Here is a 55,896-nt window from a genome sequence, read left to right on the forward strand (position 1 = left end):
ACGGTGCCGGGAACGGGCACGCGCCCGCCGCGCACGACGTGACCGGGCAGTGGTCCATCCCCGTCGCCGACGGTGACCTGCCGGAGGAGTCCGGCGAGTACTCGGCGTCGTCGCTCGCCGCGCAGTGGGGAGGCGCGCCGCCGCCCGCGACGCTGCCCGGCGGCGCGCCCGCGCCCTGGGCCACGTCGTGGCCGACGCAGGCCCCGGAGGCGCCCCACGCCCCGCAGTCCCCGCACGCCCCGGAGGCGCCTCAGGCGTCCCCGTACCCGGCCGCGCAGGCGTTCGTGGAGCAGAGCCCGCTCGGGCCGCCCGCCCCGGCCCCGGAGGCCGCCCCCGTGCGGCCCGCCCGCGCCGCCGAGGAGACCCCCTTCGAGCGGACCGCGAAGCTGTTCGTCGTCAAGCAGCGCCCGGACGGCTCCCTGGCGCCCCCGGAGCACTCGGGCGACGCACCAGAGGCACCGGACGTCACAGACGCACCAGACGTACCAGGCGCATCGGGTGTACCGGGTGTACCTGGCACTCCGGACGCGTCGGACCTGCCGGATGAAACGGTCAACCCGCTCGATCCGGCCGCCCTGGACGGCGACTTCACCCCGGAGGCCGCGGCATCCGGGCACCTTGCACCGGCCGCCGATCCTCGGTACGGGACGGACCCCGCGTACGACGAGAACGCGCGGTACGACGAGGACGCGTCCCTCGGGCAGAACGCCTCCCTCGGCGGGAACGTGCCCCTGGGCGAGAACGCCTCCCTCGGCGAGAACGCCTCCCTCGGCGAGAACGCCTCCCTCGGCGAGAACGCCTCCCTCGGCGAGAACGCCTCCCTCGGCGAGAACGCCTCCCTCGGCGAGAACGCCTCCCTCGGCGAGAACGCCTCCCTCGGCGAGAACGCCTCCCCCGGCGGGAACGTCCCCCTGAGCGGGAACGCGTCCCTCGGCGGAGACACCCCGTTCGGCGACCACGCGCAGTACGACGTGCACCCCCCGCAGTCGGCGGGCCTCGCGCCCGCCCCCGCCTTCCCGCACCCGGGTGACTCGGCGTACGCGGCGGACCCGGCGCGCGGCGGCGACCCCGCGTACGAGGCGGAACCGGCCCCCGTGCCGCACCAGGCCCGCCCGGCGGAGCCCGCCCCCGCCCCCGACCCCGTCGTCCACCCGGCGGCCGGCGCACCGGCGCCGGTCCCTCCGCACGAGGCCGACCCCGCCCACGTACCGGCCCCCGCCCAGGCGGCCGAGCCGACCCCCGCGGCCGAGGCGGTGCCCGCCCTCGTACCGGAGCCGGAGCCCGTCCCCGAAGCGGACCCCGCTCCGGAGCCGGACGCCGAGCACGCGGCGGCGGATCAGGCGGCCGAGGCGGACGGCGCCCCGGAGGCGGCCGAAGAGGCCGAGGGGGCCGAGGGAGCCGAGGGGGCCGAGGCGGAGCACGCCCCGGCCGCGGCCCCCGTCGAGGCCGCTGAGGCCGACGCGGACGCGCCGGCCGTCGAGAGCCCGGACGAGGCCCAGGACAAGGCGCCGGAGCCGGGCGTCCCCGCGCACGACGAACACCCCCTCGTCTCCTACGTCCTGCGGGTCAACGGCGCCGACCGGCCCGTCACCGACGCGTGGATCGGCGAGTCCCTGCTGTACGTGCTGCGGGAGCGGCTCGGCCTCGCGGGGGCCAAGGACGGCTGCTCGCAGGGCGAGTGCGGGGCCTGCAACGTGCAGGTGGACGGGCGGCTGGTGGCCTCCTGCCTGGTGCCCGCGGCCACCGCGGCGGGCAGCGAGGTGCGCACCGTCGAGGGCCTCGCCGCCGACGGACGCCCCTCCGACGTGCAGCGCGCGCTCGCCAACTGCGGGGCCGTACAGTGCGGCTTCTGCGTGCCGGGCATGGCGATGACCCTGCACGACCTGCTCGAAGGCAACCCGGCGCCCAGCGACCTGGAGACCCGCCGCGCGCTCTGCGGCAACCTGTGCCGCTGCTCCGGATACCGGGGCGTGCTCGACGCGGTCCGTGACGTGGTCGCCGAGCGCGAGGCGAAGGGCGTCGCGGACGAGCAGCAGGACGAGGCGGACACCGGCGGACCTCGCGTACCGCACCAGTCGGGCCCGTACGGCCAGGAAGGAACCCAGGCGTGAGCAACGAGACCACCGCCGCGCCGGGTGCCGAGCAACTGCCGCACGGCATCGGCTCGTCGCTGCCGTCGGCCGAGATCAGGGCCAAGACGGAGGGCACGTTCCCCTACGCCTCCGACCTGTGGGCCGAAGGGCTGCTGTGGGCGGCCGTCCTGCGCTCCCCGCACGCGCACGCGCGCATCGTCTCCATCGACGTCACGCACGCCGAGGACATGCCGGGCGTCCGCGCCGTCATCACCCACGAGGACGTGCCGGGCAAGCCGTCGCACGGCCGCAGGACCGCCGACCGCCCGCTGTTCGCGTCCGACGTGGTGCGCCACCACGGCGAGGCCATCGCCGCCGTCGCCGCCGACCACCCGGACACGGCCCGGATGGCCGCCGCCGCGATCATCGTCGAGTACGAGGTGCTCGACCCGGTCACCGACCCGGAGCAGGCCTTCGAGGCCGCGCCGCTGCACCCCGACGGCAATCTGATCCGGCACATCCCGCTGCGCCACGGCGACCCGGAGGCGGCCGGTGAGGTCGTCGTCGAGGGCCTGTACCGCATCGGGCGCCAGGACCCGGCGCCCATCGGCGCGGAGGCCGGGCTCGCGGTGCCGCGCCCGGACGGCGGCGTCGAGCTGTACATCGCCTCGACCGACCCGCACGGCGACCGCGACATGGCCGCAGCCTGCTACGGCCTCACCCCCGAGCAGGTCAAGGTCGTCGTCACCGGAGTGCCCGGGGCCAGCGCCGACCGCGAGGACGCCAGCTTCCAGCTGCCGCTCGGCCTGCTCGCCCTGCGCACCAGCCGCCCCGTCAAGCTCACCGCGACCCGCGAGGAGTCCTTCCTCGGCCACGCCCACCGCCACCCGACCCTGCTGCGCTACCGCCACCACGCGGACGCCGAGGGCCAGTTGGTGAAGGTGGAGGCGCAGATCCTGCTCGACGCGGGCGCGTACGCGGACACCTCCGCCGACGCCCTCGCCGCGGCCGTCTCCTTCGCCTGCGGCCCCTACGTCGTGCCCAACGCCTTCATCGAGGGCTGGGCGGTCCGCACGAACAACCCGCCCTCCGGTCACGTGCGCGGCGAGGGCGCCCTCCAGGTCTGCGCCGCCTACGAGGCGCAGATGGACAAGCTCGCCAAGAAGCTCGGCGCCGACCCGGCCGAGCTGCGGCTGCGCAACGCCCTCGCCACCGGCGACATCCTGCCCACCGGACAGGCGGTGACGTGCCCGGCGCCGGTCGCCGAACTCCTCGGCGCCGTCCGGGACTTCCCGCTCCCCGAGCTGCCCAAGGACACCCCGCAGGAGGACTGGCTGCTGCCCGGCGGCCCCGAGGGCGCGGGCGAGCCCGCCGCCGTCCGGCGGGGCGTCGGCTACGGCCTCGGCATGGTCCAGCTCCTCGGCGCCGAGGGCACCGACGAGGTGTCCACGGCCACCGTGAAGGTCCACGACGGTGTCGCCACGGTCATCTGCGCGGCCGTCGAGACCGGCCAGGGCTTCACCACCCTCGCCCGGCAGATCGTCCAGGAGACCCTGGGCATCGACGACGTGCGCGTCGCCCCCGTCGACACCGACCAGCCGCCCGCGGGCCCCAGCTGCCACGGCCGCCACACGTGGGTGTCCGGCGGCGCGGTGGAACGCGCAGCGAAGATGGTCCGCACCCAACTGCTCCAGCCCCTGGCGCACAAGTTCGGCATGTCGACCGAGCTGCTCCAGATCGCCGACGGCAAGATCACCTCGTACGACGGCGTCCTCTCCACCACCGTCGAGGAAGCCATGGACGGCAAGGAGCTGTGGGCCACCGCGCAGTGCCGCCCGCACCCCACCGAGCCGCTCGACGCCGACGGCCAGGGCGACGCCTTCGTGGGCATGGCCTTCTGCGCGATCCGCGCGGTCGTCGACGTGGACATCGAGATCGGTTCGGTACGGGTCGTGGAACTCGCCGTCGCCCAGGACGTCGGCCGCATCCTCAACCCCGCCCAACTCCGCGTCCGCATCGAGGCGGGCGTCACCCAGGGCGTCGGCGCGGCCCTCACCGAGAACCTCCGCACCCCCCGCGGCCTCGTCCGCCACCCCGACCTCACCGGCTACGCCCTCCCCACCGCCCTCGACGCCCCCGACATCCGCATCGTCAAACTCGTCGAAGAACGCGACGTCGTCGCCCCCTTCGGCGCGAAGGCCGCGAGCGCGGTGCCCGTGGTGACGTCCCCGGCGGCGGTCGCCGCGGCCGTGCGCGCGGCGACGGGCCGCCCGGTGAACCGGCTCCCGATCAGGCCACAGGCGGCGGTGGGCGCGGAGCTGGCGTGATCGGCCTCGACTCGCCCACCACCGCGGGCGAGTCAGCCCTGCCCGGCGTCGTGAGGGCTTGCGGCCCGCCTGGCGCCGCGAGGGATTCCCGCCTGCCGGCGCTGTGAGGGATTCCCGCCTGCCGGCGCTGTGAGGGATTTCCGCCTGCCTGGCGCCGTCGGGGGTGCTGCCTGTCCGGCGCTGTGAGGGATTTCCGCTGTCCGGTGATTTCCGCTGTCCGGTGCCGTGGAGCATGTCCGCCTTCCCTGTGCCGTGGGGCATTTCAGCCCGTCCGGCGGTTGAGGACGAGGCCGAAGGCCGATCGGCGGTGGCTCGTCCCACCCGCACGGCGCACCCGCCCCATCCAGCCCGTCCGGCGTTTGAGGACGAGGCGCGGAGCGCCGACGAGCGGGGTCCAGGGGGCGCGGCCCCCGGTTTCGGAGAAGGGGCGGGACTGGGGCGCCCCGCGAAGGACCCGGGCCCCGGAAACCAAGAGGAACCCCAACCCCCGCTCCGGTAACTTCGCGCAGATGAACGCCTCCACCACCCCCGAAGGGGTCATCGTCATCACCGGCATCATGGCCGCAGGGAAGTCCACCGTCGCCCAGGCCCTCGCCGAGCGACTGCCCCGCGCCGCACACGTGCGGGGCGACGTCTTCCGACGCATGGTCGTCTCCGGACGGCAGGAGTACGAGCCGGGCGCGGGTGCCGAGGCCGAGGCCCAACTCCGGCTCCGCTACGGCCTGTCGGCGTCCACGGCCGACGCGTACGCCGCCGCGGGCTTCACCGCGATCGTCCAGGACGTGATCCTCGGCGAGGAGCTGAAGCGCTACGTGGAGACGATCCGCACCCGCCCCCTGCACGTGGTCGTACTCGCCCCGAGCCCCACTGCTGTAGCCGAACGGGAGGCGGGCCGGGGCAAGACGGGCTACGGCGAGTGGACGGTCGAGGCCCTGGACGAGGGGATGCGCGCCACCACGCCGCGCATCGGACTGTGGCTGGACAGCTCGGAGTTGACGGTGGATCAGACGGTGGACGCGATCCTCGCGCGCCTGCGCGAGGCGGCCGTGGCCTGAGAGTGGAATGTCTCCGACCGGTGCCGGTCGGGTCGCGATGACGCTTCAGGCATGCGATCCCCCCATAAATCCCTTTTAGGCAGGGGCAGTTGCAGGGCACCATCGAGGAGTCCCGAACAACTCGGTCACTACGGGGGAGATGTGTCATGGGGGATGACAACGACACGGGCTGGGGCTGATCCCGGCACCACAGGAGGGGCGGTCCCGTCAGGGGGCCGCCCCTCTTCACGCGCCCACGCGCCCACGCGCCCACGCCCTCATCCGCCCACGCCCCACGCGCTGCGCCTGAGGACGCCGTCGACCGCGGCCCGAGGCCCGCGCACCGCACGCGCGGGGTCCGCGGTCCGCGCACCGCGCGCGCGGCCACACCCCGCGTCAGCCCGAAGTGCCGGGCGCCTTCCCCTCGATGGCGACCACCGACCCCGGACGGAGCTTCCCGTAGAGCCACTTGGCGTCCGCCGTGCGCAGTCCGAGCCAGCCGTGGGTCACATCGCGCTCGCCGACGGACTTCTCGTCGAAGGTGAGGGCGACGACGTAGTTGGTGCGGCCGTCGGCGTCGCGCAGTTCGAGGACCCAGTGGAAGTACATGTCGTAGGTCTCGCCGAGGCCGACGGTCCGGCCGGAGAGCTTCGTCGAGCGGTGCTTGGCGACGACCGTCATCCGGCCCGGCTTCGTCGGGTACTTCGCCCGGCCCGAGGACAGGGGCAGCTTCCGGCCCGCCACGGACAGCTCGCGGCGCGCGAGGTCGGCGGTGGCGACGGGCGCGGTCGGGGCGGAGGTGGTGGGGGCGGCGGGCGGCGCGGGGCGGGAGCCGGAGTCGTCGCCGAGGCCCACGACCAGTCCGGCCACGAGCGCGGCGGCGGCGACGGCACCACCGCCGACGAGGGCCGCGTGCCTGCGGCGGCGCCGGACCCCGGCGCGGCGGCGCACGTCGGCGCCGGTGCCGGGGGCGGGGGAGCGGGCGTCGAGGGCCAGGGCGTGCAGGGCGGCGGAGAGGTCGGGGGCCGGGCCGGGGGCCGAGGGTTCATCGGACACGATCCCGATCCGCCTCCTTCCCGTTGCTCGTTCCGTCGAGTACGTCGTCGCTCCCGTACGCGCCGGACAAGTGCTTGGCCAGCGCCGCGCGTCCGCGCGAGAGCCGCGCCTTGACCGTGCCGGTCGGGGCACCGGTCTCGGAGGCTACCTGCTCCACACTGAGGTCACACAGGTGGTGCAGGACGATCGCGAGCCGCTGTGCCTCGGGCAGCTTCCGCAGCGCGGCGACGAGCGTCACGTGTTCGGGCCCGGGCCCCGCCGTGTGCTCGGGCGGCGGCTCCTTGCGCACCAGCTCCAGCCAGCGCCGGGCCCGCCGCCAGTGGCTCACCGCGAGCCGCATGGCCACCGTGCGGACCCAGGCCTCCGGCGCGTGCACGGCCGCGAAGTCGCGCCGCCGGTCCCACGCCCGTACGAACGCCTCCTGGACGACGTCCTGGGCCTGTCCGTGGTCGCCGGTGAAGGCGTAGACCTGGCCGACGACGCGCGGGAACGCGGACGCGTAGAACGCGTCGAACTCGTCCTCCGTCATGCCCCCGCCGTTCCTGTCCACGACCGTGACCGTTCGCCGCCCGCGCCGCGCCCCGTCACAACCAGCCCCGATTTTCTTCCCGCACGCCTCATGCAACCCGGCGGTCCCCGCCGTGCGTATGGGTGGCGTACATGGAAACACACCGGCCCAGGCCGGAACACCACACAGGGGGACCCGATGGCCAGGCGCACCAGAATCCGTCACGTCGTACGCGGGGTGGCGGCCGCCGTGCTGTGCGCGGGCGTCCTCGCGGGCTGCTCGCTGGGAGGTCAGGACGGCCCTTCGGCGCCGTCGGGGGCGAAGGAGGACCGGAAGGCGGCCGAGGTGCCCGCGCCCCGCGCGAAGCCGGTGGTGGAGCCCGCGGCGCTGCGCGGGGGCGGGGTGCGGGTGAATGTGGCCGACGGGCAGCGGGTGGGCGTCGGCATGCCGGTGTCGGTGACCTTCGACCGGCCCGTGCCGAAGGCGGAGCGGGCGGCGGTGGAGCGGCGCCTGAGGGTGCGCACGAGCACGCCGACGACGGGCTCCTGGAGCTGGGTCAAGGACCGCAACCTGCACGAGGGCCAGCGGGTCGACTACCGCCCGAGGACGTACTGGAAGCCCGGCACGAAGGTCACCGTCCGGGTGGGATCGGGCATCGACCGCACCTTCACCGTCGCCCGCTCCCTGGTCGCCACGGTCGACGTGCGCAGCCACACGATGACGGTCGTCAAGGACGGCGTGACGCGCCGCGTGCCGATCACCGCGGGCGCGCCCGGCATGGACACCTGGAACGGCACGATGGTGGTCTCCGACAAGCAGCGCCGCGTCTTCATGGACTCCCGCACGGTCGGCTACGCGGACGCGTACGCCGGCTACTACAGCTACGCGGTCCACCTCACGACGTCCGGCACCTACCTCCACGAGAACCCCAAGGCCAACACCTTCGCGGGCAACACCAACGTCACCCACGGCTGCATAGGCCTCGCCACGGACGGCACGGCCCGCCGCTTCTACGAAGAGGTCATCCCCGGCGACGTCATCCGCGTCACCGGCTCCAAGGAGACGGTCGCCCCCGGCAACGGCTACGGCGACTGGAACGTCTCCTGGGCCGACTGGCGCGCGGGCAGCGCCCTGAACGCGTGATCGCTTACGGGGACGTGGAGGCCGTGACCGGAATCGAACCGGTGTACTTCGCTTTGCAGGCGAATCCCTCAACCACTCGGGCACACGGCCACGTCGTACGCTCTCGTCGTACGTGACGTATCGACCGTAGGCGGCACGGCCCGCGCCGCTCAAGCGCCGGGCCGTCGCCGCAACGCGACTGCCATGCGGCGTTCACGAAACAGGGAACGCCGCGACGGCGAACCCGTGGACCGTGGAACTGGAGACCCCCATGACGACCCTGCCCGACCGCCCCCGTACCGCCGTGCTGGTCATCGACATGCAGAACGGGGTGGTGGCCGAGGCGTACGAGCGGGACGCCGTGGTCGCGAACATAGCCGTCGTCGTGGACAAGGCACGCGCGGCCGACGTGCCCGTCATCTGGATCCAGCACTCCGACGACGAACTCCCGCGCGACAGCGAGAGCTGGGCCTACGTCCCCGAACTGGTCCGCCGCGACGGCGAGCCCGTCGTCCACAAGCACTACGGCGACTCCTTCGAGGCCACCGACCTGGAGTCCGTCCTCGCCGCACACTCCGTCGGCCACCTCGTCGTCACCGGCGCCCAGACCGACGCCTGCATCCGCTCCACCCTCCACGGCGCCTTCACCCGCGGCTACGACGCGACCCTCGTCGCCGACGCCCACACCACGGAGGACCTGAGCGGCTACGGAGCCCCGTCCCCCGACCTCGTGATCGCCCACACCAACCTGTACTGGCACCGCCAGGAAGCCCCCGGCAGGCGCGGCGGCACCCTGCGCGCGCAGGAGGTCTCCTTCTCCTGAGCCGCGCCGCTCAGGCGTCGTCGACCTCCGCCCACACCGTCTTGCCCGGCGCGGGCCCCACCTCCGTGCCCCAGCGCGTCGCGAGTGCCTCGACCAGGAGCAGGCCCCGCCCCGACTCCGCCTCCGGCGCCACCCGGCCCTGCGGGCGGGGCAGCCTCTCCGTGTACGTGTCCGTCACCTCGACCCGCAGCACCCCGCCCTCCGTCAGCCGCAGCGTCAGCCGGAAGTCCCTGCCCGGTACGTACCCGTGCCGCACCGCGTTGCTCGCCAGCTCCGCCACGATGTGCTGCGCAGGCTCGAACGGCAGCCCCCACAACTGGAGTTGGCTCACCGCCGCTCTGCGCGCCAGACGGGCACCCCTCGGAGTCGAGGAGAGCCGGATGCTGAACGTCCTTACGGCGGCCGGGGCTTGCGTGGTCTCCGAGTCCATGCACCTCAGCGTGACGCCAGCCGGTTCCCCCGCACCGTGGTGCGCGGTGCACGTACGGTGACTGTCCCGTCGCTGTCCGGTGCTGTCCCGGCTGTCCGGAGTGCCTTACGGGTACGGCTGCGCGTTGGAGCGGGGCGGCGCTTTTCGGGGGTGGGCGTGATGAGTGCGGACGGCGAAGGCGCGGACGAGGCGGGCTGGGACGTCGAGCCCGAGGACGAGATCGCCTCGGTGGTCGAGGCGCTGGGCCACCAGCAGAAGCGGTGGCGTGAGGCCGCAGGGCTGAGCGCGGGGGAGTTCGGCGAGGCCATCGGGTATGGGGAGGACCTTGTCCGCAAGGTCGAGCGCGGGGCGCGGATCCCTCGCCCCGAGTACTTGGATGCCGCCGACCGCGTGCTCGGGGCGGGCGGCTTCATCTCGGCGATGAAGGAGGAGATGGCCAAGGCGCGGTATCCGAAGAAGGTTCGGGAGCTGGCGAAGCTGGAGGAGCGGGCGGTTGAGGTCGCTTCGTACGGCAACCACAACCTGCACGGGCTGTTGCAGACGAAGGAGTACATGGAGGCGTTGTTCGAGTCGCGGCAACCCGCCTACTCCTTGGACCAGGTGGAGCGCGGCGTGGCCGCTCGCATGGCACGCCAGGAGATCTTCGAGCGCTCACCCGCACCCGACCTGATCTTTGTGCAGGAGGAGGTGACACTCCGACGGCCCATCGGGGGCAGAATGATTCTGCGCGCGCAGCTCGAACGGCTGCTGGAAGTCGGACGGTTGCCCAACGTCACCCTCCAGGTGATGCCGACCAACTGCGAGGAGCATGCCGGAATCGAGGGCGGGCGAATCCAGTTGCTGAAGTTCGGAGACGGCACGTCGGTGGGACGTTCCGAAGGGGAGTTCAACGGCCGCCCGGTCTCCGATCCGAAGCAGCTCCGCATCCTTGAGCTGCGCTACGGCATGATCAGGGCCCAGGCTCTCACTCCACGGGGGTCGCTGGCCTTCATTGAGCAACTGTGGGGAGAGACATGACCCAGAAGCCCCTCGCCGGGGACGGCCGCGAACTCATCTGGTTCAAGAGCAGCTACAGCGACAGCAGCAACATCAACGACTGCGTCGAGGTCGCGCTGACGTGGACCAGGAGCAGCTACAGCAGCGGCAGCGAGGGCGACAGCTGCGTCGAAGTCGCCCCCACCCCCACCACCATCCACGTACGCGACTCCAAGAACCGCCAAGGCCCCCGCCTCGGATTCGCTGCGGGGGCCTGGCGTGACTTCGTTCAGGCGGCCACGTCGTAGGTGTAGTACCGCGTGTGATCCAGCATGTCGGCCGGGGTGACGTCGCCCCACGGGCGCATCGTGTCGTGCAGGTCGACCACGTCGCGGGTGCCGGAGGCGGGCAGGTAGGGCGAGTTGGGGTGCCGCGCCTGCCACTGGGTCCACAGCTTGTCGACGTAGGCGTGGTGGAGCCAGAAGACCGGGTCGTTGGGGGACGCGCCGGTGGCCATGTGGCCGCCGACCCAGACGTGGACGCGGTTGTGGAGGTTGACGCCGCGCCAGCCTTCGAGGTGGTTGCGGAAGCCGTCGGAGGCGCTGTTCCAGGGCGGCATGTCGTACGTGGACATCGCGAGGACGGACTCGACCTCGGCCTTGGTGGGGAGTTGGCGGACGCCCGCGCCGAGGGAGCGGCGCAGGAAGTCGCGGCCGTCGACGCGGACGCTGATGCGCCAGCCGTTGCCGGAGGAGGCGAAGGGGCCGTCGGTGACCTGGCTGTCGCGGCTGCGGCCGGTGCCGCCGAGGAAGTCGGGGGCCCAGAGGGAGGCGGCCGGGGTGCGGTCGACGGTCCAGTCCCAGTAGGGCAGGGCGACGGAGGGGTCCACGGACTGCAGCGCCTGCTCGAACTGGATGAGGAAGCGGCGGTGCCAGGGCAGGAAGGACGGCGAACGGTGGCCGACGCGGTCGCCGTTGTCGGTGTCGCTCATGATGAAGTCGTTGTGCGTGCTGACGAAGGAGTCGTAGCGCCCGTCGCGCTTGAGGGCGAGGAGGGCGTTCACGAACCGCCGCTTCTCGTCGGCGGTGAGCTGGGACTGGTTCTTGCGTACGGTCATGGCGGTGCTGCTCCGGGTCAGGCGGTGGACGAGGGCGCGGCTGCGGGCGCGGGTGGGGCGAGCGGGACGAGCCTGGCGCCCTGGAGCTCGACGACGGCCGCGCGGGCGAGGGCGCGCGGAGTGGCCTGCGGCTCGTAGTGGTTGATGACGCTGATCCAGGTGCCGTCGGCGTTGCGCATGAGGTGCAGTTCGTCGCCGTCGATGCGGACGGAGTAGCCGGTGCCATGACCCCCGTGCGGGCCCGCGTGGGCGCCGTGGTGGCCGCCGCCGTGGGACGGCGCGCCCTGGATGCGGCGGCCGAGATACACCTCGTCGAAGGCGTCGGGCTCGGCGCTTCCCGCGTGGCCCTGGTCGTGCGGCGCGGCGGCCGTCGCCGAGGCGTGGGCGGCGGCACCGACGACGGCGAGGCCGACGGCGGCGCTCGCGGCGGCCCCGATGGCCCGGCGGCGGGTGATTCCGGACATGCGTAAAACCCCCAAGTGAGCGTGGTGAACGGGCGGTTCCGGTGGTCGGCCGGACTGCCCGGGGCCATGCGTACATGGGGGAAGGCGCGGTGCCGCAATCGGCGGGAGGAGTTGCCCTTTATTACGGACAACTACGTCTAAAAAGTGCAGAGTTGGACAAGCGTGATTCTGCTGTCCGTTCGCCCTGGTGGTGCGCAGACCGCAAATCCTGCGTCCTGAGTGAGGATAACGTGAAAGATCTTCACCTATGCGCCATGACGGGTGTGCCGGGTCACAGGGGAAAGCTGGCCAAAAGGCGCGCCGAGTGAGTAGGGCCCTGAGTAGGCGTACTCAGGAGGGGGCGGGGCGGAGCGGCGAGGCTGGGTGCATGACGACAGCGCCCCCGGTTCCGCCTGTTCCGCCGACGCCCCCGCAGCCGTACGCGCAGTACCCGCAGCAGCCGCAGCCCGCGCGCGGCCGCAGGGGCAGAGCCGTCCCGGTCGTCGTGGCCGTGGTCCTCGCGGTGCTCGCCGCCGGTCTCGGCACCTGGTGGTGGACGCGGGACGGCGACGAGGCGCCGCTCGCGGGCAGGCCGCGGGTGACGGACGCGCGGGCGGGGCTGTCGTACGGGATCCCCGAAGGGTGGGAACGCAACGACAAGCGGGGGGACTTGATCGGCGCGTTCACGTCGTCGATCGCTTCGAAGGGCAAGGGGCTCGGGGACTCGGCGGAGGAAGGGAACGAGGAGGAGGGCGGCGGTCTCGCCCTCGCGGGGCGGTCGGGTGCCGTGCCCGCTTCCTCGCTGAAGACCGAGACGGAGCGGGCCGCGCGCTCCAACGCGGAGTTCTTCTACCCGGACGGATCGTCGGAGGTGAAGGAGTCCGAGGCGACGACCGTCGACGGCCGCCCCGCCCACACGGTGGCGCTCGCGGTGCGGGACGGCGAGGGCGGCACGGCCCATCTGCGGCTGACGCTCGTCTCGGTGGACGGCGGTCGGTCGGCGTTCCTGCTGGGGGTCGCGACGCCCGGGACGGGTGTCGGGCCGTACGCGGACAAGGGACCGGTGGATGAGGCGGCGGTGGATGACGTGCTCGCGAGCGCGGCGCTGAACTGAGCCTCGGCCGAACCGCGGCGGGTGGCGGGTCTCTCGTGCCCGACTGGCTCAAATTGCACTTGCAATGGGCATGTCCGGGTCGCTTGGCTGGACAGTCTGTTGTCTGAGTGACGGGGGAGGAACCACAGATGACGCAGCCGCCGGGGCAGCAGCCCGGCCAGCCGCAGTCGCAGCACCAGCCGTGGCAAGGTGGGGGGTTCGGTCCCCCTCCGGGGGCGTCCCCGGGAGCGCAGGGGCCGTACGCGCCGCCGCCGCAGGGCCCGTACGGCGCGCAGCAGCCGGCCGCCGACAACCCGTACGCGCAGCCGGGCCCGCAGTCGCAGGCCGACCCCTACGCCCAGCCCGGCGGCCCCCAGCCCTATGCCCAGCCGAACGCCCAACCGCCCTACGGCGGTTACCCCCCTCAGTTCCCCGCCCCCGACGGCGGTGGCCCGAAGCGCAAGAGGTGGTTGGCCGTCACGGCCGCCGTGGTGGCGCTCGCCGTGGTCGGCGGCGGGGTCTGGTTCGCGGTTGGCAAGGGTGATGACGACGGGGAGTCGAAGAAGCCCGCGGCCAAGGCCAGCGGGAGCGCGGGTGCCGAGCCCCGTCCGAGCGAGACGCCGAGCGCCAAGGAGTCGGACGGCACGGGGGAGTCCGACGACCCGTACGCCGACCCCGACTCCGAGGAGAGCGAGGACGAGGAGGAGGACGAGCCCCGGGGCGGGCCCACCGGCACCACCATCGTCGGGTTCTGGCGCTCGGAGAAGCCGGGCGGCGGCATCCTCGGGCTCCGCGACGCCCCGGACTCGACGAGGCCGAAGAAGGCCTCCGTCTCCCTGTTCGAAGGCGGCCGCTGCTCCGGCCTGCGCCGCGTCGTCGAACCGGGCCGCAGCTACCGCATAGGCCTGCTCTGCGAGCGCGGCAAGAAGGAGATCTTCGGCGACCTGGTCTTCGCGGGCGGCGACACCCTGACGGTCACCTGGGACAAGGGCAAGTCCGGCACGGAGACGTACAAGCGGTTCCTGGACTGGTCGGAGGACGGGGCGGGTGGCGGTGGTGACTCGGGGAGCGGGGGCTCGGGGAGCGGAGGCTCGGGGGCCGGGGGAGGTACCGGGGTTGAGGGGGTCTGAGCGTGTGGGGTCGGGAATCGTGGGCGTGGGGGCCGAGCCCGTGAGGTCGGGATCCGGGAAGCGCTGAGCCCGTGAGGTCGGGGTCCGTGGAGGGCTGAGCGCGCGGGTCGGGAGTACGCCTGCTCAGGCCCCGGGGCGTACGACCAAGGGACCAGCGGGCGACCTCCTCCGGACAGGGGTCAATCTCCGTCCCGGCCCTTACCGTGGCTGGCATGACCACCCCCGACCCGCGCGACACCGACGTCGCCCCCGCCCCGCCCGTCGACACGGAGCCGCCCGCGCCGCGGGGCGGTGTCCTCAGCGCACCGCACCGCGCGCTGAGCATCGGCATCGTCTCCGTCGTCTTCCTCATCGCCTTCGAGGCCACCGCCGTCGGGACGGCGATGCCCGTCGCGGCGCGGGAGCTCGACGGGATCCCGCTGTACGCCTTCGCGTTCTCGGCGTACTTCACGACGAGCCTGTTCGGGATGGTGCTCGCGGGGCAGTGGGCCGACCGGCGCGGGCCGCTGGGGGCGCTCGCGGGCGGCATCGGGGCGTTCGCGGCGGGGCTGCTGCTCGCGGGGACCGCGGGAGCGATGTGGCAGTTCATCCTGGGGCGCGCGGTGCAGGGGCTCGGTGGCGGGCTCGTCATCGTGGCGTTGTACGTGGTGGTCAGCCGCGCCTACCCGGAGGCGCTGCGGCCGTCCATCCTGGCGGCGTTCGCCGCGAGCTGGGTCATACCCTCGGTGATCGGCCCGCTGATCGCGGGCACGGTCACCGAACACGCGGGCTGGCGCTGGGTGTTCCTCGGCATCCCCGCACTCGTCGCCGTCCCGCTCGCCCTCGCCCTGCCCGCGATCCGGCGGACCGCGGCCGGGCCCGTCGACCCCGACGCCCCCGCCGAGCCCTTCGACCGGCGCCGCATCCGGCTCGCCCTCGGCATCTCGCTGGGCGCGGGGCTGCTGCAGTACGCCGGGCAGGACCTGCGCTGGCTGTCGCTGCTCCCGGCCGTGGTCGGCGCCGCCGTCCTCGTGCCCGCCGTGCTCGGGCTGCTGCCGCGCGGTACGTACCGGGCGGCGCGGGGGTTGCCGTCCGTCGTGCTGCTTCGTGGCGTCGCCGCCGGGTCGTTCATCGCCGCCGAGTCCTTCGTACCGCTGATGCTCGTCACCGAGCGGGGGCTGTCGCCGACGCTTGCCGGGCTTTCGCTGGCGGCGGGTGGCGCCACGTGGGCACTCGGCTCTTACGTCCAGTCGCGGCCCCGGATGGAGCCGCACCGGGAGAAGCTGGTGGTCACGGGGATGGTGTTGGTGGCCGCCGCCATCGCCACCGCGCCCAGTGTCCTGGTCGACGCCGTTCCGGTGTGGACCGTCGCCGTCGCCTGGGGCTTCGGCTGCCTCGGCATGGGCATGGTGATCGCCTCGACCAGTGTCCTGCTGCTCCGCCTCTCGCCGCCCGAGGACGCGGGGTCCAACTCCGCCGCCCTCCAGATCTCCGACGGGCTGTCCAACGCGCTGCTGCTCGCCGCCGGGGGTGCCGCGTTCGCCGCGCTCGGGGGTGGGCTGACCGGGGCCTCCCACGCCGCCGAGGCGACGGGCTCTCATCCGGGGGCGTTCGTCGCGGTGTTTCTGCCGATGGCGGGGGTCGCCTTGGCGGGGGCGTGGCTGGGGACGCGGCTGCGCAGCCCCCACCGCGTCCCTTAGCGCGCTCCGCGCGCGGGCGCCCCTTCCCGGGTCCGGGCTCCGCCCCGGACCCGGTATCGACGCTGCGCGCCTCGTCCGCACACACCGGACGGGCTGAATCGGTGCTCCGGTGTGAGACGTGTCCCACCCGTTCCGCCTCCGGGGTCGTCAACCCGGTGCCCGGGGGTCGCACCGGTAAGGTGGCCCGGTTGTCATACGTAGCCGTGCCGCCGAGCCCGAACGAACCGGAGACCGTGACTACCGCCCGCCCGTCACCCGCCACCGCCCTCAACGGAGAGCCCACCGGGCCCGCCCCCGCCTACGCCTCCTCGTCACACCACCTTTCCCCCGCTTTCCCGGGCCGCGCCCCCTGGGGCACCGCCAGCAAGCTGCGTGCCTGGCAGCAGGGGGCGATGGAGAAGTACCTCCAGGAGCAGCCGCGCGACTTCCTCGCGGTCGCCACGCCCGGCGCCGGCAAGACGACGTTCGCGCTGACGCTCGCGTCCTGGCTCCTGCACCACCACGTGGTCCAGCAGGTGACCGTGGTCGCGCCCACCGAGCACCTGAAGAAGCAGTGGGCCGAGGCGGCCGCGCGCATAGGGATCAAGCTGGATCCCGAGTACAGCGCGGGACCGCTCAGCAAGGAGTACCAGGGCGTCGCCGTCACGTACGCCGGTGTCGGCGTGCGGCCCATGCTGCACCGCAACCGCGTGGAGCAGCGCAAGACGCTGGTGATCCTGGACGAGATCCACCACGCGGGGGACAGCAAGTCCTGGGGCGAGGCCTGCCTGGAGGCCTTCGAGCCCGCCACCCGGCGGCTCGCGCTCACCGGCACGCCCTTCCGGTCCGACACCAACCCCATCCCCTTCGTCGTGTACGAGGAGGGGAACGACGGGATCCGGCGGTCGGCCGCCGACTACACGTACGGGTACGGCAGCGCCCTCGGCGACGGCGTCGTGCGGCCCGTGATCTTCCTGTCGTACAGCGGGAACATGCGGTGGCGCACCAAGGCCGGTGACGAGATCGCCGCCCGCCTCGGCGAGCCCATGACGAAGGACGCCGTTTCGCAGGCCTGGCGCACCGCCCTGGACCCGCGCGGCGAATGGATGCCGAACGTCCTGAAGGCCGCCGACCGGCGCCTCAGCGAGGTGCGCAAGGCCATCCCGGACGCCGGTGGCCTCGTCATCGCCTCCGACCAGGACTCCGCCCGCGCCTACGCCAAGCTGATCCGCGAGATCACCGGCACCAAGGCCACCCTCGTCCTCTCCGACGACGCCGGTGCCTCCAAGCGCATCGACGACTTCAGCGGCAGCGACGAGCGGTGGATGGTCGCGGTGCGCATGGTGTCGGAGGGCGTGGACGTGCCGCGGCTCGCCGTCGGCGTGTACGCCACGACCATCTCCACGCCGCTGTTCTTCGCCCAGGCCGTCGGGCGCTTCGTGCGCTCCCGGCGCCGCGGCGAGACCGCCTCCGTCTTCCTGCCCACCGTCCCGGACCTGCTCGGCTTCGCCAACGAGATGGAGGTCGAGCGCGACCACGTCCTCGACCGGCCGAAGAAGCACGGCGAGGAGGACCCCTACGCCGAGTCCGAGCAGGAGATGGACGAGGCCAACAAGCAGCAGGACGAAGAAGATGGGGCCACCGGGGAGCAGTTCTCCTTCGAGGCCCTGGAGTCCGAGGCCGTCTTCGACCGCGTCCTCTACGACGGCGCCGAGTTCGGCATGCAGGCCCACCCGGGGAGCGAGGAGGAGCAGGACTACTTGGGGATTCCCGGGCTCCTGGAGCCGGACCAGGTGCAGTTGCTGCTCCAGAAGCGGCAGGCCCGGCAGATCGCCCACAGCAAGAAGAAGCCCGCCGAGGAGGCCGACCTCCTCGAACTGCCCGCCGAGCGGCGGCCCGTGGTCTCCCACAAGGAGATGCTCGAACTGCGCAAGCAGCTCAACACCATGGTCGGCGCGTACTCCCACCAGAGCGGCAAGCCCCACGGCGTGATCCACACCGAGCTGCGGCGCACCTGCGGGGGCCCGCCGAGCGCCGAGGCCACGGCCGGGCAGCTGCGGCAGCGGGTCGCCAAGGTGCAGGAGTGGGCCACCCGGATGCGGTGAGCGTTCGCCCTCCCGCGCGGGGGCGTACGCCTGCCCGTGGCGATCAGTACGCCGCCGGTACGCCGCCAGTACGCCCTCCCGTGGGGAATCGTGTGCTCCGCGTGTAGACGTTGTGCACGCAGTGTCCATCCCCGACGGGATTTATCGGGATGATCCGGTCTCTCTTTCCTTCCTCTTGACCGGATTCTGGACGGAGTCTTCCGCTGAGCGGGACGCCCTCGCTACTGTCCCCGCTACACAACGCCCCGTGGCAGCGTCGCCCCGGAGCGCGTCCGGTGCCCGCCGCCAGAGGGGGCCGTCGACCCTCACCACTAAAGGAGTGGGCGTCGTGACAGCGGAGACATCTCAGACGCTCGACCGAGGACTGCGCGTCCTCAAGCTGCTCGCCGACACCGACCACGGCCTGACCGTCACCGAGCTGTCCAACAAGCTCGGCGTGAACCGCACCGTGGTGTACCGGCTCCTCGCCACGCTCGAACAACACGCCCTGGTGCGCAGGGACTTGGGCGGGCGCGCCCGCGTCGGGCTCGGGGTGCTGCGGCTCGGCCGGCAGGTCCACCCGCTCGTCCGCGAGGCCGCGCTGCCCGCCCTTCGCGCCCTCGCCGAGGACATCGGCGCCACCGCCCACCTCACCCTCGTCGACGGCACCGAGGCGCTCGCCGTCGCGGTCGTCGAGCCGACCTGGACCGACTACCACGTGGCGTACCGCACCGGCTTCCGCCACCCGCTGGACCGGGGCGCCGCGGGCAAGGCGATCCTCGCGGCCCGCCAGGCCCAGATCACCGACCCCGGGTACGCCCTTACCCACGGCGAGCTGGAGGCCGGGGCGAGCGGCGCGGCGGCCCCCTTGGTCGGCGTGACCGGGATAGAGGGGAGCGTCGGCGTCGTGATGCTGGCGGACTCCGTACCGGAGCGGGTGGGGCCGCGCGTGGTGGACGCCGCCCGTGAGGTCGCTGACGCGCTGCGCTGAGGCCGCGCCGGCGCGCTCGGTGCGACCCGGGGCGCCGCCGGTCGCGGCCTGCGGCCTGGCTCGTCCGCAAGCGCCGGAGGGGCTGATTCTCCGCTCGCGTTAGATTGGACGCGTGCTGTCTCGTCTCGCTCGTCTGAGCCGCCCCAAGGCCCTGGCCGTCGCCGCCGTACCCCTGGTCGGCCTGCTCGCCGTCGTCGCGCTCGCCCCGCTCCCCTTCGCGGTCGCCCAGCCGGGCGGCACCGCCGACGTGCTCGGGGAGTACAAGGGCAAGCCCGTCCTCAAGATCAGCGGTGCGCCCCAGCGCGAGACGGAAGGGGAGCTGCGGATGACGACCATCGTGGCGACCGGGCCGCAGATGGACGTGCGGCTCGGTGACGTCATCGACGGCTGGTTCCGTACGGACCGGGCCGTGATGCCGAAGGACTCCGTCTACCCCGACGGCGACAACGTCGAGGAAGTCGAGAAGCACAACCTCGGCGACATGCGCGAGTCCCAGGACGACGCCACGAAGGCGGCGCTCGGCTATCTGCGGGCGAACGGCGTGGACGGCACCGACAAGGTCGACGTCCAGGTCGACCTCGGCAAGATCGGCGGGCCGAGCGCGGGCCTGTTCCTCGCGCTCGGCATCATCGACAAGCTGGACGGCGACGGCAGCGGGGGAGACCTGACCGGCGGCCGCAGCATCGCGGGCACCGGCACCATCTCCCCCGGCGGCAAGATCGGCCCGGTCGGCGGCGTCGCCCTGAAGACCCAGGCCGCGGCCCGCGACGGCGCCACGGTCTTCCTCGTGCCCAAGGCCGAGTGCTCGGACGCCGAGGCCGAGAAGCCCAAGGGCCTCTCGCTCGTACCGGTCACTACGCTGGCGAGTACGGTCGACGCGCTGCGAGCCCTGGAGAAGGGCGAGAAGGTCCCGAGCTGCTGACCAGGAACAGCCCCAACTCGACCAGCCGCCGGCCCAGTTGAGCCCGCAGCTGCGCCTCGCGCGGCTGTCGTCCGGCGGGGGCCGCGCGAGCCAAGTCCGCCGCGCGGGCGTGGTGCAGCATCAGATGTACGTCGGGGTGCATCGCGCTGGCCTCTCAGTCCGTGGGACGGGTCGGGATCAGGTGCGTGTGCAGGCGGACCTTGGCCGTGTTCGGGGTGCCGTCCTTAGGCGCCAACGCCCGGTAGCTCTCCGCGAGTTCGTGCAACTTCGCCTTGAGTTCGGCCGCGAGCGCGGGCGTCAGGCTCAGGGTGAAGTCGCTGATGTCCGAGGCCTCGATCCACTCCTCCGACCAGTCCTGCCCGGTGGCGATCCAGGTGGCGACCTCCGCGGCGTGGTTCCCCGCGTGCTCGTGCATGAACGTGGCGTAGGCGCCGCGCACTTCGGGGTCGGTGCTCCGGGCGAGGTCGTTGTCCACGTACGTGCCGTCGGTGATGGCGCGCCACCACCGCTCGCGGCCCTTGCCGAGCTCGGGGTCGTCCTCGGCGAAGCCGTACTCCGCGAGCTGGCGCAGGTGATAGCTCGTCGCCCCGCTCGACTCGCCCAGACGCTCGGCCAGTTGGGAGGCCGTCGCCGGTCCGTCCAGGCGCAGCGAGCCGAGGATCCGCATGCGCAGGGGGTGGGCGATGCCGCGCAGGGTGCGGGGGTCGAGATGGCGGACGTTGCGGGCCGGTGCCGCCTGCTCGGGCGGCGGTGACTTCTCCGTCATGCTCCGCAGCCTACGCGTGCAAAGACTCCGTTGCAACGCTTCCTTTGCAACGGAGTCTTTGTGAGTGGTCGGGGCGCCACACGGCCGCGCCCCGTGCCGGCGGCGGCTACTCCTTCACGAAGCCCTGCTCCACCATCCAGTCCTTCGCCACCTCGTGCGGGTCCTGCCCGTCCACGTCCACCTTCGCGTTCAGCTCCTGCGCCACCGTGTTGTCGAGCTTCTTCGTCACGGGGGCCAGGACCTCGGCGATCTCCGGGTGCTTCTTCATGGTCTTGCTGTTGATCTCGGGGGCGGCGTTGTAGTTGGGGAAGAAGCGCCTGTCGTCGACCATCGGCGTCAGGTTCATCGCCTTGATGCGGCCGTCGGTGGTGAAGACCTCGCCGTAGGTGCAACTGCCCTTCTCCGCCTGGGTGTAGATGATCCCGGTGTCCATCTGCGTGATGTTCCCGGCCGGCAGGCTCATGCCGTACTTCTTCTGCATGCCGGGCAGGCCGTCGGCGCGGTTGGCGAACTCGCCCTCCACGCACAGCGTGACCGCCTTCGGGTCGGACTTGGACAGGGCGGCGACGTCGGAGAGGGTCTTCGTGCCGTACTTCTTGAGGTTGGACTCGTTCAGGGCCAGGGCGTAGGTGTTGTTCAGGGCGGCGGGCGGCAGCCACGTCACGCCGTTCTTCGCGTCCGCCTTGCGCACGGCGTCCCACTGCTGGTGGGGGTCCGGGATCGGGTCGGAGTTGCCCAGATAGGTGATCCAGGCGGTGCCCGTGTACTCGTACATGGCGTCCGCGTCCCCGCCCTTGACCGCCTCGCGCGCCCCGATGGAGCCCTGGATGCCGGTCCGGTCGAGGACGTCCGCCCCGGCCGCCTGGAACGCGATGCCCATGATGGCGCCGAGGATCAGCTGCTCGGTGAACTCCTTGGAGGTGACGGTGAGATCGGCGCCCTCCAGGGGCTTGCCCTTGCCGACGATCCCCGGCTTCACGTCGTCCACCATCGGCGAACCGCTGGTGAGCCCGCACCCGGCCGCCACCAGCAGCACCCCGCCCACGGCCGCGAGCGCCTTCGTCCGCGCACTGGCCCCGCGCCGCTGGGCCCGCCGTCGCGTCGTACGCCTCATGACCGCACCTCCAGGCCGCGCGGGCTGAGCACCAGCTCGGCCAGCGACGCCAGCCAGTCCACCAGCAGGGCGAGGACCACCGTCAGGATCGAGCCGAGCATCAGGACCGGCATGCGCTGATTGGTGATGCCCGTCGTGATCAGGACGCCGAGCCCGCCACCGCCGCCGAAGGTCGCGAGCGTCGCCGTGCCCACGTTCAGGACCAGGGCCGTGCGCACGCCCGCGAGGATCAGCGGTACGGCGAGGGGGAGTTCGACCCGCGCGAGCACGCCGAGCGGGGACATGCCGATGCCGCGCGCCGCCTCCAGGAGGGTCGGGTCGTTGGCGCGCAGGCCCGCGATGGTGTTGGAGAGGACCGGCAGGACGGCGTAGATGATGATGCCCGTCAGGGCCGCCTTCTCGCCGATGCCCATCCAGATGACAAGGAGCGCGAGCAGACCGATCGCCGGGGTCGCCTGGCCCATGTTGGCAAGCGCCATCGCCACCGGGGCGCCCTTGCGGAAGGCGCGCCGGGTGAGCAGGATCCCCAGCGGGATCGCGATGATCAGCACGAAGAACGTCGAGATCGCCGTCAGCTCGACGTGCTGGCGCAGCGCCTTGCCGACCTGCCCGTTGGACAGCGCGTTCTCGGAGATCGAGTCCAGGTCCGCCTGCTGGAACCAGAGCCAGGTCGCGAGCAGCACGGCCGCCAGGATCGCGGGGAGCACCGTCAGCTTCTGCCAGGTGATCCGGCGCGGCGGCCCCGGCGCGGCGGACGGCGCGGGCGCCTCCTGCTCGGCCTCGCCCTCGTCGCGGAAGGCCAGGCCCTTGACGTCGTGCTCGCCCCGGGGGCGCTCGGGCGCCCTGGCCGCGGCCTTGCGTTCGGGGATCCGGGGCTCGCCCCCGGGCGGCGGGCTCACGCCTTCGCCTCCCCCGCGGTGCCCTCCTGTGCCGCGTGCGTCAACTCGGCCCGCTGCTCCTCCAGTTCGTGCTGGTGCTCCATGGCGTCGAGCCGGTCGGCCTCCAGCATCTCGTGCACGGAGTTCATCAGGGTCTCCATGTCGACGACGCCCGTGTACTCGCCGCGCCGCCCGGTCACGGCGACCCGGCCCGCGTTGTCGGTGAGGACGGCCTCCAGGGCGTCCCGCAGCGTCGCGTCCCGGGTCACCGTGTCGTGCACGAGGGTGCCCGCGCGGGCCAGGGAGCCCTTGGCGCGCATCAGGTCGCCGCGGCGCAGCCACTTGTAGGGGCGGCGGCGCTTGTCGAGCAGGAGCAGTTCGTTGGTGCCGCTCGCGCGCAGCTTGTCGAAGATCTCCTGGAGGGGGTCGTCGACGGTCACCGTCGGTACGTCCGCCATCTCCACGTCCCGTACGCGGGTGAGGTTCAGCCGCTTCAGGGCCGCGCCCGCGCCCACGAAGCCCGACACGAAGTCGTCGGCCGGGTTGGTGAGGATCGCCTCGGGGGTGTCGAACTGCGCGATGTGCGAGCGCTCGCGCAGGACGGCGATGCGGTCGCCCAGCTTGATGGCCTCGTCGAAGTCGTGCGTGACGAAGACGATCGTCTTGTGCAGCTCGTGCTGGAGGCGGATCAGCTCGTCCTGGAGGTGGTCGCGGGTGATGGGGTCGACCGCGCCGAACGGCTCGTCCATCAGGAGCACGGGCGGGTCGGCGGCGAGCGCCCGTGCCACACCCACGCGTTGCTGCTGGCCGCCGGAGAGCTGGCGCGGATAGCGGCCGTGGAACTCGCCCGGATCCAGGCCCACCAGGTCCAGCATCTCCTCCACCCGCGCCTTGATCCTCGACTTCCCCCAGCCGACCATCTTCGGCACGAGGGCGATGTTCTGGGCGACCGTCATGTGCGGGAAGAGCCCGGAGGACTGGATGGCGTAGCCGACCTTGCGGCGCAGCTTCACCGGGTCGATGTCGGTGACGTCCTCGCCGTTGATGCGGATGCGGCCGCTGGTCGGCTCGATCAGGCGGTTGATCATCTTCAGCGTGGTGGACTTCCCGCAGCCCGACGGGCCCACGAAGATGACGATCTCGCCCGCCTTGATCTCCATGTTCACGCTGTCCACGGCCGGTTCGCCGCTGCCCGGATAGCGCTTGGTGAGGTTCTCCAGCTCGATCGTCGCGCCGGTGGTGGCGGACGCCGGTTCCGCGGGCGGGGCGGTGGCGGCGGTCGTATCGGACGTCTCAGACACGGATACCCCTCGGAATCGTCAGCCGGCCGATCAGGACGTACACGGCGTCGAAGAGCAGCGCCAGGACGATGATCCCCAGCGTGCCTGCGAGCACTTGGTTGAGCGCGTTCTTGCTGCCGAGCGAGGCGATGCCCCGGAAGATCTCGTTGCCGAGGCCGGGTCCCGAGGCGTACGCGGCGATGGCGGCGATGCCCATCAGCATCTGCGTGGAGACCCGGATGCCGGTCAGGATCGGCGGCCACGCGAGCGGCAGCTCGATCCGCACGAGCCGGTGCAGCCGCGACATCCCGATGCCCTTCGCCGCGTCCACCAGCGTCGGGTCGACCCCGCGCAGGCCGACGATGGAGTTGCGCACGATCGGCAGCAGGCCGTACAGGATCAGGGCCGTCACCGTCGGCGCCACCCCCAGGCCCACGACCGGGATCAGCAGACCGATCATGGCGAGCGAGGGGATGGTGAGGATCGTGGACGTCACCGTCGTCGCCAGGTTCCCCGCCCACTCGCTGCGGTACGTCAGGACGCCGATCAGTACGCCGACGGCCGTGGCCACGACCATGCACTGGAAGACGGCGCTCGCGTGCTGGTACGCGTCCATCAGCAACTGCTGGTGACGGTTGCCGAGGTAGTCCCAGAAGTTCATCCGTGCCGTTCACCTCGCCGAGAGCGCTCGGACGGCGCCGGGAGGCTCCCGGCGCCCGCGTGCCGTACCCGTCGTCTCTACCCACGTCCTGTGTCGTCGGACGCCTGTTCCACCAGGGGGATGATCCGCAGCGGGACCGGGTTCTCCATGACGATCGCCGTGGAGGCCCGGACGATGCCATCAAAACCCACGACCCGGTCGATCACACGTTGGAGATCGGCGTTCGAGCGGGCCACCAGACGGCAGAGCATGTCGCCGTGGCCGGTGATGGTGTGCAGTTCCAGGACCTCGGCCACGGTCGCCAAATGGGCCCGTACGTCCGCGCCCTGGCCCTGTTTGATCTCCAGCGTCGCGAACGCCGTCACCGGGTAGCCGAGCGCCGCCGGATCCACGTCCGGCCCGAAGCCCCGGATGACTCCGTTCGACTGAAGCCGGTCCATCCGGGCCTGCACCGTGCCCCGCGCGACGCCCAGGCGCCGGGACGCCTCCAGGACGCCGATGCGCGGCTCCCGGGCGAGCAGCACGATGAGCCTGCCGTCCAAATGATCGATCGCCATGCCGCCTCCCTGATGAGCATCCTGTACAGAACGCCCGCTGAATCGGGTCCCATGCTGGGCAGATTGCCCAGTGAATACGCGAACTATTGCGCATCTTGTGGATCGGCGGGAGCCTCCCCTTATGACTCAGACCACACACACCACCCCCGAAACCGCGCGCGAGGCCGACCCCTTCCCGGTGAAGGGAATGGACGCGGTCGTCTTCGCCGTGGGCAACGCCAAGCAGGCCGCGCACTACTACTCCACGGCGTTCGGCATGAAGCTCGTGGCCTACTCCGGACCGGAGAACGGCAGCCGCGAGACCGCGAGCTACGTGCTCACCAACGGCTCCGCGCGCTTCGTCCTCACCTCCGTCATCAAGTCCTCCAGCGACTGGGGCACCTTCCTCGAGGAGCACGTCGCCGCGCACGGCGACGGCGTCGTCGACCTCGCCATCGAGGTGCCGGACGCGCGCGCCGCGTACGCCTACGCCGTCGAGCACGGGGCGCGCGGCATCGACGAGCCCTACGAGGTCAAGGACGAGCACGGCGTCGTGGTGCTCGCCGCCATCGCCACCTACGGCAAGACCCGGCACACCCTCGTCGAGCGCTCCGGCTACACCGGGCCCTACCTGCCCGGCTTCGTCGCCGTCGACCCCATGGTCGAGCCGCCCGCCAAGCGGACCTTCCAGGCCATCGACCACTGCGTGGGCAACGTCGAGCTCGGCAAGATGAACGAGTGGGTCGCCTTCTACAACAAGGTCATGGGCTTCACCAACATGAAGGAGTTCGTGGGCGACGACATCGCCACCGAGTACTCCGCGCTCATGTCGAAGGTCGTCGCCGACGGGACGCTCAAGGTCAAGTTCCCGATCAACGAGCCCGCCATCGCCAAGAAGAAGTCCCAGATCGACGAGTACCTGGAGTTCTACGGCGGGGCCGGGGTGCAGCACATCGCGCTCGCCACGAACGACATCGTCGCGACGGTACGCAGCATGCGGGCCGCCGGTGTCTCCTTCCTCGACACCCCCGACTCGTACTACGACACGCTCGGCGAGTGGGCCGGTGAGACCCGTGTCCCCGTCGAGACGCTGCGCGAGCTGAAGATCCTCGTCGACCGGGACGAGGACGGGTACCTGCTGCAGATCTTCACCAAGCCGGTCCAGGACCGGCCCACCGTCTTCTTCGAGATGATCGAGCGGCACGGGTCGATGGGCTTCGGCAAGGGGAACTTCAAGGCGCTGTTCGAGGCGATCGAGCGGGAGCAGGAGAAGCGGGGCAACCTCTAGGGCGGGGTTCGCTTTCGTCTGCGGCGGGGTGGGGAGTGCTCCTGTCCCGCCGCTGCCGCGGCGGACATCTCCCGCCCGACCGGACGGTCAACGTCTCCAGTGGGGGTTGCCCGCCGTCGGCGTCTGCGGCCCGTCGGGTCCCGCCACCGCTGCCGCGGCGGACATCTCCCGCCCGACCGCCCGTTTCCACCCCGCCGCAGGCTCCTGGCCGCCTGTGCCACGGCCCGTTGTCCGGCGGCTGCGGCCCGGCGCTTTCGCTGCTGCGGGCACCGCGTCGTGCCGCCCCCCCGCTGTGGGCAGCTGGTCCGCCCAGAGGGCGGAACGGGTGGGCACAGCCCGGGCCGACGGAGCCGATACGCGGGGGCTCAGTCGGACTGCCCAGAGGGCTTCGTGGGGCGGGGGAGTTTCGGGATGGGGGCGCCGCGCGGGGCGTAGACCTGGGCCGGGCCGCCGTCCGGGGGGTCGCCCAGGGCCTTCAGGGCGGCGTGGGCCGCGGGAGCCGCCAGGGGCGAGAAGTGGGGGTTGATGCGGAGGGCCTCCGCGAGGTGGCGGCGGGCCGCGCCGTAGCGGCCGAGGGCGCGCTCGATGGCCCCGCGGTGGTAGGCGAACAGCGCGCTGCGCGGGCCCTTCTTCACCGCGGCCTCGACGTGCTTCAGGCCCTCCTCGGACTTGCCGGAGCGATGCAGCGCCCACCCCAGCGCATCCGCGTTCTCCGGAGACGCGTGCCGCCTGAACTCCGCGGTCAGCCTCCGCACCGCCGCCCCCGCGTCCCCGTGCTCCGCCTCGAACACCCCGAGCACCCGCTCGTCGTTGACCCCGCCGAGACCTCCCTGCCGCACCCGCGCCCGCACGAGGTCGTACTGGGCGGAAGCGGCGGGCCGCAGCTTCAGGGACTCGTACAACTCACCCAGTTCGAGGGCGTATTCGGGGGCGGGGCGCCGCACGAGCGCGGCCCGGTACGCCTGCAGGGCGTCCGACGTCCGGCCGACCGCGGCGAGCGCGCGCCCCTTCGCCGCGAGCGAGGGGTGATGGTCGGGGTCCGCCGCGAGCGCGGCGTCGTAGTGGCGCAGCGCGTCGCCCGGCTCACCTCGCTCCCAGGCCAACTCCCCGACCCGGTACAGGCAGGCCGCCCGCTCGGCGGGCGTCCGCGCGAGCGCCGCCGCGTCCGAGAGCGCCGCGGCCGCGTCCTCGCGCCAGCCCCGGTCCCGGTAGACCGCCCCGGACCGGACGCGGGCGGCGGCGGTGCCCGGACTCAGTCCGCGTACCTTCGCCAGGGCCCGTTCGACCCCCTTGTCGTCGCCGAGCCCTCGGTAGGCGTCGAGGAGGGCCGCGTGCGCCGCCCACCGCCGGGGCGCCAGCCGCACCGCCTGCTCGCCCCACTTCTTCGCGCCCCGGAAGTCGTGCCGGGCGTTGCCGAGGGCCGCGAGACCGGTGAGGGCGGCCGCGTTCCGCTCGGGCCGGGTGCGCAGCGAGGTGCGCAGGGCCCGCTCGGCCTTCGGGTAGTACGCGGAGTCGGCGGTCCGCAGGCCCCGTTCGACGTACGCGGAACCGAGCACCGCCCACGACTGGTCGTCGCCGGGGTGTGCCCGCAGGTGCGCCTCGCGCTCACCGATGAGCACCGCGAGGTCGGGCATCGCGGCCGGCGCCCCGGCCCCCACGGCGGCCGCCGCCCGCCCGGCGGGCCCCAGCGCGGGCGGCGCGGAGTCCTCGCCCCGGTCGGGCAGGAACACCAGGGCCCCGCCCAGCACGGCACAGCCCGCGACGGCGGCGACGAGCGCGCGCCGCGCGGCGGGGGAGCGGCGCGGCCGGGGGCCGCCGCCGAGCGGGCCGCGCGAGGTCGCCGAGGTCGCCGAGATCGCCGAGATCAGGGACGTGCGCGCGTGGCGCGGGCCGCGTACGGCGTCGGAGCTCTGCACCGCCGGTGCCGCCGGTGCGACGGGCGCGGTCCCGGGTGCGGCCCGGGGCGAGTCCTCGGGTGAGCCCTGGGGTGAGCCCTCGGGCGGGGTCTGGGGGGTCTCCTCGGTCTCCATGGCGCTCACTGTGCGTCAATACGAAGAGCGCATCCCGGCACGCGAACGGCGTCGCACACGGGTTCACACCGATGGCCCCGAGTGCGAGGCTGTGATCATGAGCAGTGGCACGCACCGCACGCCGGACACCCCCGCCGCACCCGCCGACCTCCAAGGCCGCCTGCGCGCCGGACTCCCCGCCGACGCGCTCCTCACCGACCCGGACGTCACGGCCTCGTACGCCAACGACATGGCGAGTTTCTGCGAGGCCGGAACCCCCGCCGTCGTGGTGCTCCCGCGCACCGTCGAAGAGGTCCAGCACGTCATGCGGACCGCCACCGAGCTGCGGGTCCCGGTCGTCCCGCAGGGCGCCCGCACCGGCCTGTCCGGCGCGGCGAACGCGAGCGAGGGCTGCGTCGTCCTCTCGCTGGTCAAGATGGACCGGATCATCGAGATCAGCCCCGTCGACCGGATCGCCGTCGTCGAGCCCGGCGTCATCAACGCGACGCTCTCCCGCGCGGTCGCCGAGCACGGCCTCTTCTACCCGCCGGATCCCTCCAGTTGGGAGATGTGCACGATCGGCGGCAACATCGGCACGGCCTCCGGCGGCCTGTGCTGCGTGAAGTACGGAGTGACCGCGGAGTACGTCCTCGGCCTCGACGTCGTCCTCGCCGACGGCCGGCTCCTTCGCACCGGGCGGCGCACGGCCAAGGGCGTCGCCGGATACGACCTGACGCGCCTGTTCGTCGGCTCCGAGGGCAGCCTCGGCATCGTCGTCCGCGCCGTCCTCGCCCTCAAGCCGCAGCCGCCGCAACAGCTCGTGCTCGCCGCCGAGTTCGGCTCGGCCGCCGACGCCTGCGCGGCCGTCTGCGCGATCATGGAAGGCGGCCATGTGCCGTCGCTCCTCGAACTCATGGACCGTACGACGATCCGTGCCGTCAACGCCCTCGGCAACATGGGTCTCCCCGAGACCACCGAGGCGCTGCTCCTCGCCGCCTTCGACACCCCGGACCCCGCCGCCGACCTCGCCGCCGTCGGCGCCCTGTGCGAGGCCGCGGGCGCGACCCAGGTCGTCCCCGCCGAGGACGCCGCCGAGTCCGAGCTCCTCCTCCAGGCACGCCGGTTGTCCCTCACCGCACTCGAAGCGGTGAAGGGCACGACGATGATCGACGACGTGTGCGTACCGCGCTCCCGGCTCGGCGACATGCTCGAAGGGGTCGAGCGGATCGCCGACAAGTACGGACTGACCATCGGGGTCTGCGCGCACGCGGGCGACGGCAACACCCACCCCACCGTCTGCTTCGACGCGGCAGACCCCGATGAGTCGCGGCGCGCCCGCGAGTCCTTCGACGAGATCATGGCCCTCGGCCTCGAACTCGGCGGCACCATCACCGGTGAACACGGCGTCGGCGTCCTGAAGAAGGACTGGCTCGCGCGCGAGCTCGGACCGGTGGGCGTGGAGATGCAGCGCGCCGTCAAGACGGCGTTCGACCCGCACCACCTCCTCAATCCGGGCAAGCTCTTCTGATTTTCGCGCCTGAACCGGCGCCGCTCTCGCGGACCGAATTGCTCGCCGCGGGGGGTCGCTCAATCGATGGTTGCGGTTCACTCGCCTCCTTCATTCGACTCGTCGCTCGGCCACGGGTCGCGCAGCCACAGCTCGTCCGCGCGGCCAGGAGTGGGGGCGAGCAGCTCGGCCAGGCCGTCGTCGATGCCGAGCCGCTCGGCCTCAGAGCCCGGAGGGACCACCCGCAGGGTGCGCTCCAGCCAGGCCGACACGGCGGGCGCCGGGGCCTCCAGGAGAGCGTCGCCGTCGGGCGAGCTGAGCGCCATCAGGACGACGGACCGCCCTTCGACCTTCGTCGGCCACACCCGCACATCGCCGTGGCCGCACGGCCTGAACACCCCCTCCACCAGGAGCTCCCTGGCGAACGTCCAGTTCACCGGGTTCTCGGAGCCGATGTGAAAGGAGATGTGGACGGCGTACGGATCGTCGGTGCGGTAGGTGAGCCGGGCCGGGACGGGGATCGCCCGTTCCGGCGAGAGGACGAGTTTGAGCTCCAGCTCGCGTTCCACCACGGTGTGCATAGCGCGTGCGCTTCCTTTCTCTCGCTGCGTACGCGGTCCCGGGAGCGGGGCCGCGCACCGGGCCCGTTTCAGGCCCGCAGAGAGTGAGAGCGCGCGGGCGGCCAGGCATTACGCGACTTCGGGAAGTTTTTTTCGCCGGGTACGACACGGGGCGGGCGGGCGTGTTCGGACGGCGGGGAGGAACCGTGCACGGAAGGGGGCGGTGCGGCGGGAGCCGCCCGACGCGGCGTGCGGGTCTGATAGATGTGGAGCCTCACAAGACCCCCGAGCAGATACGGGACGACGGACATGAGCGCCCCAACCCCGGCCCCCGGCGACGACAGGCCCCGCGAAGGCTACTACCCCGATCCGTCCATTCCGGGATATGTCCGGTACTGGAACGGCGCGGCCTGGGTGCCCGGTACCAGCCGTCCCGCACCGTCCGACGGCGAGCCCCTGCCCGCACCGCCCCGCTCGGCCACCGCGCCCCCCGCCCCCGCTCCGGCCCCGGCTGCGCCCGCTGCCGCCGAGGAGACCGGCCCGGTGTTCTTCGACGAGGAGCCGGGAGGAGTGACGCAGACCGGCCCGGACACGGACACGAACATCGGCCTGGGGGTCGGTCTGGGCCTGGGCGCCGGTCCTGACGCCGCCTCCGGCTCCGGTTCTGCCTCCGGCTCCGCTGCCGGGTCCGGCTTCGGAGCCGGTGCGGGTGCCGGGTTCGGTGACGGACAGCACGGGGCCAAGCCCGAGCCCGCCTCGGCCTGGCAGGCGGACGCGGCCCGGCAGACGGGGCTCGGCGGTGAGCAGGACCAGCGGGTGTCATGGGGCTCGCCCGCCCAGGCGGACCCGCGGGACCCGCGCGTGCGGGGCGAGGGGGCGGCGCCCGGCGCGGCGGGGGCGGCCGCGGGGAGCGCGGCCGAAGCCGGCGCGCGGCGCGTGCCCGCGCAACAGCAGCCCGGTGCGCGGCAGGAGCCGGGGCAGCGGGAGCAGGCTCCGGCGGCCGTCGGCCGACCCGGGGACGCCGACGCGGACGGGCCGGGCACGGCGACGTCCCGGGCCGTCGAGCACGCCGTGCCGAAGCCCGCCACCACCGAGGGAACGGTGACCTTCCGGCGGCCGACGGGTCCGGTGAAACCGGCGGGGGCCGGGACGCCGGACGCGGACGGCGGGACCGAGGGGACCATGGCGATCCGGGCCCTTCGCCCCAAGTCGGGGCAAGCGGGGCACACTTCCGGCGCCGCTGCCTCATCCCCGTCGCCCTCGCCCTCGCCCTCCACTCCTGTCTCCATCCATGCCTCCCCTTCCCCGTCCCCTTCTCCGTCCCCTTCTTCAGCGACTCCCGCGGCCGCGGCCGCCCAGACTCCTGTGGTGCCGCAGCAGCAGGGACGCGCCCCGCAGGCCGGGGCACAGGAGCAGGGTGTGCCCCCGCAGGCCGGGGCACAGGAGCAGGGTGTGCCCCCGCAGGCCGGTGTCCAGGGCGGTGCCCAAGGCGGCGCCCCGGGCGGAGTCGCCTCGCCGTTGACGTCCGGGCCCGGCGGCGGGTCGGCCTCCTGGGCCCAGCAGGTGCACCAGCTCGCGCAGTCGCCGGGGCAGGGGCAGTCGGGGCCGCAGGGCGAGGGCCCCGTCCTGCCGTGGAAGCCGGTGACCGCGGACCCGTTCGCGGCGGTGGTCCAGGCGCAGTCGGAGGCGCGGCCCGCGGGGCTCGGCAAGCGGTTCGCGGCGCGGTTCATCGACACGGTGGTGCTCGCCGCCGTGACCGCGGGGGCGGCGCTGCCGCTCGGCACCCGGGCCGCGGACCACATCGACAGCAAGATCGACGCGGCGAAGCTGTCGGGCGAGAAGGTCACGGTGTGGCTGCTCGACGGGACGACGGCCGGGTACCTCGGCATCGTCCTCGGCGTGCTGCTGCTCTTCGGGGTCCTGTACGAGGCGCTGCCCACGGCCAAGTGGGGCCGCACCCTCGGCAAGAAGGTGTGCGGGGTCGAGGTCAGGGACATCGAGGAGCACGGGGCGCCGTCGTTCGGGGCGGCGCTGCGGCGCTGGCTCGTGTACAGCGTGCCGGGGGTCCTGGTGGTCGGGGTCGTCGGGGTGCTGTGGTGCCTGTTCGACCGCCCCTGGCGCCAGTGCTGGCACGACAAGGCGGCCGGGACGTTCGTGGCGGGCTGAGCGGCCTGTCGGCGGGGTGTCGCCGGGCCGGGCGCGGGCCTACCTTCGGTAGAGGCCCCCGCGGGGGGTCGTAACCCGGACAGCCGCTCGTCGCATGCGGCGCACTCCACTTCGAGGTGCACTCACCCCATGAGCACCGAACCGCCGCAATACCCCAACGGCCCGGACCCCGACGACAACGACCCCTTCAGGAAGCAGCCGCCCCCGGCCTCCGACGGGCCCCCGCCGCCGGGCGGGGGCTCCCCGTACGACCCGCCACCGCCGGGCGCGGGCGGCGGCACCCCCTTCGGTGGCGGCGGCCCCGGCGGCACCCCGCCGCCCCCGTACGGAGGCGACCCCTACGGCGGCGGCTTCGGCGGGCAGGACCCCCTCGCGGGCATGCCCCCGCTCGCCGACAGCGGCAAGCGCGTCCTCGCCCGCATCATCGACATGATCCTCGTCGGCGCGGTCGTCATCCTTTTGTCCCTCCTTTTCGGGACGAACGAGTACGACTGGGACCCGGACAAGGTGGACGCGGGCAGGTCGTTCGGCCAGTCCCTGCTCGCCGCCGTGCTGTACATGGCGTACGACAGCTATCTGATCTCGAAGACGGGGCAGACGCTGGGCAAGAAATGGCTCGGAATGAGGGTGGCGAACCTCAACGACGGGGCGAACCCCACGCTGCAGACGGCGCTCGCGCGCTCGGCGGTGCTGTGGATCCCGTTCGCGTTCTGCTGTGCCTGCATCTGGACGGCGATCTGCGGCGGCTGGAGCTTCTTCGACAAGCCCTACAAGCAGGGGCTGCACGACAAGGCGGCCAAGACGGTGGTGGTCAGCGTGGGCTGAGCGGCGCGAGGGCATGCTGAGAGCCCGGCGCTGCGGCGGCGCCGGGCGGTGGGTCGCGGCGGGTCCGTGGGCGTCACCTGCGAGGGCAGGTGACGCTCAGGGGCCCGCCGGTTCGCGTACGGGCAGTGGGGCGTGCGGTGCGGTGTGCTGCCCGGTGGCGGAGTCGGGGGTGAGCACGGTGCGCTGCACCGGGATCCGCTCTTCGAAGTTCGAGGTGGTCAAGGCGGGCGCGGGGGCCGGGACCGCGGCGGCGGGCGGGGGCCCGGCCGGCTCCGGGGCCGGTTTGGGCAGGGGCACCGTCATGGCCACGAGCAGGCCCAGGCCCAGCGCGGCGAAGGTTATGACCGCGACGCCCGGCGCCGAACTCGTCTGCGAGAGCAGCAGCATGGCGAGCGTGGAACAGATGACGGTCGCGGAACCGTAGGCGAGCTGTGCGACGGTCGGACGAGGCATGGGGCGAGACATGGCGTGATCCGTCCTCGGGACAGCGGATGCGGGGGAGAGATCAAGACGATGTGGACGTATGCGAATCAAAGGGTGCTCAAAGGTGGCGACTTGGAAGCTTCGCCGAGTACCCGTGCGCACCGTCGAAATGACTCTATTCGCCTGCATGCCCGACGGGAACGGGCGGTAAGCGTGACCTAACCCACGGTGCCGGTGCACAGGGGGCGCATGGATTCATGCGTCCCGCCAATTGGACGGCGGGGCGCGCCTGTTGAGGGGGCGGGGGGTGTTGCCCGTGCGCCGCCCCGATCACGCTTGATCATGTTCGGATAGCGGTCGGTCGAGTCTGCATAGGGTACTTGGCCTGTTCAAGTCAAGGTCTGTCTTTTCTCCCCTCTCTCCGGTCGAATGTCGTCACTTGTGACGCGCATATCGCGCGCGGACCTCCTCGACCGGGAATTGCGGTCCGTGATGCGGGCGCGGGGGAGGACAGCATCAAGTGACCATCAAGAGACGAACGTTCAGAGCGACCGCGGCAGCGGTCGCTCTCGCGGCTGCGACCGCGACGTTCTCCGCCTATTCAGTGGCGGCCGCCGACGACGGCGGGAGCGGCGACAAGGCGTCCGCGACCGGCAAGGTGGCAGCCATCGACCGCCGGGATCCGGCGGACGCCAAGGCCCACGTCGACCACGACCTCGAGGGCCCGTTCAGCAAGCAGCAGGCCCAGCAGCGCAAGGCCGCCCTGGAGCAGGTCGTCTCCGGCGACGCCAAGGTGCGCAAGCGCGGCGGGTCGAACGTGGTCAAGCTCGACGACAAGAAGTACGTCGAGCTGGGCCGGGAGAAGACCGACAAGATCTTCACGATCCTGGTGGAGTTCGGGGACAAGGTGGACGACACCACCATGTACGACCCCGACGGACCGGACGGCCCCGAGCAGCCCGTCAAGAAGTACGGCGGCAAGCCCGGCCCCGCGCACAACAAGATAGCCAAGCCGGACCGTGCGAAGGACAACAGCACGGCCTGGCAGGCGGACTACAACCGGAAGCACTTCCAGGACCTGTACTTCGGTGAGGGCAAGGACGCCAAGGGCAAGCCCAAGCACTCCCTGAAGACCTACTACGAGAAGACGTCGTCCGGCCGCTACTCGGTCGACGGCGAGGTCTCGGACTGGGTCAAGGTCGACTACAACGAGGCCCGCTACGGCTCCAACTACTGCGGCGACTCCAACTGCGCCAACGTCTGGGACGCGGTGCGCGACGGCACGACCGCCTGGGTCAAGGACCAGAAGGCCAAGGGCCGCACGGACGCGCAGATCAAGGCCGACCTCGCCAAGTACGACCTGTGGGACCGCTACGACTTCGACGGCGACGGCGACTTCAACGAGCCCGACGGGTACATCGACCACTTCCAGATCGTGCACGCGGGCGAGGACGAGTCCGCGGGCGGCGGCGCCGAGGGCGAGAACGCCCTGTGGGCGCACCGCTGGTACGCCTACGGTAACGACGCGGGCAAGACCGGCCCCGCCGACAACAAGTCGGGCGGCACCCAGATCGGCGACTCCGGCATCTGGGTCGGCGACTACACGATGCAGCCCGAGAACGGCGGCCTCGGCGTCTTCGCCCACGAGTACGGCCACGACCTGGGCCTGCCCGACCTGTACGACACCACCGGCAAGGCCGAGAACTCCGTCGGCTTCTGGTCGCTGATGTCGGCCGGTTCCTGGCTCGGCACCGGCAAGGGCTCGATCGGCGACCTGCCGGGCGACATGACCGCCTGGGACAAGTTCCAGCTGGGCTGGCTCAACTACGACCGGGCGAAGGCCGCGACGACCTCCGAGCACAAGCTCGGCGTGTCCGAGTACAACACCCGGCACCGCCAGGCGCTCCTCGTCGACCTGCCCAAGAAGCCGGTCACCACGACGGTCGTGAAGCCCGCCGAGGGCACCAAGCAGTGGTGGAGCGGCCAGGACGACGACCTGCGCAACACGCTGACGCGCAGCGTCGACCTCACCGGCAAGTCCAAGGCCGAGCTCTCGCTGCAGGGTTGGTGGGACATCGAGTCCAACTACGACTACCTCTACACCGAGGTGTCCACCGACTCCGGCGCCAACTGGACGCCCGTCGACGGCACGGCCGACGGCAAGCAGATCACCCGCGACGCGGGCGACAAGCCGGCCCTGACCGGTTCCTCGAAGAAGTACCAGAAGCTGGTCTTCCCGCTGGACGCCTACGCTGGCAAGAAGATCGACGTCCGCTTCCGCTACGCCACCGACGGCGGCACGGCGCTCAAGGGCTTCGCGGCCGACGCGATCACGCTGACCGCGGACGGCGCCAAGCTCTTCGAGGACGGCGCCGAGGGCGACGACAACGGCTGGAAGACGAAGGGCTTCTCGCGCATCGGCGAGTCCTTCACCAAGCAGTACGAGCAGTACTACCTCGCGGAGAACCGCCAGTACGTGTCGTACGACAAGACCCTGAAGGTCGGTCCGTACAACTTCGGCTTCTCCAACTCCCGTCCCGACTGGGTCGAGCACTACCCCTACCAGACCGGCCTGATGATCTGGCAGTGGGACACCTCCCAGAAGGACAACAACGTCAGCCAGCACCCCGGCAAGGGTCTGATCCTCCCGATCGACGCCCACGCCAAGCCGATGAAGTGGAAGGACGGCTCGCTTCTGCGCAACAAGATCCAGCCGTTCGACGCGCCGTTCTCGAAGTACCGCACGCGCGCGTTCACGCTTCACAACGCCGACGTCGCCCTCAAGATCAAGTCGAAGAAGGGCGTCTCCGTCTTCGACGACCGCAAGGGCACCTACTGGTACGCGGAGAACCCCACCGGAAGTGTCAAGGTCACTGACACCAACACCCGGATAAAGATCCTCAAGCAGCCCAAGGACGGCTCGACGATCACGCTCCAGGTGGGCAAGTCCACCAAGTAAATCTCGTTTACGCAGGTCAAGAGCCTGTTTCTGGCCGATCGGCCGTCGCCCTCTAGCGGGCGGCGGCCGATCGTGTTTGAGTGCGTCCTGTGGTTCTCTTATTGACACGACGTCTCACGGGGGTGTGACAGAGCATGGCCGCAGGAGGCTTCTGCAAGCTGCCCAACGGCAGCGTGGTGGTGGCGCTGACCCTGCCGAGCCCCGGGCCCGGGGGCGGCAGTGTGCGCGTTCTGGTCCGCGCGGCGAACCGGGCGCGGGCCCTGACCCGGCTCCGCAATCTCGGGCTGCGGGCGGTCTACCTCCGCGGCAACACGGAGCCCCCCACCCCGGACGAGGTCACCGCCGTGCTGCACCACCCCGACGGCCTCATATGGCGCACGGCGCCGGACGGGGCGGCGGAGCTTTGGCATCCGATCCGGGCGCTCCTGAGACGCGGCGCGGCTGCGTAGCCCCTGGCCGGGGCGATGTCCCGCGCAGGTGGGGCGACCCGCCCCCGATCGGCGCTCCGCGCCTCGTCCTCAAACGCCGGACGGGCTGACATTCTCACCCGCACATTTCCAGCTCGCCCCAGCAACCTCCTGGCCCGCCGGCGATCGAGGACGAGCGCGCGGCGCGATCGGGGGCGGCCCGTCCCACCCGCCCGGGACGCCCGCCCCCTGGGGTCCAGGGGCGGAGCCCCGGTTTCGGAGAAGGGGGTGGGACTGGGGCGCCCCGCGAAGGTCACACCACCGGCTTGCCGGTCAGTTCGGCCCCGGCGGTGCGCAGCTCGTCCAGGGCCCGCTGAGTGGTCTCCTCGGCCACCCCGGCCGTGAGGTCGAGGAGGACGTGGGTGCGGAAACCCTCACGGACGGCGTCGAGCGCGGTGGCCCGCACACAGTGGTCCGTGGCGATCCCGACCACGTCGACCTCCTGGATCTGCCGCGCCCGCAGCCACGCGGCGAGAGAGGTCCCGTTCTCGTCGACCCCCTCGAACCCGCTGTAGGCGGCCGAGCGCGCCCCCTTGTCGAAGACGGCGTCGATCGCCCCGGACGCCACGGCGGGCGCGAAGTTCGGATGGAACCCGACCCCCTCCGTCCCGGCGACGCAGTGCGGCGGCCAGGACCGCACGAAGTCCGGCTGGTCGGAGAAGTGGTCACCGGGGTCGATGTGGTGGTCACGGGTGGCCACGACATGCCGGTAGCAGGGGGAGGCCTGCCCGATGAGTTCGGTGATGGCGGCAGCCACATCCGCTCCGCCGGACACCGCGAGACTGCCCCCTTCGCAGAAGTCGTTCTGTACATCGACGACGATCAGGGCGCGACGCATGGCGGGTTTCCTTCAGTTGGCTGGATGAACCGAGCGTAGAGACTTCCTCTCCGTTACGGGAGAGGGCGGGCGACGCACTCAGGCCAGGTACTCGGTGGGAATGACCGCCTCCCCGCGCGACAGCTGGGTGGCCGAGAGCGGCAGCCGCCCCCGCGCGGCGGCGTGCCGCTCGCGCACCACGTCCAGGGGCTCACGGGCGACGACGTCCCCTGCCTTGACCAGCTCGACGAGGAGCTGGCGGTCGGCGAGGTCGGCGGGCACCGGCCCGGTCCCGATGACCTCGGCCTCGGCGACCCCGTCCGCGTCCACGCGCCGCGCGGCCCACTTGCGGCCGCCGAGGGACGACTTCCCGCCGAGGGACTTCTTGGCGACGGGTTCGAGGGGGGCCTTGGGGTCGGCGCCGCGGGCGCGGGCGACGAGCTTGTAGACCATGGAGCAGGTGGGGTGCCCGGAGCCGGTGACCAGCTGGGTGCCCACGCCGTACGCGTCCACGGGCGCCGCGGCGAGCGAGGCGATGGCGTACTCGTCGAGGTCGGAGGTGACCACGATCTTGGTGTCGGTGGCGCCGAGCTCGTCGAGCTCCTTGCGCACCCGGTGGGCGACGAGCAGCAGGTCGCCGGAGTCGATGCGGACGGCGCCGAGCTCGGGCCCGGCGATCTCCACGGCCATCCGGACGGCCTCGCCGACGTCGTAGGTGTCGACGAGCAGGGTGGTGCCCCGGCCGAGCGCGTCGACCTGGGCGCGGAAGGCGTCCCGCTCGCTGTCGTGGACGAGCGTGAAGGAGTGCGCGGAGGTGCCGACGGTCGGGATGCCGTAGCGGAAACCGGCCGCGAGGTCGGATGTGGTGGTGAAGCCGCCGACGTAGGCGGCCCGCGCGGCGGCGACGGCGGCCAGCTCGTGGGTGCGGCGGGCGCCCATCTCGATCAGCGGCCGGTCGCCCGCGGCGGAGGCCATGCGGGACGCGGCCGCGGCGATGGCCGAGTCGTGGTTGAGGATGGAGAGGATCACCGTCTCCAGGAGCACGCACTCCGCGAAGGAGCCCTCGACCCGCAGGATCGGCGAGCCGGGGAAGTACGTCTCGCCCTCCGGATAGCCCCAGATGTCCCCGCTGAAGCGGTACGAGGCCAGCCAGTCGAGCGTCGGTGCGTCCACGACGCCGCGCTCGCGCAGGAAGGCGAGCACGGCGGCGTCGAAGCGGAAGTTCTCGACCGCGTCCAGGACCCGCCCGGTACCGGCCACGACGCCGTAGCGGCGGCCCTCGGGCAGTCTGCGGGTGAACACCTCGAAGACCGAGCGCCGGTCGGCGGTGCCCGACTTCAGCGCGCCCTGCAACATCGTCAACTCGTAGTGATCCGTGAAGAGCGCGGTGGAGGGGACGTCCACCGGCAGCCCCAGGTCATGCTCCCCAGAGTTCATGACAAGGATGCTACCCCGCATCTCGTCACTCTGACGATTTCAGGGGTCCGTTTGTGCGTCCGGCCCTCCCGGGTGGCAGCATGGGGCAAGTGAGTAGCGCTGCTCCCGTAGAGATCACACGCCCGGACGCGGAAGAGGAGACCTTCGTGGTCCCCGAGCCGGACGTTCCGTGGATCACGCTCGTGCACAACGACCCGGTCAATCTGATGAGCTACGTGACCTATGTCTTCCAGACGTACTTCGGGTACTCGAAGGACAAGGCCACCAAGCTGATGCTGGACGTGCACCACAAGGGCCGGGCCGTCGTCTCCAGCGGTTCCCGCGAGGAGATGGAACGCGACGTGCAGGCGATGCACGGATACGGGCTGTGGGCCACGCTCCAGCAGGACCGGAAGTAGCGACGCGACCGATGCCAGGACACTTCGAACCGATCCCCGGCGGCGGCGCGGCCGTCGCACTCGACGAGGTCGAGATCTCGATCATCCGCTCCCTCGCCGTCCAGCTCCTGGAGCTGATCGGCCCGGGCGAGGAGCCCGCGGGCGCCGACGGCGACCCCTTCGCGGAGCTGTTCGCCGAGGGCCCGAGCGAGCCGCCCGCCGACCCGGTGCTGAAAAGGCTGCTCCCGGACGCGTACGGCGGCCCCGGCAGCGAGTCCGAACCCCCGGAGAAGGCCGACGAACTGCGGGCCTACTCCGCCGAGTTCCGCCGCTTCACCGAGAACGACCTCAGGGCCCGCAAGCGGGACGACGCCCTCGCCGTGATCCGCTCCCTGGACGCGCTCACCGTCGCGGGCGAGGGCGGCGCCGTCCTGAAGCTGTCCGCCGAGGAGTCGCGCAACTGGCTCGGCGCGCTCAACGACCTGCGGCTCGCGATCGGGACCCGGCTCGACGTGACCGACGAGGAGGACACCGACATCCTCTTCCGGCTGCCGGACTCCGACCCGCGCAAGCCGATGGTGATGGCCTATCTGTGGCTGGGCGGGCTCCAGGAGACGTTGGTCGAGACACTGCTCGCCTGAAAGCGTGTGTATCTAGCACGGTTCTGGCCGTGTTCGCTCAATGGATCTCCAGTTCCGAATAACGATCGGATCACATGGCGACCTCATTTCGCCAGGTGAGCGCGTTTCGGCCCGTTTGCGTGTGACGTGCGCCACGTAAAGGTGCGGCAAAGTCGTGGTACCACTACGCAACTCCTTTTCCGGCACCACCCCTCGCCGGCCACTGGGAGTCGCGCGCCGTCGGCAACGCATGACGTGCGGCACGTGCACCACCGAGGCGCCACCGGTCCGAGTCCGCGGATCCGGAGTGCCTCAAGTCGCCGACTGGACAACGGCGTTCACTCAAAGACCGCACCCTCACCTGTCGTTTTCCCCGCGGCAGTCCTGCGCCACTGAGGTAGCCAGATGTCACTCGAATCCTTCACCGACTCCGTCGACCGCACCGTGAACGGTTGGTTTGAGCCTGTAACCAAGAAGCTCAGCGAGATCGTTTTCTATGCGGTCCCCGTGGGCGATACCGAACTGCCGCTCATCGTGGCCTGGCTCGTCGTCGCGGGTCTCGTCTTCTCCCTCTACTTCGGCTTCGTCCAGTTCGGAAAGTTCAAACTCGCCCTGAACGTGGTGCGTGGCAAGTACGACGAGAAGGGGTCGGACGGGGAGGTCAATCACTTCCAGGCGCTGACCGCCGCGGTCTCCGGCACCGTCGGTCTCGGCAACATCGCCGGTGTCGCCGTCGCGGTGAGCATCGGTGGCGCGGGAGCCACCTTCTGGATGATCCTCTGCGGCCTGCTCGGCATGGCCACCAAGTTCGTCGAGGTGACCCTCGGCGTGAAGTACCGCCAGGTGCATCCCGACGGGACCGTCTCCGGCGGCCCGATGCACTACCTGCCCAAGGGGCTCGGTGAACGCTTCGGCGGCTGGGGACTCAAGCTCGGCAAGGTCCTGGCTGTCCTCGCCTCCATCTGCATCCTCTTCTTCGGCCTCTTCGGCGGAAACCTGCTGCAGGTCAACCAGAGCTACGCGCAGCTCGCCAAGGTCACCGGTGACGGCTGGATCAGCTCCTCGTCGGGCGCGCTCTTCTTCGGCCTGCTGATCGCCGCGCTCGTCGGCATCGTGCTCATCGGCGGCATCCGCTCCATCGCCGCCGTCACCAGCCGTCTGGTCCCGGCGATGGCCGGTATGTACATCGTGGTCTGCCTGATCGTCATCCTCGTCAACGTCACCGCCGTTCCGTCGGCGATCAGCGCGATCGTCGAGGGCGCCTTCAACCCGCAGGGCGTCACGGGCGGCATCATCGGCGCGCTGATCGTCGGCTTCAAGCGGGCCGCGTTCTCCAACGAGGCCGGCATCGGCTCCGCCCCGATCGCGCACTCCGCGGTGAAGACCAAGCACCCCGCGAGCGAGGGCCTGGTCGCGCTCCTGGAGCCGTTCATCGACACGGTCGTCATCTGCACCATGACCGCGCTGACCATCGTCATCGCCGACCCCGCCAGCTGGAAGGTCGGCGGGAGCATCGACAACGCCCAGGGTGTGACGCTCACCTCGGACGCCTTCGAGACCGTCCTGCCGTGGTTCCCGCACCTGCTGACCGTCGCGGTCATGCTCTTCGCCTTCTCCACGGTGCTCACCTGGGGCTACTACGGCCTCAAGTCCTGGACGCACCTCTTCGGCCGCAGCCGGGCCAGCGAGCTCACCTACAAGGTCCTGTACTCGGCCGGCTGTGTCCTCGGCTCCCTGCTCACCCTGGGCAAGCTGTTCGACCTGGCCGACGCGGTGCTCTTCATGCTCGCGGTCTTCAACATCATCGGCCTCTACCTGCTGGCCCCGGTGGTCAAGCGGGAGCTGGACGCCTTCCTCGCCTACGTCCGCCGACGCGGGAACGGCGAGCCGGAGCCGGACGAGGCCGCAGCCGTGGGCGCCGCCGACAGCGTCGTGACGAAGGCCGACTGACCGAGGCGCCCCCCGGTCCACGATCGCGGTTCCCTCCGGGCCCGCCCGCATTCCTCCATGCGGGCGGGCCCTTCGTGCTGTCCGTACAGATCCCGTGCAGACAGCACGCTGTTCGCTCAACGGTCGCTCAAATCCGGATAACGATCTCGTCAAAGCAGTGATGGCTAATGTCGCGGAAGGAGAAATTTGATCGATTTTCTTCGTGGGGTGCGTCACACCTTACGAAAAGGAACTTCCGCTCACCGTGGTACATCTTCACGACCGTTCGGTGACGCCACCCATGTCACCAAGGGCACGCCAGGGGCCGGCAGACCGTCGGCGGCACTCCATCACCATCCGGGGGGATCAGGACCTGGTCCGCGGCGAAACCGCAGTTCGCGGCGCGGATCAGCATGGAGAAAGGCGTCACCATGACCTCAGTGCAGGTCGAAGAACACCACGACGGGCACGGCGGCAATGGTGCCGCGGCGGCCACGGAGGGCGCGTCCGGCGACAGCGAGGGCTATCAGCGCGGGCTGGGCGCCCGGCAGATCCAGATGATCGCGATCGGCGGTGCCATCGGCACCGGCCTGTTCCTCGGCGCGGGCAAGGCCATCCACAAGGCCGGGCCCAGCCTCATCCTCGCGTACGCCATCGCGGGCCTCGTGATCTTCTTCATCATGCGCGCGCTCGGCGAGCTCCTGATGTACCGGCCCGTGTCGGGCTCGTTCTCGGAGTACGCCCGTGAGTTCGTCGGCCCGTTCTTCGGGTTCGTGACCGGCTGGACGTACTGGCTCTTCTGGGTCGTCACCGGCATCACCGAAGTCACCGCGGCCGCCCAGTACATGCAGTACTGGACCCATGGCTCCATCCCGCAATGGGCGTACGCGCTGATCTTCACGGTCATCCTGTACGGCGCCAACCTGATCTCCGTGAAGCTCTTCGGCGAGCTGGAGTTCTGGTTCTCGATGGTCAAGGTCACCGCGATCATCGGCATGATCCTGATCTGTGCCGGCATCCTCACCATCGGCTTCTCCGACGCCGGTGACACCGCCTCCGTCTCGCACCTGTGGGACAACGGCGGCTTCTTCCCCAACGGCATCGGCAACACGCTGATGACCCTGCAGATCGTGATGTTCGCCTTCCTCGCAGTCGAGCTGGTCGGCGTCACCGCGGGCGAGTCCAAGGACCCGAAGAAGACCCTTCCCAAGGCGATCAACACCGTGCCGTGGCGCATCGCCGTCTTCTACGTCGGCGCCCTGATCATGATCCTGTCGGTCGTGCCGTGGACGCACTTCCAGCCCGGCGTCTCCCCGTTCGTCGCCGCCTTCGAGAAGATGGGCCTCGGCGTCGGCGCCGCGATCGTGAACTTCGTGGTCCTCACCGCCGCGCTGTCCTCCTGCAACTCGGGCATGTACTCCACCGGCCGCATGCTGCGCGACCTCGCGCTCAACGGCCAGGGCCCGAAGTTCTTCACCAAGCTCACCAAGAACGGCCTGCCGCTCGTCGGCACCACCGCGTCCGCCGCGCTGATGCTGGTCGGTGTGTGGATCAACTACCAGTGGCCCGGCGAGGCGTTCAACTACGTCGTCTCCTTCGCGACCATCTCCGGCATGTGGGCCTGGATCATGATCCTCTGCTCGCAGATCCGCTACCGCCGCAAGGCCGACCGCGGCGAGGTCCCCCAGTCCACGTTCCGGGCGCCCGGCGCCCCGTACACGAGCTGGTTCGCCCTCGCCTTCATCGGCATGGTCATCGTGATGATGGGCATCGACAAGGACGCGCGGATCTCGCTGTACTGCGCGCCGATCTGGGCCGCGATCCTGTGCGTGTCCTACCTGGTCCTCAAGAGCCGCAACCCGCAGGCCGCGGCCTTCAAGAAGCGCGTGCACGGCGGCCCGGCCGCCGAGGACGCCGCACCGGTCACCAAGGACTGACCCCGGACGCCTCGCGTCCAGCATGCGGGCGGCCCCGTACCACACTTCGGTACGGGGCCGCCCCGCTGCTTATCCTGGCCGACATGCTGACCATCACCCGGGCCCTCCACGACCAGATCGTCGCGCACGCGCGCAAGGACCACCCCGACGAGGCCTGCGGCGTCGTCGCGGGGCCTGCGGGCACCGACCGCCCCGAGCGGTTCGTGCCGATGCTGAACGCGGCCCGCTCGCCCACGTTCTACGAGTTCGACTCGGCCGACCTGCTGAGGCTCTACCGCGACCTGGACGACCGCGACGAGGAGCCCGTGGTCATCTACCACTCGCACACGGCCACGGAGGCCTACCCCTCCCGCACCGACATCAGCTACGCCAACGAGCCGGGCGCCCACTACCTCCTCGTCTCCACCGCCGACACCGACGACGCCGGACCCTTCCAGTTCCGCTCGTTCCGGATCGTCGAAGGCGAGGTCACCGAGGAGGAGGTCAGGGTCGTCGAGGCATACTGAGCGCGAGCTTCACGACCTCAGAGGCGGCAGGACCCAGGAAGCCGGTGGAAAACCGGCGCGGTCCCGCCACTGTGACCGGCCGCCCCCCGCGCCCGGGAGCCAGGAACTGCCCTGCCGCCTCCTCCACACGCACTCAGGGGACGCGGAAATCCCCTGGAGGAGGCCCGCTACCCATGCGCACCCGCGCCCTGCTCGCCGCGGCGGCGATCCTGCTGCCGCTGACCGCGTGCTCGTCGTCCTCGTCGTCCGACGACGACTCCAAGAAATCCGACGCCAAGGCCGCCGGATTCCCGTACACCGTCACCAACTGCGGGACGAGGACGACATACGACGCGCCCCCGAAGCGTGCGGTCACCATGAACCAGCACGTGACGGAGATCCTCCTCGAACTGGGCCTGGAAGACCGCATAGCGGGGACCGCCTACCTCGACGACAAGGTGCTCCCCGAGTACAAGAAGGCGTACGACTCCCGCCCGGTCATCGCCAAGGAGTACCCCTCCTACGAGAAGCTGCTCTCCGCCGACCCCGACTTCGTGTACGGCGGTTACGCGAGCGCCTTCGCGGCGGGCGACGGCCGCTCCCGCGAAGCCCTCGCCAAGTCCGGCATCAAGACCCGCCTGAACGTCGAGGGCTGCGCCAAGAAGCCCGTCACGATGGACGACGTGTACCGCGAGGTGCGCGAGGCGGGCGCGACGTTCGGGGTCAGGGACCGGGCCGAGAAGTGGGTGCGCGACGCGAAGGCCGAACTCGCCGCCACCGCGAAGCAGTCCGCCAAGGGCGGCAAGAAGCCCGCCGTCTTCGTCTACGACAGCGGCGACAAGACCGCGTTCACCGCGGGCGGCCGGGGCATCGGCAACGACATCATCGAGCGCGCGGGCGGCCGCAACATCATGGCCGACCTCGACAAGTCCTTCGGCGACGCCTCCTGGGAGACGGTCGTCGACCGCCGCCCCGAGGTCATCGTCATCTACGACTACGGCGCCTCCACGGTCGCCCAGAAGAAGAAGCGCCTCCTGGACGACCCGGCCCTCAAGGACGTCCCCGCCATCAAGAACAAGCGGTTCGCGGTACTGCCGCTGTCGGACGTGGTGCTGGGGGTGCGGGCACCGGCAGCGGTGAGGAAGCTGGCGGAGCAGCTGCGGTGAGGGCGTTTGAGCTTGTCCGGGGGGCCGGGGCGAGGCCCGGGGGCGGCATGCTTCAGCCCGTCCGGCGTTCGCGGACGAGGCGCGGAGCGCCGATCGGCGGCGGCCCGTCCCACCCGAAGGGGCCACCCGCCCCCGGGGGCCCGGGGGCAGCGCCCCCGGTTCCGGGACGGGGCGGGACCGGGGAGCCCCCGGCAGGACCCCACCCCCGCACCCTCCCGTACACCGTCGTCATCACGGCCCTCCTCCTGACCCTCGCGGCAGCGAGCCTCGCCGCCCTCGCCCTGGGCTCCGTCAGAATCCCCACGGCCGACGTGATCCAGATCCTCACGGGCAACGCCGACCCCTCCCCGTACCGCACGATCGTCCTGGACGTCCGCCTCCCACGGGTCATCCTCGGCGCAGCCGTGGGCGCGGGCCTGGCCGTGGTGGGCGCCACCCTCCAGGCCCTGGTCCGCAACCCCCTGGCGGACCCCTTCCTGCTGGGCGTCTCCTCGGGCGCCTCCGCGGCGGCGGTCTCGGTGATCGTGCTCGGCCTGGGCGCGGGCATGGCGACCACGGTGACGATCCCGGCGGCGTCCTTCGCGGGCGCGTTCCTCGCGCTGCTCGTGGTGTACGCCCTCGCACGGGAGCCCGGCGGCGGCTTCACGACGACCCGCCTGATCCTCGCGGGCGTGGCGGTGTCGTACGTCCTGGCGGCCCTGACCAGCCTGATCCTGGTCGTCTCGGCCCGCGCGGACCACCTGAAGGAAGTCCTGTACTGGACGCTGGGCGGCCTGGGCAGTGCCCGCTGGGACATGCTCTCGCTGCCCCTCGCGGTCCTGGCCGTCGGCACGGCGCTGCTGATCGCCCTTGCCCGCCCCCTGGACCTGCTCCTGGTGGGGGAGGAGGGCGCGACCGTGCTCGGCCTGGACACGGCCCGGTTCCGCGCGGGCGTCTTCGTGCTCACCTCGCTGGTGACCGGCGTGCTCGTCGCGCACAGCGGGGCGATCGGCTTCGTCGGCCTGATGGTGCCGCACGCGGCGCGGATGCTGGTGGGCGCGGCGCACCGGGCGCTGCTTCCGGTGGCGGCGCTGATGGGGGCGGTGTTCCTGGTGGTGGCGGACCTGGCGGCGCGCACGGTGGCGGCGCCGCAGGACATCCCGGTGGGCGTGCTCACGGCGCTCACCGGCGGCCCGTTCTTCCTGTGGCTGCTGCGGCGGGGCAGGACGCGGGAGGGGGCGGAGGCATGAAGCTCCGTACCGAGAACCTCACGTACGACACCCCGTCCGGCCACCGCCTCGTCGACGCCGTCTCACTCACCCTCTCCGCGGGCGAGACGGTGGGCCTCGTCGGCCCCAACGGCAGTGGCAAGACGACGCTCCTGCGCTGTGTGTACGGGACGCTCACTCCCACCGGCGGCCGGGTCCTGCTCGACGGCGACGACCTCGCGGGCGCCGGCGTCAAGGCCCGCGCCCGCCGCATCGCCACGGTCCCGCAGGACGGCCAGACGGGCTTCGAGCTCACCGTCCGCCAGATCGTCGCCATGGGCCGCTCCCCGCACAAACGCTTCTGGGAGGGCGACACCGCCGCCGACGAGGAACTGGTCCACGACGCCCTGGAGCGGGTCGGCGCCGCCGCCCTGGCCGGGCGCGCCTTCGCGCGGCTCTCCGGCGGCGAGCGCCAACGCGTCCTGACCGCGCGGGCGTTGGTGCAGGAACCGGCCGTCCTCGTCCTCGACGAACCGACGAACCACCTCGACATCCGCTACCAGCTGGAGATCCTCGGCCTGGTCCGCGGCCTCGGCACGGCCAACCTGCTCGCCCTGCACGACCTGACCCTGGCCGCGTACTACTGCGACCGCCTGTACGTCCTCGACGCCGGCCGCGTCGTCGCCTCCGGCCCGCCCGCGGACGTCCTCACGGGCGAGCTCCTGGCGGCGGTGTACGGGGTCGCCGCGGAGGTGTCGGTGCATCCGGCGACGGGGGCGCCGACGGTGACGTATCTGCCGGGGGTGGCGGGGGCGCACCGAGCCTGACGCCGGTGCGGTCGCCTCGCCCCGTCCGGCCACCGAACGTGATCCGTCCGGTATCCGAGATCACATTCCAGGTCCCGGACCGGGAATCGTTACGATGACCGCATGGTTTCGAACGACGTGAGCATCGATACGACGCCGGGCGCCCTGCTCGTCGGCCGGCTGCACGTCGACCTGTGCCGCCTCGCCAGCGCCATCTGTCGGCCCTGACGGGCGCCGCCCCGCCCGCCGCAGGCGCGGCGGTGAGCCAGCCCCGTACCCGCGCGGCCTCCCGCACCCCGCCGCCCGCTCCCGCGCGGCGCGCCCCGCTCCGCACCACCCCGGAACCACCCCGCACGGCACGGCACCACCCCGCACGGCACCACCCGCACCACCCACGCAGCCCCCGCACCACTCGCGATCCACTCCCGACAGGAGCCCCGCATGGCCATCGAGGTCCGCATCCCGACCATCCTCCGCACCTACACCGACGGCGAGAAGGCCGTCCAGGGCAGCGGCGACACCATCGCCGCGCTCTTCGCCGACCTAGAGTCGCGGCACGCGGGCATCCAGGACCGCCTGATCGACAAGGACAAGGGCAACAGCCTGCGCCGCTTCGTGAACGTCTACCTCAACGACGAGGACGTCCGCTTCCTCGACGGCGTCTCCACCAAGCTCGCCGACGGCGACAGCGTCACGATCCTGCCGGCCGTCGCCGGCGGCATGGCCTGAGGGACCCGGGTCCCGATGCGTTACGACTCCCCGCTCGCGGCCGTCGGTAACACGCCGCTGGTCCGCCTCCCGCGTCTGTCGCCGTCCGCCGAGGTCCGCATCTGGGCCAAGCTGGAAGACCGCAACCCGACCGGCTCCGTCAAGGACCGCCCCGCGCTGTACATGGTCGAACAGGCCGAGAAGGACGGCCGGTTGACGCCCGGCTGCACCATCCTGGAGCCCACCTCCGGCAACACCGGCATCTCCCTCGCCATGGCGGCCCGCCTCAAGGGCTACCGCATCGTGTGCGTCATGCCGGAGAACACCTCCCAGGAGCGGCGCGACCTGCTGACGATGTGGGGCGCGGAGATCATCTCCTCGCCCGCGGCGGGGGGTTCCAACACGGCCGTGCGCGTCGCCAAGGATCTCGCGGCCGAGCATCCGGACTGGGTGATGCTGTACCAGTACGGCAATGCGGACAACGCGGGCGCCCACTACGCCACGACCGGCCCCGAGATCCTCGCCGACCTGCCCTCCATCACCCACTTCGTGGCGGGCCTCGGCACCACGGGCACCCTGATGGGCGTCGGCCGCTACCTCCGCGAGCAGCGGCCCGACATCAAGATCGTCGCCGCGGAGCCCCGCTACGACGACCTCGTCTACGGCCTGCGCAACCTCGACGAGGGCTTCGTCCCCGAGCTCTACGACGAGTCCGTCCTCACCACCCGCTTCTCCGTCGGCTCCGCCGACGCCGTGACCCGCACCCGTGACCTCCTGCGCGAAGAGGGCATCTTCGCGGGCGTCTCCACCGGGGCCGCCCTGCACGCCGCCATCGGCGTCGGCCGCAAGGCGGTCAAGGCGGGCACCCCCGCCGACATCGCCTTCGTCGTCGCCGACGGCGGCTGGAAGTACCTCTCGACCGGGGTCTACACAGCGGCGACGGACGAGGAGGCGATCGCGACGGTGCAGGGCCAACTGTGGGCGTAGCCCGGCTGGGAAACCGGGGGCTCTGCCCCAGACCCCCACTCCTCGATCGCCGGAGGGGCTGAGCACTCAGCCGCGCATTCTCCAGCCCGTCCGGCGATCGAGGACGAGGCGCGAAGCGCCGATAGCGGGGGCCCAGGGGGCGACAGCAGCCCCCGGTTTCGGGAAAGGGGCGGGATCGGGGAGCGCCTCCGCACGGCCTACCCGGCCAGATGCCGCACCTGGTCCCACAGCACCGGATCAACCACCCCCGCCCGCCGCCGGAACTCCCACACGGGAACCTCCCGCAGCTCGTCCGTCTCCAGGAAACTGGCCCGCCCCCGCGCGTCCCCGACGGCCCCGGGCGGCAAGGGGATCACCCCGGCCCGCTCGTCCCGGTACTTACTGGTGATCTTCGCGACGCGCACAATGTCCCCGCGAACCGCCAACACGAGACAGGGCCGGTCCTTCCCCCCGCCCCCACCGCCCTCATAGGGCACCCGAGCCCACCAGATCTCCCCGGGCTGCGGCCGCCCACCCCGCTCCCGCGGCCGCCGCTGCGGTCTCCCGGGCGGCCGACGCCGCGCGGGACGCCCGGAGCGGGCCCACCCGTCCACGAGGGTGACGAGAAGGGCGAGCACCACCACCGCGGCCAGCGCCGGCCACCACGACGTGTCCATGGCCCCGACGGTACCGGCGCCCCCCACTCCGCGCCGCCGCGCCCACCCCCCTTCGGGCGCCCCCGAACCGGTGACACCCCAGGTGAGTTCGCCCACAACGGCCCACGACGAAGGAGCGAGGCGCCCTTTCGCGCTTTACGCTCGACGGACCGCACGCCCCCCGTTTCCCCCGATCGCCAGCGTGGAGGTTCCAGCTCTATGAAGCTCACCGTCGTCGGCTGCTCGGGGTCGTTTCCGTCCGCGGACTCGGCCTGCTCGAGCTACCTCGTCGAGGCCGACGGCTTCCGGCTGCTGCTCGACATGGGCAACGGCGCCCTGGGAGAGCTGCAGCGCCACATCGGTCTGTACGACCTCGACGCGATCTTCCTCAGCCATCTGCACGCCGACCACTGCATCGACATGTGCGCGTACTTCGTGGCCCGCTACTACCGGCACGAGGGCGGCCGCTGCGCCCCCATTCCGGTGTACGGCCCCGAGGGCACCGAGCAGCGTCTGACCACGGCGTACGCCGACACGCCCTCCGCGTCGTCGATGAGCGAGGTCTTCGACTTCCACACGGTCAAGCCCGGTGCCTTCGAGATCGGGCCGTTCTCGGTGCGCACGGAGAAGGTGTGCCACCCCGTCGAGGCCTACGCCATCCGCGTCGAGCACGGCGGCCGGTCGCTGACGTACTCCGGGGACACCGGCACCTGCGCGGCCCTCGACGAGCTGGCCGCCGGCACCGATCTCTTCCTGTGCGAGGCCGCGTTCACGCACGGCAAGGAGAACATCCCGGACCTGCACCTCAACGGCCGTGAGGCCGGGGAGTCGGCCGGCCGCGCGGGCGCGCGGCGCCTGGTGCTCACCCACATCCCGCCGTGGACGGACCCGGCGGTGAACCTCGCCGACGCCCGGGAGGTCTTCACCAGCGGTCCGACGGAGCTCGCGGTGGCGGGGGCGACGTACGAGATCTGAGAGCTCTCGGAGGAGCACGGACGGGCGACAACGGCGTGGGCCCCGGAACCTCGCGGTTCCGGGGCCCACGCCGTGGTGCGGGGTGAGGCTCACGCCTTGGTGAGGTCCTCGACCTCCTCCTCGGGCTCGCGGCCCGGGGTCGGCAGGTTGAACTTGACGATCGCGAAGCGGAAGACGACGTAGTAGACCGCGGCGAACACGAGGCCGATCGGGATGATCAGCCAGGGCTTCTCGGCGAACTTCCAGTTCAGGACGTAGTCGATGGCGCCCGCCGAGAACGTGAAGCCGTGGTGCACGCCCAGGGCCCAGGTGACGGTCATGGCGACGGCCGTGAGGATCGCGTGGATCACGTACAGGACCGGCGCGATGAACATGAAGGCGAACTCGATCGGCTCGGTGATGCCGGTGACGAACGAGGTCAGCGCGAGGGACATCATCATGCCGCCGACGACCTTGCGGCGCTCGGGGCGGGCGGTGTGGGTGATGGCCAGGGCCACGGCGGGCAGCGCGAACATCATGATCGGGAAGAAGCCGGACATGAACTGACCGGCGGTCGGGTCGCCGTGCATGAAGCGCTGGATGTCGCCGTGCCAGACTCCGCCGGCGGAGTCGGTGAAGGAGCCGATCTCCTGCCAGGCGACGGTGTTCACGAACTGGTGCATGCCGACCGGCAGGAGCGCGCGGTTGACCACGCCGAAGATGCCGGCGCCGACCGAGCCGAGGTCGGTCATCCACTCGCCGAAGTCGGTGATGGCGTCACCGACCGGGCCCCAGGCGAGGCCGAAGAGGACGCCGAGGGCGGTGCCGACGAAGGCCATCAGGATCGGGACCAGGCGGCGGCCGTTGAAGAAGCCGAGCCAGTCCACCAGCTTGGTGCGGTGGAACCGCTGCCAGACCACGGCGGATATGAGGCCCATGATGATGCCGCCGAAGACCTTGGGGTCGTTGTACGTCGCGGCGATGTCCGCACCCTTGGTGATCTTCGCCTCGGTGACCGGGAACGCGGTCAGGACGTTCTTGTAGACCAGGAAGCCCACGAGTGCGGCGAGCGCGGTGGAGCCGTCCGCCTTCTTCGCGAAGCCGATCGCGACGCCGATGCAGAACAGCAGCGGCATGTTCGCGAAGACGGCGTCACCGGCGGTGGCGAAGACCGTGGCGACCTTGCCCCAGCCGAGGCCGTCGGCGCCGAACACGTCCGGCTGGCCGAGGCGCAGCAGGATGCCCGCCGCGGGCAGAACGGCGATCGGCAGCTGCAGGCTGCGGCCCACCTTCTGCAGACCCTGCAACACACTTGAGCCCCGCTTCTTCGCGGGCGCCGCCTTGGCGGTGGCCGTACTCATGTCTTCCTCCATGTGCGGGTGCTGTCAGGGGACAGTTCAGGGGGTGCGACAGCATCCAGGTGGTCTACACCACTCAGTGGTGTAGACCTGTTGTAACACGGTCAAGGCGACATAAGGAACCTGCGATTCCTGTGGGGTCGGCCATAACGCCGCATCCACGGCGAAAGGCCCCCGGACCAGAGGGTCCGAGGGCCTGGCAAAGGGTATCGCGGCGGATTCCGCTTCCGCGCGTGCGCCTTCCTACGCCTTGGTCTGTTCCTCGTCCAACGCCTTTGCCTCCTCCTCCGGTTCGCGTCCCGGGGTGGGCAGGTCGAACTTCTTGATCACGAAGAGGAACAAGAAGTAGTAGACCACCGCGAAGCACAGGCCGATCGGGATGATCAGCCAGGGTTTCGTGGCCAGGCTCCAGTTGATGACGTAGTCGATGAGGCCGGCGGAGAAGCTGAAGCCGTCCTTCACCCCGAGGCCCCAGGTGACCGCCATCGAGACGCCGGTGAGCAGGGCGTGGATCGCGTACAGCGCGGGCGCGATGAACAGGAAGGAGTACTCGATCGGCTCGGTGATGCCGGTGACGAAGGACGTCAGGCCGACCGAGAGCATCAGGCCGCCGACCACCTTGCGGCGCTCGGGGCGGGCCGCGTGCGTGATCGCGAGGGCCGCCGCGGGCAGCGCGAACATCATGATCGGGAAGAAGCCCGAGGTGAACTGGCCCGCCGTCGGGTCGCCCGCGAGGAAGCGGTTGATGTCGCCGTGGACGACCGTGCCGTCCGCCTTGGTGTAGTCGCCGAACTGGAACCAGACGAAGGTGTTCAGGAACTGGTGCAGGCCGACGGTCAGCAGCGCGCGGTTGGCCACGCCGAAGATGCCCGAGCCCAGCCAGCCGAGGTCGACCAGCCACTTGGAGAAGCTGGTGAGGCCGTCGCCGACAGGCGGCCAGACCCAGACGCACAGGCCCGCGAAGACCAGGCCGACGAACGCCATGATGATCGGGACCAGGCGGCGGCCGTTGAAGAAGCCGAGCCAGTCCACCAGCTTCACGCGGTGGTAGCGCTGCCAGAACCAGGCGGCGAGCAGGCCCATGACGATGCCGCCGAAGACCCCTGGATTCTGGTACGCGGCCTGCGTGGAGGTGCCGTCCTCGGCCACGCAGACCCCGCTCCACATCCCGGCGCCCGCGAAGTCGGCGCCCGCGGGGCAGTCCTCGGGGAAGGCGCGCAGGACCGCGTAGTAGACGAGGAAGCCCGCGACCGCGGCGAGCGCGGTGGAGCCGTCCGCCTTCTTCGCCATGCCGATCGCGACGCCGATGCAGAAGAGGAGCGGCAGGCCGAGCGAGGAGTCGAGCAGGGCGCCGCCCGCGGCCGCGAAGACCTTGGCCACGTTGGTCCAGCCGAGGCCGTCGTCGCCGAAGACGTCCGGTTGGCCGAGCCGGTTCAGGATGCCCGCGGCCGGCAGCACGGCGATGGGCAGTTGCAGGCTGCGGCCCATCTTCTGCAGGCCCTGGAACAGGCCGTTCCACCACTTCTTCTGGGGTATCGCGGCGGCAGTGGAACTCATCGGCGTTCCTCCCGGAACCGGCCAGGTTTGGCGGTCGTTGAAAACTGGTGTAGACCAGTTGTGGACGGTGGTCGGCACCGCCCCCACTAGGGGTGACACCTTGATCGTCATGATTGGGTACGAGTGCCGTGACCGCCCGCGAAGATGGGCCAACCGTGCGTTACCGTGACAAAGCGGACCTACGGTGTCGTGGCCGCGTCCTTTTCAGAGCAGGGAGAACACCATGGCCAGCAAGGCTGAGAAGATCGTTGCCGGGCTCGGCGGCATCGACAACATCGAAGAGGTCGAGGGCTGCATCACGCGCCTCCGCACGGAGGTCAAGGACCCTGACCTGGTCGACGACGCCGCGCTGAAGGCCGCGGGGGCGCACGGGGTCGTGAAGATGGGGACGGCCGTCCAGGTCGTCATCGGGACCGACGCCGACCCGATCGCCGCCGACATCGAAGACATGATGTGACGCTCGCGCTGTGCTGAGCATGGGTGAGGGCCCTGTTCCGGTTGCCGGGACAGGGCCCTCACCCGTGCGTGGGCGCCCCCGTTCCGGCGCTCCGCGCCTCGTCCTCAAGCGCCGGACGGGCTTTCTCCCGCCCACCCGCCCGAACCTGCGCCACCTGGCCCACAGCCCCGCGCATCCCAGCCCGCCATGGGGCTCCCCCCGTCCGGCCTGTGGCGGGTGTGCGTCCCGATAGGCTCGGGCCATGTCTCGTATCGACGGCCGTACCCCCGAACAGCTCCGCCCGGTCACCATCGAGCGTGGGTGGAGCAAGCACGCCGAGGGCTCCGTCCTCGTTTCCTTCGGTGACACCAAGGTCTTCTGCACGGCCTCCGTCACGGAGGGCGTGCCCCGCTGGCGCAAGGGCAGCGGCGAAGGCTGGGTCACCGCCGAGTACTCGATGCTCCCGCGGTCCACCAACACCCGCGGCGACCGCGAGTCCGTACGCGGCAGGATCGGCGGCCGTACGCACGAGATCAGCCGCCTCATCGGCCGCTCGCTGCGTGCCGTCATCGACTACAAGGCCCTCGGCGAGAACACCATCGTCCTGGACTGCGACGTCCTCCAGGCCGACGGCGGCACCCGCACCGCCGCCATCACCGGCGCGTACGTCGCCCTCGCCGACGCCGTCGCCTGGGCCCAGGGCAAGAAGCTGGTCAAGGCCGGCCGCAAGCCCCTCACCGGCACGGTCAGCGCGGTCTCCGTCGGCATCGTCGGCGGCGTACCGCTGCTCGACCTCTGCTACGAGGAGGACGTGAAGGCCGACACCGACATGAACGTCGTGTGCACCGGCGACGGCCGCTTCGTCGAGGTGCAGGGCACCGCCGAGGCCGAGCCGTTCGCCCGCGAGGAGCTGAACGCGCTGCTCGACCTCGCCGTCGGCGGCTGCGCCGACCTCGCCGCGTACCAGCGCCAGGCGCTGGAAGCGGTCACGTAGGGCAGCACGCGGAGCGCGGCCCAAGTGGCTCACGGTGCGATCGAGTTGAGTACGAGTGCGGGCGGTTCGCGGTTCGGTCCGCCCGGCGTGGGAAGCAACCCTCGGGGCCCGGACGGGCGTTCTTACGGATGCGGGCGCACGGGCCAGCCGTACGCCCGCCCGAAACGGGGAGGGATTTCCGCATGGCCGCGCGCCACCGCCGTACCGCTACCGCCATCATCACCGCTCTGATCGCAGTTCCGGCGGTCTCCGGCCTCGTGGCCTGCGACCCCGTCGACAAGG

The 55,896-nt window shown here is 71.7% G+C and carries 53 protein-coding genes, 1 tRNA gene and 1 riboswitch (2 of these 55 running past the window's edge); of the genes, 34 read left to right on the forward strand and 20 right to left on the reverse strand.

Annotated features, from left to right (window positions below; all coding sequences use genetic code 11):
- From QUY26_RS24585 to QUY26_RS24595, 3 genes are all read left to right on the forward strand, one after another.
- On the forward strand, positions 1–2,111 hold the 3' portion of the coding sequence (locus QUY26_RS24585) for a 2Fe-2S iron-sulfur cluster-binding protein (RefSeq protein ID WP_289950250.1). 418 nt of this gene lie to the left of the window's left edge; 2,111 of the gene's 2,529 nt are visible here — the last part of the coding sequence; its start codon lies off the left edge, out of view; the stop codon is at positions 2,109–2,111.
- A complete protein-coding gene (locus tag QUY26_RS24590) occupies positions 2,108–4,399 on the forward strand; it encodes a xanthine dehydrogenase family protein molybdopterin-binding subunit (protein WP_289950252.1) in 2,292 nt (763 codons plus the stop codon). Before QUY26_RS24585 ends, QUY26_RS24590 begins: the two co-directional genes overlap by 4 nt.
- 509 nt (positions 4,400–4,908) lie before the next feature.
- The gene (locus tag QUY26_RS24595) at positions 4,909–5,454 is read left to right on the forward strand and encodes an AAA family ATPase (RefSeq protein WP_289950254.1); all 546 of its coding nucleotides are present in this window, start codon (positions 4,909–4,911) and stop codon (positions 5,452–5,454) included.
- A gap of 375 nt (positions 5,455–5,829) precedes the next feature.
- On the opposite strand, the gene QUY26_RS24600 is transcribed toward QUY26_RS24595, so the two are convergent.
- Both QUY26_RS24600 and QUY26_RS24605 read right to left on the reverse strand, forming a co-directional pair.
- Complete coding sequence (locus tag QUY26_RS24600) at positions 5,830–6,489, reverse strand: L,D-transpeptidase (protein WP_289950256.1); 660 nt, start codon at positions 6,487–6,489, stop codon at positions 5,830–5,832.
- Positions 6,479–7,018, reverse strand: coding sequence for a SigE family RNA polymerase sigma factor (locus tag QUY26_RS24605; protein WP_289950257.1), 540 nt, complete (start codon positions 7,016–7,018; stop codon positions 6,479–6,481). The genes QUY26_RS24600 and QUY26_RS24605 overlap by 11 nt, the downstream gene beginning before the upstream one ends.
- Positions 7,019–7,195: 177 nt before the next feature.
- Between QUY26_RS24605 and QUY26_RS24610 the strand changes: the two genes are divergently transcribed.
- Complete coding sequence (locus QUY26_RS24610; protein WP_289950260.1) at positions 7,196–8,140, forward strand: L,D-transpeptidase; 945 nt, start codon at positions 7,196–7,198, stop codon at positions 8,138–8,140.
- A 15-nt stretch (positions 8,141–8,155) separates the two neighbouring features.
- Here QUY26_RS24610 and QUY26_RS24615 read toward each other — a convergent pair.
- Positions 8,156–8,230, reverse strand: a tRNA-Cys gene (locus tag QUY26_RS24615).
- Between the two features lie 160 nt (positions 8,231–8,390).
- On the opposite strand from QUY26_RS24615, the gene QUY26_RS24620 reads away from it, so the two are divergent.
- Positions 8,391–8,942 (forward strand): isochorismatase family protein, encoded by a 552-nt coding sequence (locus QUY26_RS24620; RefSeq protein WP_289950263.1) that lies wholly within the window; start codon positions 8,391–8,393, stop codon positions 8,940–8,942.
- Between the two features lie 10 nt (positions 8,943–8,952).
- On the opposite strand, the gene QUY26_RS24625 is transcribed toward QUY26_RS24620, so the two are convergent.
- Positions 8,953–9,372 carry an ATP-binding protein gene (locus tag QUY26_RS24625; protein ID WP_289950265.1) on the reverse strand — a complete coding sequence of 140 codons (420 nt, stop codon included), beginning with the start codon at positions 9,370–9,372 and terminating at the stop codon, positions 8,953–8,955.
- A 159-nt stretch (positions 9,373–9,531) separates the two neighbouring features.
- Between QUY26_RS24625 and QUY26_RS24630 the strand changes: the two genes are divergently transcribed.
- Together QUY26_RS24630 and QUY26_RS24635 are read left to right on the forward strand one after the other, a co-directional pair.
- A complete protein-coding gene (locus QUY26_RS24630; RefSeq protein WP_289950267.1) occupies positions 9,532–10,389 on the forward strand; it encodes a helix-turn-helix domain-containing protein in 858 nt (285 codons plus the stop codon).
- On the forward strand, positions 10,386–10,655 hold the full coding sequence (locus QUY26_RS24635) for a DUF397 domain-containing protein (RefSeq protein WP_289950269.1): 270 nt from the start codon (positions 10,386–10,388) through the stop codon (positions 10,653–10,655). The genes QUY26_RS24630 and QUY26_RS24635 overlap by 4 nt, the downstream gene beginning before the upstream one ends.
- Here the strand turns inward: QUY26_RS24635 and melC2 are convergent.
- Positions 10,637–11,464: a tyrosinase MelC2 gene (gene melC2, locus QUY26_RS24640; RefSeq protein WP_289950271.1), complete on the reverse strand. Its 828-nt coding sequence runs from the start codon at positions 11,462–11,464 to the stop codon at positions 10,637–10,639. The genes QUY26_RS24635 and melC2 overlap by 19 nt on opposite strands.
- Positions 11,465–11,481: 17 nt before the next feature.
- A complete protein-coding gene (gene melC1 / locus QUY26_RS24645; RefSeq protein WP_289950273.1) occupies positions 11,482–11,928 on the reverse strand; it encodes an apotyrosinase chaperone MelC1 in 447 nt (148 codons plus the stop codon).
- A 367-nt stretch (positions 11,929–12,295) separates the two neighbouring features.
- On the opposite strand from melC1, the gene QUY26_RS24650 reads away from it, so the two are divergent.
- The 6 genes from QUY26_RS24650 to QUY26_RS24675 all read left to right on the forward strand — a co-directional run bounded on the left by QUY26_RS24650 (position 12,296) and on the right by QUY26_RS24675 (position 19,785).
- On the forward strand, positions 12,296–13,021 hold the full coding sequence (locus QUY26_RS24650; RefSeq protein ID WP_289950274.1) for a hypothetical protein: 726 nt from the start codon (positions 12,296–12,298) through the stop codon (positions 13,019–13,021).
- A 128-nt stretch (positions 13,022–13,149) separates the two neighbouring features.
- Positions 13,150–14,130: a hypothetical protein gene (locus tag QUY26_RS24655; protein WP_289950275.1), complete on the forward strand. Its 981-nt coding sequence runs from the start codon at positions 13,150–13,152 to the stop codon at positions 14,128–14,130.
- 212 nt (positions 14,131–14,342) lie between these two features.
- Entirely contained in the window at positions 14,343–15,809 is a 1,467-nt protein-coding gene (locus QUY26_RS24660) for an MFS transporter (protein ID WP_289950277.1), read from the forward strand.
- Positions 15,810–15,997: 188 nt separating this feature from the next.
- On the forward strand, positions 15,998–17,893 hold the full coding sequence (locus QUY26_RS24665; RefSeq protein ID WP_289950278.1) for a DEAD/DEAH box helicase: 1,896 nt from the start codon (positions 15,998–16,000) through the stop codon (positions 17,891–17,893).
- 328 nt (positions 17,894–18,221) lie between these two features.
- On the forward strand, positions 18,222–18,863 hold the full coding sequence (locus QUY26_RS24670; protein WP_087884308.1) for an IclR family transcriptional regulator: 642 nt from the start codon (positions 18,222–18,224) through the stop codon (positions 18,861–18,863).
- A 112-nt stretch (positions 18,864–18,975) separates the two neighbouring features.
- Complete coding sequence (locus QUY26_RS24675; protein ID WP_289950284.1) at positions 18,976–19,785, forward strand: S16 family serine protease; 810 nt, start codon at positions 18,976–18,978, stop codon at positions 19,783–19,785.
- A gap of 154 nt (positions 19,786–19,939) precedes the next feature.
- On the opposite strand, the gene QUY26_RS24685 is transcribed toward QUY26_RS24675, so the two are convergent.
- The 6 genes from QUY26_RS24685 to QUY26_RS24710 form a co-directional block, all read right to left on the reverse strand.
- Positions 19,940–20,551 (reverse strand): helix-turn-helix domain-containing protein, encoded by a 612-nt coding sequence (locus QUY26_RS24685; protein WP_289950290.1) that lies wholly within the window; start codon positions 20,549–20,551, stop codon positions 19,940–19,942.
- Between the two features lie 106 nt (positions 20,552–20,657).
- Entirely contained in the window at positions 20,658–21,542 is an 885-nt protein-coding gene (locus tag QUY26_RS24690; RefSeq protein WP_289955984.1) for a glycine betaine ABC transporter substrate-binding protein, read from the reverse strand.
- Between the two features lie 119 nt (positions 21,543–21,661).
- Positions 21,662–22,468: an ABC transporter permease gene (locus QUY26_RS24695; RefSeq protein WP_289955986.1), complete on the reverse strand. Its 807-nt coding sequence runs from the start codon at positions 22,466–22,468 to the stop codon at positions 21,662–21,664.
- 92 nt (positions 22,469–22,560) lie between these two features.
- On the reverse strand, positions 22,561–23,844 hold the full coding sequence (locus QUY26_RS24700; RefSeq protein ID WP_289950300.1) for a betaine/proline/choline family ABC transporter ATP-binding protein: 1,284 nt from the start codon (positions 23,842–23,844) through the stop codon (positions 22,561–22,563).
- Positions 23,837–24,484, reverse strand: coding sequence for an ABC transporter permease (locus tag QUY26_RS24705; RefSeq protein ID WP_289950306.1), 648 nt, complete (start codon positions 24,482–24,484; stop codon positions 23,837–23,839). Before QUY26_RS24705 ends, QUY26_RS24700 begins: the two co-directional genes overlap by 8 nt.
- Before the next feature lie 77 nt (positions 24,485–24,561).
- Positions 24,562–25,041 carry an Lrp/AsnC family transcriptional regulator gene (locus tag QUY26_RS24710; protein WP_289950308.1) on the reverse strand — a complete coding sequence of 160 codons (480 nt, stop codon included), beginning with the start codon at positions 25,039–25,041 and terminating at the stop codon, positions 24,562–24,564.
- 121 nt (positions 25,042–25,162) lie between these two features.
- Here QUY26_RS24710 and hppD point away from each other — a divergent pair, with 121 nt between their 5' ends.
- A complete protein-coding gene (gene hppD, locus QUY26_RS24715) occupies positions 25,163–26,308 on the forward strand; it encodes a 4-hydroxyphenylpyruvate dioxygenase (RefSeq protein WP_289950309.1) in 1,146 nt (381 codons plus the stop codon).
- A gap of 365 nt (positions 26,309–26,673) precedes the next feature.
- Here hppD and QUY26_RS24720 read toward each other — a convergent pair whose 3' ends face one another.
- Complete coding sequence (locus QUY26_RS24720) at positions 26,674–28,338, reverse strand: tetratricopeptide repeat protein (RefSeq protein WP_289950310.1); 1,665 nt, start codon at positions 28,336–28,338, stop codon at positions 26,674–26,676.
- 97 nt (positions 28,339–28,435) lie between these two features.
- Here QUY26_RS24720 and QUY26_RS24725 point away from each other — a divergent pair, with 97 nt between their 5' ends.
- Positions 28,436–29,845, forward strand: coding sequence for an FAD-binding oxidoreductase (locus QUY26_RS24725; RefSeq protein WP_289950311.1), 1,410 nt, complete (start codon positions 28,436–28,438; stop codon positions 29,843–29,845).
- A 77-nt stretch (positions 29,846–29,922) separates the two neighbouring features.
- On the opposite strand, the gene QUY26_RS24730 is transcribed toward QUY26_RS24725, so the two are convergent.
- Entirely contained in the window at positions 29,923–30,405 is a 483-nt protein-coding gene (locus tag QUY26_RS24730; RefSeq protein WP_289950313.1) for an SsgA family sporulation/cell division regulator, read from the reverse strand.
- Positions 30,406–30,693: 288 nt separating this feature from the next.
- On the opposite strand from QUY26_RS24730, the gene QUY26_RS24735 reads away from it, so the two are divergent.
- Together QUY26_RS24735 and QUY26_RS24740 are read left to right on the forward strand one after the other, a co-directional pair.
- Positions 30,694–32,550 (forward strand): RDD family protein, encoded by a 1,857-nt coding sequence (locus QUY26_RS24735; protein ID WP_289950315.1) that lies wholly within the window; start codon positions 30,694–30,696, stop codon positions 32,548–32,550.
- Positions 32,551–32,679: 129 nt separating this feature from the next.
- Positions 32,680–33,375, forward strand: coding sequence for an RDD family protein (locus QUY26_RS24740; RefSeq protein ID WP_289950316.1), 696 nt, complete (start codon positions 32,680–32,682; stop codon positions 33,373–33,375).
- 96 nt (positions 33,376–33,471) lie between these two features.
- Here QUY26_RS24740 and QUY26_RS24745 read toward each other — a convergent pair whose 3' ends face one another.
- A complete protein-coding gene (locus QUY26_RS24745) occupies positions 33,472–33,828 on the reverse strand; it encodes a hypothetical protein (protein WP_289950318.1) in 357 nt (118 codons plus the stop codon).
- 490 nt (positions 33,829–34,318) lie between these two features.
- Here QUY26_RS24745 and QUY26_RS24750 point away from each other — a divergent pair, with 490 nt between their 5' ends.
- On the forward strand, positions 34,319–36,757 hold the full coding sequence (locus QUY26_RS24750) for an immune inhibitor A domain-containing protein (protein WP_289950320.1): 2,439 nt from the start codon (positions 34,319–34,321) through the stop codon (positions 36,755–36,757).
- Between the two features lie 134 nt (positions 36,758–36,891).
- Positions 36,892–37,206 (forward strand): hypothetical protein, encoded by a 315-nt coding sequence (locus QUY26_RS24755; RefSeq protein WP_289950322.1) that lies wholly within the window; start codon positions 36,892–36,894, stop codon positions 37,204–37,206.
- 271 nt (positions 37,207–37,477) lie between these two features.
- Here the strand turns inward: QUY26_RS24755 and QUY26_RS24760 are convergent, their stop codons facing one another.
- Together QUY26_RS24760 and QUY26_RS24765 are read right to left on the reverse strand one after the other, a co-directional pair.
- Positions 37,478–38,062, reverse strand: coding sequence for a nicotinamidase (locus QUY26_RS24760; RefSeq protein ID WP_289950325.1), 585 nt, complete (start codon positions 38,060–38,062; stop codon positions 37,478–37,480).
- Positions 38,063–38,140: 78 nt separating this feature from the next.
- Complete coding sequence (locus QUY26_RS24765; protein ID WP_289950326.1) at positions 38,141–39,478, reverse strand: nicotinate phosphoribosyltransferase; 1,338 nt, start codon at positions 39,476–39,478, stop codon at positions 38,141–38,143.
- A gap of 80 nt (positions 39,479–39,558) precedes the next feature.
- On the opposite strand from QUY26_RS24765, the gene clpS reads away from it, so the two are divergent.
- The 11 genes from clpS (at position 39,559) to QUY26_RS24815 (ending at position 49,680) form a co-directional block, all read left to right on the forward strand.
- Positions 39,559–39,876: an ATP-dependent Clp protease adapter ClpS gene (gene clpS, locus QUY26_RS24770; protein ID WP_289950328.1), complete on the forward strand. Its 318-nt coding sequence runs from the start codon at positions 39,559–39,561 to the stop codon at positions 39,874–39,876.
- Positions 39,877–39,887: 11 nt separating this feature from the next.
- Positions 39,888–40,496, forward strand: coding sequence for a DUF2017 domain-containing protein (locus tag QUY26_RS24775; RefSeq protein WP_289950330.1), 609 nt, complete (start codon positions 39,888–39,890; stop codon positions 40,494–40,496).
- 384 nt (positions 40,497–40,880) lie between these two features.
- Positions 40,881–42,425 carry an alanine/glycine:cation symporter family protein gene (locus QUY26_RS24780; protein WP_289950331.1) on the forward strand — a complete coding sequence of 515 codons (1,545 nt, stop codon included), beginning with the start codon at positions 40,881–40,883 and terminating at the stop codon, positions 42,423–42,425.
- A gap of 410 nt (positions 42,426–42,835) precedes the next feature.
- On the forward strand, positions 42,836–44,341 hold the full coding sequence (locus tag QUY26_RS24785; protein ID WP_289950333.1) for an amino acid permease: 1,506 nt from the start codon (positions 42,836–42,838) through the stop codon (positions 44,339–44,341).
- A gap of 83 nt (positions 44,342–44,424) precedes the next feature.
- The gene (locus QUY26_RS24790; RefSeq protein ID WP_289950335.1) at positions 44,425–44,847 is read left to right on the forward strand and encodes a M67 family metallopeptidase; all 423 of its coding nucleotides are present in this window, start codon (positions 44,425–44,427) and stop codon (positions 44,845–44,847) included.
- Positions 44,848–44,858: 11 nt separating this feature from the next.
- A riboswitch (cobalamin riboswitch) is annotated at positions 44,859–44,976 on the forward strand.
- Positions 44,977–45,020: 44 nt separating this feature from the next.
- Positions 45,021–45,992 (forward strand): ABC transporter substrate-binding protein, encoded by a 972-nt coding sequence (locus QUY26_RS24795; protein ID WP_289950337.1) that lies wholly within the window; start codon positions 45,021–45,023, stop codon positions 45,990–45,992.
- A gap of 47 nt (positions 45,993–46,039) precedes the next feature.
- The gene (locus QUY26_RS24800) at positions 46,040–47,221 is read left to right on the forward strand and encodes a FecCD family ABC transporter permease (RefSeq protein ID WP_289950338.1); all 1,182 of its coding nucleotides are present in this window, start codon (positions 46,040–46,042) and stop codon (positions 47,219–47,221) included.
- Positions 47,218–48,006, forward strand: a complete 789-nt coding sequence (locus QUY26_RS24805; protein WP_289950340.1) for an ABC transporter ATP-binding protein — start codon at positions 47,218–47,220, stop codon at positions 48,004–48,006. Before QUY26_RS24800 ends, QUY26_RS24805 begins: the two co-directional genes overlap by 4 nt.
- Before the next feature lie 102 nt (positions 48,007–48,108).
- Positions 48,109–48,213, forward strand: a complete 105-nt coding sequence (locus tag QUY26_RS40955; RefSeq protein ID WP_016638880.1) for a putative leader peptide — start codon at positions 48,109–48,111, stop codon at positions 48,211–48,213.
- 213 nt (positions 48,214–48,426) lie between these two features.
- On the forward strand, positions 48,427–48,714 hold the full coding sequence (locus QUY26_RS24810; RefSeq protein WP_289950342.1) for a MoaD/ThiS family protein: 288 nt from the start codon (positions 48,427–48,429) through the stop codon (positions 48,712–48,714).
- A gap of 15 nt (positions 48,715–48,729) precedes the next feature.
- Complete coding sequence (locus tag QUY26_RS24815; protein WP_289950343.1) at positions 48,730–49,680, forward strand: PLP-dependent cysteine synthase family protein; 951 nt, start codon at positions 48,730–48,732, stop codon at positions 49,678–49,680.
- A gap of 197 nt (positions 49,681–49,877) precedes the next feature.
- On the opposite strand, the gene QUY26_RS24820 is transcribed toward QUY26_RS24815, so the two are convergent.
- Positions 49,878–50,336: a type II toxin-antitoxin system PemK/MazF family toxin gene (locus QUY26_RS24820; protein WP_289950344.1), complete on the reverse strand. Its 459-nt coding sequence runs from the start codon at positions 50,334–50,336 to the stop codon at positions 49,878–49,880.
- 198 nt (positions 50,337–50,534) lie between these two features.
- Here QUY26_RS24820 and QUY26_RS24825 point away from each other — a divergent pair, with 198 nt between their 5' ends.
- On the forward strand, positions 50,535–51,290 hold the full coding sequence (locus QUY26_RS24825; RefSeq protein WP_289950345.1) for an MBL fold metallo-hydrolase: 756 nt from the start codon (positions 50,535–50,537) through the stop codon (positions 51,288–51,290).
- Between the two features lie 89 nt (positions 51,291–51,379).
- Here the strand turns inward: QUY26_RS24825 and QUY26_RS24830 are convergent, their stop codons facing one another.
- On the reverse strand, positions 51,380–52,630 hold the full coding sequence (locus QUY26_RS24830) for a PTS transporter subunit EIIC (protein WP_289950346.1): 1,251 nt from the start codon (positions 52,628–52,630) through the stop codon (positions 51,380–51,382).
- A gap of 240 nt (positions 52,631–52,870) precedes the next feature.
- On the reverse strand, positions 52,871–54,184 hold the full coding sequence (locus tag QUY26_RS24835; protein WP_289950348.1) for a PTS transporter subunit EIIC: 1,314 nt from the start codon (positions 54,182–54,184) through the stop codon (positions 52,871–52,873).
- Between the two features lie 223 nt (positions 54,185–54,407).
- Between QUY26_RS24835 and QUY26_RS24840 the strand changes: the two genes are divergently transcribed.
- The 3 genes from QUY26_RS24840 to QUY26_RS24850 form a co-directional block, all read left to right on the forward strand.
- Positions 54,408–54,641: a PTS glucose/sucrose transporter subunit IIB gene (locus tag QUY26_RS24840; RefSeq protein ID WP_289950350.1), complete on the forward strand. Its 234-nt coding sequence runs from the start codon at positions 54,408–54,410 to the stop codon at positions 54,639–54,641.
- A 241-nt stretch (positions 54,642–54,882) separates the two neighbouring features.
- Positions 54,883–55,614 (forward strand): ribonuclease PH, encoded by a 732-nt coding sequence (gene rph / locus QUY26_RS24845; protein ID WP_289950351.1) that lies wholly within the window; start codon positions 54,883–54,885, stop codon positions 55,612–55,614.
- A gap of 182 nt (positions 55,615–55,796) precedes the next feature.
- Positions 55,797–55,896, forward strand: partial view of a hypothetical protein gene (locus QUY26_RS24850; protein ID WP_289950353.1) — the start only. The gene runs 299 nt beyond the window's last position; 100 of the gene's 399 nt are visible here — the first part of the coding sequence; it begins with the start codon at positions 55,797–55,799; its stop codon lies off the right edge, out of view.

The sequence above is a fragment of the Streptomyces flavofungini genome (assembly GCF_030388665.1).
In the GTDB taxonomy this organism is placed as follows: Bacteria; Actinomycetota; Actinomycetes; order Streptomycetales; family Streptomycetaceae; genus Streptomyces; species Streptomyces flavofungini_A.

Coding starts and splice junctions, on each gene's coding strand:
- QUY26_RS24720 (WP_289950310.1), bottom strand. CDS start 28,338: ATGGAGACCGAGGAGACCCCCCAGACCCCGCCCGAGGGCTCACCCCAG.
- rph (WP_289950351.1), top strand. CDS start 54,883: ATGTCTCGTATCGACGGCCGTACCCCCGAACAGCTCCGCCCGGTCACC.
- QUY26_RS24630 (WP_289950267.1), top strand. CDS start 9,532: ATGAGTGCGGACGGCGAAGGCGCGGACGAGGCGGGCTGGGACGTCGAG.
- QUY26_RS24835 (WP_289950348.1), bottom strand. CDS start 54,184: ATGAGTTCCACTGCCGCCGCGATACCCCAGAAGAAGTGGTGGAACGGC.
- QUY26_RS24805 (WP_289950340.1), top strand. CDS start 47,218: ATGAAGCTCCGTACCGAGAACCTCACGTACGACACCCCGTCCGGCCAC.
- QUY26_RS24725 (WP_289950311.1), top strand. CDS start 28,436: ATGAGCAGTGGCACGCACCGCACGCCGGACACCCCCGCCGCACCCGCC.
- QUY26_RS24755 (WP_289950322.1), top strand. CDS start 36,892: ATGGCCGCAGGAGGCTTCTGCAAGCTGCCCAACGGCAGCGTGGTGGTG.
- QUY26_RS24800 (WP_289950338.1), top strand. CDS start 46,040: ATGCTTCAGCCCGTCCGGCGTTCGCGGACGAGGCGCGGAGCGCCGATC.
- QUY26_RS24785 (WP_289950333.1), top strand. CDS start 42,836: ATGACCTCAGTGCAGGTCGAAGAACACCACGACGGGCACGGCGGCAAT.
- QUY26_RS24825 (WP_289950345.1), top strand. CDS start 50,535: ATGAAGCTCACCGTCGTCGGCTGCTCGGGGTCGTTTCCGTCCGCGGAC.
- QUY26_RS24690 (WP_289955984.1), bottom strand. CDS start 21,542: ATGGTGGACGACGTGAAGCCGGGGATCGTCGGCAAGGGCAAGCCCCTG.
- QUY26_RS24760 (WP_289950325.1), bottom strand. CDS start 38,062: ATGCGTCGCGCCCTGATCGTCGTCGATGTACAGAACGACTTCTGCGAA.
- QUY26_RS24595 (WP_289950254.1), top strand. CDS start 4,909: ATGAACGCCTCCACCACCCCCGAAGGGGTCATCGTCATCACCGGCATC.
- QUY26_RS24745 (WP_289950318.1), bottom strand. CDS start 33,828: ATGCCTCGTCCGACCGTCGCACAGCTCGCCTACGGTTCCGCGACCGTC.
- QUY26_RS24830 (WP_289950346.1), bottom strand. CDS start 52,630: ATGAGTACGGCCACCGCCAAGGCGGCGCCCGCGAAGAAGCGGGGCTCA.
- QUY26_RS24705 (WP_289950306.1), bottom strand. CDS start 24,484: ATGAACTTCTGGGACTACCTCGGCAACCGTCACCAGCAGTTGCTGATG.
- melC2 (WP_289950271.1), bottom strand. CDS start 11,464: ATGACCGTACGCAAGAACCAGTCCCAGCTCACCGCCGACGAGAAGCGG.
- QUY26_RS24735 (WP_289950315.1), top strand. CDS start 30,694: ATGAGCGCCCCAACCCCGGCCCCCGGCGACGACAGGCCCCGCGAAGGC.
- QUY26_RS24740 (WP_289950316.1), top strand. CDS start 32,680: ATGAGCACCGAACCGCCGCAATACCCCAACGGCCCGGACCCCGACGAC.
- QUY26_RS24710 (WP_289950308.1), bottom strand. CDS start 25,041: ATGGCGATCGATCATTTGGACGGCAGGCTCATCGTGCTGCTCGCCCGG.
- QUY26_RS24655 (WP_289950275.1), top strand. CDS start 13,150: ATGACGCAGCCGCCGGGGCAGCAGCCCGGCCAGCCGCAGTCGCAGCAC.
- QUY26_RS24650 (WP_289950274.1), top strand. CDS start 12,296: ATGACGACAGCGCCCCCGGTTCCGCCTGTTCCGCCGACGCCCCCGCAG.
- QUY26_RS24635 (WP_289950269.1), top strand. CDS start 10,386: ATGACCCAGAAGCCCCTCGCCGGGGACGGCCGCGAACTCATCTGGTTC.
- QUY26_RS24605 (WP_289950257.1), bottom strand. CDS start 7,018: ATGACGGAGGACGAGTTCGACGCGTTCTACGCGTCCGCGTTCCCGCGC.
- hppD (WP_289950309.1), top strand. CDS start 25,163: ATGACTCAGACCACACACACCACCCCCGAAACCGCGCGCGAGGCCGAC.
- QUY26_RS24795 (WP_289950337.1), top strand. CDS start 45,021: ATGCGCACCCGCGCCCTGCTCGCCGCGGCGGCGATCCTGCTGCCGCTG.
- QUY26_RS24730 (WP_289950313.1), bottom strand. CDS start 30,405: ATGCACACCGTGGTGGAACGCGAGCTGGAGCTCAAACTCGTCCTCTCG.
- clpS (WP_289950328.1), top strand. CDS start 39,559: ATGGGGCAAGTGAGTAGCGCTGCTCCCGTAGAGATCACACGCCCGGAC.
- QUY26_RS24620 (WP_289950263.1), top strand. CDS start 8,391: ATGACGACCCTGCCCGACCGCCCCCGTACCGCCGTGCTGGTCATCGAC.
- QUY26_RS24775 (WP_289950330.1), top strand. CDS start 39,888: ATGCCAGGACACTTCGAACCGATCCCCGGCGGCGGCGCGGCCGTCGCA.
- QUY26_RS24815 (WP_289950343.1), top strand. CDS start 48,730: ATGCGTTACGACTCCCCGCTCGCGGCCGTCGGTAACACGCCGCTGGTC.
- QUY26_RS24810 (WP_289950342.1), top strand. CDS start 48,427: ATGGCCATCGAGGTCCGCATCCCGACCATCCTCCGCACCTACACCGAC.
- QUY26_RS24610 (WP_289950260.1), top strand. CDS start 7,196: ATGGCCAGGCGCACCAGAATCCGTCACGTCGTACGCGGGGTGGCGGCC.
- QUY26_RS24625 (WP_289950265.1), bottom strand. CDS start 9,372: ATGGACTCGGAGACCACGCAAGCCCCGGCCGCCGTAAGGACGTTCAGC.
- QUY26_RS40955 (WP_016638880.1), top strand. CDS start 48,109: ATGGTTTCGAACGACGTGAGCATCGATACGACGCCGGGCGCCCTGCTC.
- QUY26_RS24780 (WP_289950331.1), top strand. CDS start 40,881: ATGTCACTCGAATCCTTCACCGACTCCGTCGACCGCACCGTGAACGGT.
- QUY26_RS24820 (WP_289950344.1), bottom strand. CDS start 50,336: ATGGACACGTCGTGGTGGCCGGCGCTGGCCGCGGTGGTGGTGCTCGCC.
- QUY26_RS24660 (WP_289950277.1), top strand. CDS start 14,343: ATGACCACCCCCGACCCGCGCGACACCGACGTCGCCCCCGCCCCGCCC.
- QUY26_RS24765 (WP_289950326.1), bottom strand. CDS start 39,478: ATGAACTCTGGGGAGCATGACCTGGGGCTGCCGGTGGACGTCCCCTCC.
- QUY26_RS24840 (WP_289950350.1), top strand. CDS start 54,408: ATGGCCAGCAAGGCTGAGAAGATCGTTGCCGGGCTCGGCGGCATCGAC.
- QUY26_RS24790 (WP_289950335.1), top strand. CDS start 44,425: ATGCTGACCATCACCCGGGCCCTCCACGACCAGATCGTCGCGCACGCG.
- QUY26_RS24685 (WP_289950290.1), bottom strand. CDS start 20,551: ATGACGGAGAAGTCACCGCCGCCCGAGCAGGCGGCACCGGCCCGCAAC.
- melC1 (WP_289950273.1), bottom strand. CDS start 11,928: ATGTCCGGAATCACCCGCCGCCGGGCCATCGGGGCCGCCGCGAGCGCC.